Source organism: Pseudochrobactrum lubricantis, assembly GCF_041929865.1.
GTDB lineage: Bacteria > Pseudomonadota > Alphaproteobacteria > Rhizobiales > Rhizobiaceae > Pseudochrobactrum > Pseudochrobactrum saccharolyticum.
This window is the reverse complement of the sequence record NZ_JBHEEE010000005.1, coordinates 1-57,671: the sequence shown is the minus strand read 5'-3', so window position 1 is coordinate 57,671 and position 57,671 is coordinate 1. Positions and strand designations below refer to the sequence as shown.

The window sequence follows — 57,671 nt, the reverse complement described above, 5'->3', positions numbered from 1 at the left end:
CGGTGGAGGGCGAGACAACTTTTGAGCCGAACAATGACAGCAAAGTCTGTGTCATCGAGACCATATTGCCGTGGCGATCCACGACGGAAAAATGGGTTGTGCAGCCCGGTGCTTTAGGCATTTCACCGTCATCACCCATATTCTCCAATCGCTGCTGATAGGCATGACGCAGCGCTTTGGCGTAGCCGGTATAGGCATGAGTGTCCGGCTGACCTTTGTCGATTTCCGGCAGGGCTTCAAAGGCTTGTCTCATGGTCGGGCCGGCGGTCAGATGCGGTGTGACATAGAAAGTCGCATCGCCGCGCTTAAAGCTCAGCGGATCGGCAATGGTTGCACGGTAATCACGCAGATCCTGTATGGATAATGAGCCGCCTTTTGCGCGGACATCTTTGACCAGTGCCTGTGCCAGATCACCTTCATAGAATGTGCGATAGCCCTGTTCTGCCAGCTCGGTCAGGGAAGGTGCATAGCCGGACATATCAACGCGTTTGTCGGACAGGCTCGTCCAGCCATTGATCATCGGCCATTGGCCATCTTCCAAAAACAGTGCTGCGGCATCCGGATCTTTGGCGAGCTCGCGGGTTGCGCCTGCGATAACAAGCGCTGCATACCAGTCAACCGGCAGGCCTTCTTTTGCGAGTTTAATCGCCGGAGCCAGCAGTTCCGCCCAAGGCATGCTGCCCCAGCGTGCATGCGCCTGACCGATGCCGTCGACCACACCCGGTACTGCAACGGCAGTTGCGCCCATGATGTTGCGGTCATCGACCACGGCTTCCCACGGGAAAAGATCGGAGTTTTTACCGGCACCGGAGAGCGGATAATCGGCAGGATTCAGCTCCACAGGCGCACGCATGGCATAGGTCACGGCATGAGCTTTGCCGGAAGCCGCATCCCAAACCATCATCGCGCCGCCACCGGCAGGGCCTGACATCCACGGCTCAAGCACACCGATAGCGAAAGAAACGGCCGTTGCGGCATCCATTGCATTGCCGCCTGCTGCAAGCACTGCCGCACCGATTTGTGCTGCTCGGCTGTTTTGTGCTGCTACGACACCACCTTTAGTGCGGATGACATTCTTGCGAGTAACTTGCGTACGGGAAAGACTGGTTTGCATTTCAGTTCCTTAATCAGTTCAGGCAGGCAGTGCAGTGGCATTGGTATAAAGGTGGCAGGCGACACAGCCGCTGCCGCTTTCCTGCAAGACAGGACGGGACTGATCGCAGGGGGTAAAGCGGTCAGGGCAGCGCGGATGGAAGGCGCAACCCGAAGGCGGATTGATCGGATTGGGATATTCTGTGCCGAGCTGTGTGTCCGGCACGCCGAGTTCCGGTTCCGGTGTCAACACAGAATCCAGCAACGCCCGTGAATAAGGGTGGCGGGCATTGCGGAAAATGTCTTCAGTTTCGCGCTCTTCAACAATGCGTCCGAGATACATCACCGCAACCCGTGTCGCGAGATATTCAACAACCGCGAGATTGTGGCTGATGAACAGATAGGTCAGACCGAGCTCACGCTGCAGATCGCCCAACAAATTAAGGATCTGGCTCTGCACGGAAACATCGAGTGCCGATGTTGGTTCATCGCAGATAACAATTTCCGGTTTCATAATCAGCGCACGGGCAATCGCCACGCGCTGGCGCTGACCGCCGGACATCTGGTTCGGATAAGCGTTGAGCATACGCGAAGGCAGCCCGACCACATCCATGATTTCCTTTACCTTCTTTTCGCGCGATGCCTGATCGCCGACACTATGCACCACTAGCGGCGCCATAATGATCTGACGGATGGTTTTGCGCGGATTGAGTGAGGAATAAGGGTCCTGAAAAATCGGCTGAATACGGCGGGACAGTTCAAAACGGTTTTGCTTGGTGATGTCTTCGCCGTTAATTTCGACGTGTCCACTGGTCGGCTTTTCCAGCCCGAGCAGGATTTTGGCCAGCGTTGATTTTCCGCAACCGGATTCACCGACAAGGCCAAGAACCGAGCCGCGCTCTACCGTCAGCGAAACATCACTGACTGCTGCCAGTGGTTTTTTGCCGGAGAAAAGGCCCTGTCGTACCTGATAGATTTTGGAGACATTATGGAGTTGTAAAACTGGCTGGCTCATAGCAAAGCCTCCGCAGGCTGACGCATGCCGTTTGCATGGATGCACTGTAATTTATGATGAGCGGAGAGATCACGCTGCGGGATAGTTCCGGTGCAGGCTTCAATCGCTTCAGGGCAGCGGTCGCGGAAGATGCAGCCGGTATGACGACCGACCAGATTTGGCACGATACCCGGAATTGTGCCCAGCCGTTCGCCGCGTTTAATACGCCCCGGTATCGGAATGCAGTCCAGAAGCCCACGCGTATAAGGATGTGCAGGATTGCGGAAGATTTCGCTGACAGAACCGGCCTCAACCAGTTCACCGGCATACATCACGGCTACCTTGTCAGCGATACGCGCAACGACACCGAGATCATGGGTGATCAGGATCATCGCCATGCCCATTTTCTGCTGCAGGTCTTTGAGGAGACGTAAAATCTGAGCCTGAATGGTCACGTCCAAAGCGGTTGTCGGTTCATCGGCGATCAGCAATTCCGGCTCACACATCAGTGCCATTGCGATCATGATGCGCTGACGCAAACCACCGGAAAGCTGATGCGGATATTGGTTGAGACGGCTTTCTGCGGCGGTAATCCCGACCAAACGCAGAAGATCTGCAGCGCGTTTCAGCGCTTCAGCTTTGCTGACAGATTTATGCAGGCGCAATGCTTCCGCCAGCTGGCTGCCGATCGTATAGGCAGGATTCAGACTGGTCATCGGCTCCTGAAAAATCATCGCCATACGGTTACCGCGCAGCGCACGCATTTCCCGTGCTGTGGCCTTTTGCAGGTCAATGCCGTCAAAGCTCATTTCAGCTGCATTGCGCTGAATACCCGGTGACAAAAGCCCCATCACCGCAAGCGAGGTCAGCGATTTGCCGGAGCCGCTTTCACCGACGATACAGAGCGTTTCACCCGGTTTAACCTCAAGATTGATATTGCGCACGGCATGAAGAGTGCCCGCGGCGGTCGGGATGTCCAGTGTCAGGCCCTGAACTTTAAGAATAGGAGCAGTCATTGGTTTTCCCCTCAGTTCCGTCCGCCCGGCGCGGTAATGTCGCGCAGGCCGTCGCCCATGAGATTGATCGCCAGTACCAGCACAAACAGTGCCACACCGGGGATCATGACAAGCCATGGCTCGAACAGCATCATGTCTTTGCCCTCGGAGATCATCAGACCCCAGCTGGCTGTCGGCGGCTGCACACCAAGACCTAAGAAGGACAGAGCGGCTTCCAGCAAAATGGCATGCGCCATTTCCAGCGTGGCAACGACAATCAAATTGTTCATCAGATTAGGCAGGATTTCGGAGATCAGAATGCGCGGCGTGGATGTGCCGATGGCATAGGAGGCAGCAACATATTCCCGTCGCGCGATCTGTAATGTTGAAGCGCGCATGACGACCGCATAGCGATCCCACAGTAACAGGCCGAGAACGGTGGCAACAACGGTCAGCGATCCGCCAAACAGGGCAACAACGGCCAGTGCAACCAGAACAACCGGCATTGCGAGACGCACATTGATCAGGAATGTCACCACAGCATCAACACGACCGCCGAAATAACCGGCCGCAACGCCCATCGCTGTACCGATAATACCGGAGATCAGAGCTGCTGACAGGCCGATAAATAATGAAACGCGTGCACCGTGCAGCAAACGGGCGAGATAATCGCGGCCAAGTTGGTCAGTTCCCAGAACGTGATCGGACTTACCGCCTAAGAATTCCGGGGGCACCATACGGTTCAGCAGATCCTGCGTATAGGGATCATATTTGAGAAGCATCGGAGCAAAGATTGCAACAAGTGCAATCACTGCCACGATGATTGTGCCGATCATGAAACCGCTATGACCGAAAATACGGCGGCGCAAAATCGCAGACGGGGACGGTTCCAGAATTTGTTCTGCGGTCGGTATGGAAGAAAAAGTGGTCATGAGGTCCTCATGCGTGGATCAAGCCAGGCATTCATGATGTCGGCGAGCAGTGTGAAGACGATGTAAAACATGGAGAAAAGCAGGATCAGCGCCTGAACGGTCGGCAGATCATTACGGGTGATCGACTCCCATGCGAGCAGTCCGGCACCCGGCAAAGCGAAGACAGATTCAACAACAATTGACCCACCGAGCATGAAGCCCATCTGCACGGCTGACAGCGACACAACTGGGATAATCGCATTACGCAGCGCATGGGTGAACAGCACCCGCCATTCGGATGAGCCTTTGGCGCGGGCGGTGCGGATGTAATCGGATGAGAGAACTTCAAGCATACCGGCGCGGGTGAGGCGCATAATTGCAGGCATGGCATAATAGCCGAGCACAATGGTTGGCAGAATGAAATGCTGCCATGTCTTGGCACCGGAAGCAGGCAGCCAGCCAAGATCAATGGAGAAAACGGAGATCAGCACAAGGGCAAACCAGAAGCTCGGCATTGCCTGTCCTGCGACAGAGATAAACAGCGCCAGCTTGTCGGTCAGTGAGTTGGGACGTTTGGCAGCAAGCACGCCAAGGGGTACGGCGACGAGCAGCGCAAATACAATGGCGGTCAGACCAAGACGCATAGTCACGCCAAGCCGGCTGGAAATGAGATCTGCTACCGGAAGTTTAAAATAATAGCTCTGGCCGAAATTGAAATGTGCGGCATTCCACAGCCAGTCCGCATATTGCAGCAGCATTGGACGGTCAAAGCCGTAAAATTCACGGATTGTCTGAATGTCCTGCGCACTCGCGCCTTCTCCGGCGATAGCAGTCGCAGGGTCGCCGCTCAGGTAAAGCAGACAAAAACTGATAAAAGACACGGTCAGCGCAACCAGTAAGGCAAGGCCGAGCCGCTTGAGGATGAAACCAAGCAAGTTTTGCTCCGTCAAAATCGTTTTAGAATATGAGGGGTGTGGCCGGAGGTGACAGTGCAGAACGCATCAGCTGGGTACTGCCGGATTTCACCTGTTAACGGATTACCGGTTTACGCGTCATCAAAGCGAAATGATGCAGACGCATTACCGTGCAAACCGGAAATATTCTTCAGCCGTTTACTGCCAAAGCTGAATTAAAAAATGTCGGCTACCGGCTTATTTGGCGTGCTGAAAACCACGGCAAAGATTTTTTGATTTTTCATTGGCATTCCCCTTTTGTATTGTATTGCAATACTTGTGATCGCATGTTAATATCGAACCATAGTTTTCCCTTCTGCGTCAAGAGTTTTTTGCGACTGGAGTGTGCCCCATTGAGTGAAAGCGAAAGAAATCCCTTAATTATCAGTTCACTAATAAAAGCGATGACCCTGTTGAAAGCCTTCGGGGAGGGAAATGCTGTTTTGGGTATTTCTGATCTTGTGCGCATAACGGGCATTGAGAAAAGCAGTGTTCAGCGCATCCTCGCCACGCTCTATGCGGAAGGCATGCTGAACCGTGATAATCATAGCCGCCGTTACCGGCTATCAAATCAATGGCTGCATATGGCCTATGCCCATTACATCGCAGAGCCGCTGACATCGCAGGTTATGCCGCGTCTTTTCGCCTTGCAGCAGCAAATCGGGCAATCATTCAATCTGGCAGAAATATGTGACACATCAATTATTTACTCGGTGCGTCTTCCGGTGCAGCGTACCAATTTTGAAGGTACATTGATCGGGCGTACCCATCCGGCGCTGAACACTTCTGGTGGCCGTGCCATTCTCGCCACATGGGACGCAGATGCACGGCAAGAAGCTGTAAAAAACTGGCCGGTGACGGAATATACCCCGCGCACGACAGTTGATCGCGGTGAAATTTCAGATCTTGTTGAACAGGCGCGACAGGATGGTTTTGCTGTCTCTGTTGAGGAAATCCTGCTCAATGAAATCGGTATTGCAGCACCGATTAAGTCGTCCAGCGGTAAAGCGCGTGCAGCAATTCACTGTTCTGTTTCGATGGCTGACTGGTCGGTTGATCGCGTCCGCAAAGAAATCGCGCCATTGCTGGTCGATACAGCGCGAACATTTTTTGATCCGCGAACAGAAGAATAGTCTGCCGCATATTTGAGCTGCATAGCTATATGATGCATATTAAAACGGGGCCTGACGGCCCCGCTTTTTATTCAGGAAGAACATCTTCCAGCCCTTTGGTCAGTTCCAGTGCCTGCCGTTCAAACAACCGGCGGTAAATGCCGCCCGGTTTGCGGATAAGCGCATCATGATCGCCTTCCTCAAGGACCTTGCCTTTGTCAAAGACCAGCAATCTGTCCAGTGCACGCACCGTTGAAAGCCGGTGTGCAATGACCAGTGTTGTACGGCCAATCATCAACCGTTCCATTGCCTGCTGGATCAGCACTTCCGATTCTGAGTCGAGGCTGGAAGTTGCCTCATCCAGAATAAGGATCGGTGCATTGGCCAGAAACGCACGGGCAATCGCCACACGTTGACGCTCACCGCCGGAGAGTTTCACACCACGCTCACCAACAAGGGTCGCATAGCCTTTTGGCAGGCGGCTGATGAAGTCATGGGCGCTGGCAAGACGTGCTGCTTCCTCAACTTCCGCCTGTGTCGCACCGGGGCGGGCATAGGCGATATTTTCGGCCAGTGTCCGGTGAAACAGGATCGGTTCCTGCTGCACAATGGCGATCTGCGAACGCAGCGATGCCTGCGTGACATGAGCAATATTCTGCCCGTCAATCTTAATGGCACCGCCGCTGACATCATAGAGACGCTGGATCAGCTTGACGAAAGTCGTCTTACCCGAACCGGAATGTCCGACCAGACCAACCCGTTCACCGGCTTCAATCTTCACCGAGAAATCGCGGTAGAGTGCCGCTTCATGATTGCCGTAATGGAAAGTCACCTTGTCAAAGCGGATTTCACCATTGCTGATCTGAATGGCCGGTGCATTCGGCTTGTCGGCAATCCCGTAAGGTTCTGCCTCAATCTGCACCAGCTCCTCCATATCATTCACCGAGCGTTGCAGATTGCGAATATGCATGCCGACATCACGCAAATAACCCTGCAGCATGAAGAATGCTGTCAGAACAAAGGTGATATCACCGGCCGTTGCTTTGCCCTGGCTCCACAAGTAAAGCGCAAAAGCAATGACAACACCGCGCATAATCAGCAGATTAGCTCCCTGAATGAAACCGTTCAGAGTTCCGATCAGCCATGTGCGGCGTGTACGGCTGCGCCATTTGGTGACAACTTTTGCAAGTCGTGCATCCTCACGCTTTTCAGCACCAAAGGCTTTCACAACAGCATTGCACGAAATGGCATCGGCCAGCGCGCCGCCCATGCGTGTATCCCAGCTATTAGCCAGTGTTGCCGCAGGCGCGACAAAACCGAGAGAAATCACGATCGTGCAGACAATGAACAGCACAGAGCCGATTGCAACCAGTACACCCATGAGCGGCCAGTACCAGGCCAGCAGCGCAACCGAACCGACCAGCATCAGCAGCGATGGCAACAATGCAATAATCAGCGTATCATTCAGCAGATCCATTGCCCACATTGCACGCGAGACTTTGCGCACAGTCGATCCGGCAAAGGCATTGGCGTGCCAGTCGGTGGAGAAGCGCTGCAATTTACGGAACGAACTGGCCGCCATGTCGCTCATGATTTTCAGCGTGAAATCGGTGATGACATAGAAGGTCAGCTGACGTGTAATCAGTGCCAGTGCGCCAAGCGCCAGCAGAACGATAAGTGCCTCAACTGCGGCAGACCATGCGCTGTCGCCGCTCAGCGAAAGCGCGTCAACCAGCCGTCCGGAATAGAGCGGCGTCAAAACATCTGCGGCTGTTGCAAGCAGCATACCGATTATCATCAGTGTCAGCCGCAGAGGCTGACTTCGCCAGTGGCCGAAAGTGTAGCCGAGGACATTGCGGAAGGCAGGCCCACGGAAATTTATGCGAAACCGGGTCATATGAATCATACCAGCCCGCGCAGAGTCGGATTCTGGTCCTTTAAAAACATTTTCAGCAAATGTGCGAAGCGGCTTTGCAGGGAAATCAGTTCACAGGATTGATTTCTGACCCTGCTTCGATGCATCGGACAATGCTTGAAAACGAAGACAAAACAAACAACAGCTGAGTGTTGCGGCAAAAAAGAAGAGTTTTAGAAAAGCGCCCTTTCAGGGAGGGCGGACAGGCCTTGGCCTGTAGCAGGGGCCAAAGACTTAAAGTCTGGGAGCACCCGCGCGAACACCGGGCACCGACGGAAATGGATAGACACGCATCTCATACCTCTTGCCAGTGTTTCAGATATTTGCACAATAAATGAGCAATCGGTTTTGCCAAGTGCAAAAATGTACAATTTGTTTCACAAAGTCCTGAGTGTGACAAAAAAGTGCTGCTTTAAAATTTCAGCAGATTTTGCCTCACACAGGCTTCGGAATATTTTCAGAATGCCGGAATGGCCAGTCAGATGTAATTAAGTCTTCAAGGCTGGCTGAGCAGCATGGAGATGCCCTGACCGACACCCACACACATGGTCGCCAGAGCGTGTTTTGTACCTCGTGCCTGCAACTCAATGGCAGCGGTCAAAGCCAGCCTTGCACCGGACATGCCCAGCGGATGACCAAGCGCAATTGCACCGCCATTCGGATTGACATGCGCTGCATCATCATCCAGCCCGAGCTGGCGCATACAGGCCAGAGCCTGCGTGGCAAAAGCCTCATTCAGCTCAACCAGACCGATATCGGCCATGGTAAGTCCGTGGCGATGCAGCAGTTTTTGTGTGGCAGGCACAGGGCCGATGCCCATAATGCGCGGTGCAACACCTGCCGTTGCCATGCCGCTGATCCGTGCCAGCGGTGTCAGGCCGTAGCGCTCAACCGCTTGTTTGGAGGCGATAACAACCGCTGCCGCACCGTCATTTACGCTTGAAGCATTGCCTGCGGTGATCGTGCCGCCGTGTCGAAACGGCGTATCAAGCGTGGCCAGTTTTTCCAGTGAAGTTTCGCGCGGCTGTTCATCCTGAGCAACAATCGTACTGGTGCCTTTGCGCCCTGCAATTGTGTAAGGTGCAATTTCCTGTGCCAGACGCCCGCTTTGCGTGGCTGCTGCCGCACGTTGCTGGCTGCGCAATGCGAATGCATCCTGATCTGCGCGGCTGATATTATAATCAGCGCTGAGATTTTCTGCGGTTTCCGGCATGGATTCACTGCCGTAATTCTTGTCGAGCTGCGGATTGATAAAACGCCAGCCGATAGTCGTGTCATAGACCGCATTCTGCCGTTGAAACGCTGCATCGGCTTTGGGCATCACAAATGGTGCGCGTGACATGCTCTCAACACCACCGGCGATGATAATATCAGCCTCACTGAGTTTAACTGCACGTGCCGCATAACCGACGGCATCAAGACCGGAGCCGCAAAGACGGTTGAGCGTTGTTGCAGGCACTGTCTCACCAAGACCGGAGAGCAAGACCGCCATTCGTGCGACATTGCGGTTGTCCTCACCAGCCTGATTGGCGCAACCGAACACCACTTCATCAATCATCTCTGCGCTCAAAGACGGGAAACGTGCCAGCGCCTCACGGATAGTATGCGCTGCCATATCATCAGGCCGCACCAATGAGAGTGCGCCGCCATAACGGCCGATTGGCGTGCGCACACCGCCGATAATATAGGCTTCGTTCATATTAGTGTTCCTTATGGTTTTGTGCAGCAAACATCGGCCCGCCTTTATGGGCGGGAAAGCCATAGCCATTAATCAGCACCAGATCGATATCGCTGCTGCGCGCTGCAATACGCTCGCGCAACAGTTGTTCACCTTCATTGGCCATTGCCTTTAAAAGTTGACGGATGATTTCATCCGGCGTGAAGGGGCGCGGCGTAATGTTTTTCTCAAGCCTTGCCGCTTCGATAATCGCGGTGACATTCGGATCGGTCTGTCGCTTGCCATCACTATAAATATACCAGCCTTTACCGCTCTTTTGCCCGAAACGGCCTGCCTCGCAAAGACGGTCGGGAATGTTGCAATAAGGCTCATCAGGGTTGCGCGTTGCCGCCTGACGCTTGCGCTTTGCCCAGGCAATCTCCAGTCCCGCCATATCGCAGACTGCAAACAGCCCCATGGGAAAGCCGTAATGCTCCAGCGCCGCATCAATCTCATGCGGCCATGCGCCTTGCTCGAGCATGAACTCGGCTTCGCGGCGATAGGCAGAGAAAATCCGGTTGCCGATAAACCCCTCGCAAACGCCGCAGACAATGGCCAGCTTGTTCAGTTTTTTGGCAAGTTCAAGCGTGGTTGCCAGTACATCGGGCGCTGTTTCTGCACAATTGACCACTTCCAGCAGCCGCATAATATGCGCCGGTGAGAAGAAATGCATGCCGACAACCCGCGACGGATTGCTGATCTTAAGTGCTAATTCATCAGGATTGAGATAGCTGGTATTGGTGGCGACAATGGCATCGTCACGCAAAACGCCGGACAGACGGCGAAACAGCTCTGATTTAACATCAAAATCATCAAACACCGCTTCAATCACCAGATCAGCACCGGCAAGCGCGCTGATATCAGCACTGACTGTGCAATTGGCACGCTGCTGTAGCAATGCCTGTTCACTGAGGCGACCGGACTGAAACTGCTTGTCCAGCAGTGCTGTGATGCGGGCAAGACCGGCATCTGCCGCTTCCTGTGTCGGCTCATAGCCGATAAGCTGATAGCCAGCGGCAAGGGCCGCCACCGCAATTGCCGAGCCCATCATACCCGTGCCGGCAATGCCGATTGTAGCAACCAGCCGTGGCACGGTTCCGGCAGGCAGATCATGCTTTCCGGCTTCGCGTTCGGCGAAAAACACATGCCGCAAGGCTTTAGCTTCATCGCTTTCACGAAGGCGCAGAAACGTGGCGCGTTCTTCGGCCAAAGCCTGTTGGGCAGGGAGTGTGGTTGCCAGTGATACCAGACGCACCGCCTCGGTAGGGGCGAGACGCCCGCGCGCTTTGGCAAGAATTTTTACCGTTGTCTGTTCAGTGTTTGCAGGTTGAACAGACAAGGCCAATGTACGGCGGGGTTCTTTGCCCGTATGGTGCTGTGCTGCCTTTTGTGCAGCATCAGTCAGGTTCTCAGCTGTTGCGATTTCATCAATCAGGCCATTCTGCAGTGCTTCCTGTGCGGAAATAGTTTTGCCTGATGCGATCATGTCGATTGCAGCATCAAGGCCGGTCAGTCGTGGCAGACGCTGGGTGCCGCCCGCACCCGGTACAAGCCCAAGTTTCACTTCCGGCAGGCCGAATTTGGCCTTTTCAACAGCCAGCCGGTAATGGCAGGCGAGAATAATTTCGCATCCGCCGCCAAGGGCAGCACCATTAATGGCGGCAATCACCGGCTTAGCGGATGCTTCAATCCGTGCTGTCACCTGTGGCAAAGTTGGCTCGCTCGGCGGCAGATCAAACTCTTTGATATCCGCACCGGCGGCAAAGAATTTGCCTGCACCGCGCAGAGTGAGGGCACGGATCTCGGCAGAGTTCACTGCCAAATCCAGCGCCTGCATCAGCCCTTCGCGGATGGCGGCTGAAATCGCATTCACCGGCGGGTTTGCCAGAGTGAGATGCAACACACCATCTTGCACCACACCGGTAACGGCAGATGAAAAACTGATCGGCTGCTGCGTGTCAGAAGGGCTGTGCATCATATGTCCTGTCCGGATTTTCAGTCGCTTACTCAGGCAATTACTTTAGTCTGGCACAACTGCTGTGGCCTGAATCTCGATCTTGGCACGATCTTCAATCAGCCCTGCCACCTGCATTGCTGCCATTGCCGGAAAATGCTTGCCGATAACATCGCGATAGGCCTGACCAAGGCCGCGCATATTGGCTTTGTATTCCTGCTTGTCGGTGAAATACCAGGTCATGCTGGTGATATGTTCCGGCCCTGCACCATCCACAGCGAGAATGGCGACGATGTTTTTCAGGGTCTGGTGAACCTGCTCGACAAAATCATCGGTTTCGAATTCGCATTGTTCATTCCAGCCGATCTGCCCACCGATAAAAATGGTGCGTCCGCGTGCCGAGATACCGTTGGAATAGCCGATCGGGGCAACCCAGTTATCCGGCTGTAAAATCTTATGCATGAACTGTCTCCAGATGATTGAGAAGCGCGGCGCGGATATCATCGGGCCATGCGCGGGCTTTATGAGTTGTGCTTGAAGTGGCAACGAGCTTGTGTTTCGCTGTCCATAACAGATCGCCATTGGCGCGCACTTCATGGTCGAGCGAGAGCGAACTGCCGCCAACCGCAGTGACTTTGAGTGTGAAGTCCAGCTGGTCAGCATGGAAGCCGGGTTTTACAAAAGTCAGATCAAGCCGCACTGTTGGTGTTGCGATTTGCCGGTCATGATTGAGGCTTTTCCAGTCCGCGCCGATTGAGGCGAAGAAGTCCTCCAGAACCCCGATCAGAATATTCAGATAAGACGGAAAATAAGCGATGCCTGAAGGATCACAATCGCCGAACCGCAAAGGTCTTGTGGTGTGAAAAGCCATGATCCACCCTTTAAACCGTTTTCAGCAATTCGCGGGCAATAATCAGTTTCTGAACCTCTGTCGCCCCTTCATAAATGCGCAGGCTACGGATTTCCCGATAGAGCTTTTCGGTAATTGCTCCGCTTTGCACACCGCGTCCGCCAAACATCTGCAATGCGCGGTCAATAATCATCTGGGCGGATTCCGTTGCCGCCATTTTAGCCATTGCCGCCTGCTGGGTGGTTGGCAGTTTCTGCACATCGCGACGCCATGCGGCGCGGTAGGTCAGCAGAGTTGCGGCCTCCAATTCTGTCGCCATATCGCCAAGTGCGGCCTGTGTCAGTTGCAGATCGCTGAGTGTTGCGCCAAATATCTGCCGTTTACGCGCATGGTTGAGCGCCTCATCCAAGGCGCGGCGGGCAAAGCCAAGGGCGGCGGCTGCCACGGAAGCACGGAAAATATCCAGCGTGCGCATGGCAATTTTAAAACCTTCGCCGCCTGCACCCAAACGCCGTGAAGCGGGGATACGGCAATTCTCAAAACGGATTGTAGCGAGCGGATGCGGTGCGATCACTTCAAGCCGCTCGGCAATAGAAAAGCCCGGATCAGTGGCATAGACCACAAAGGCCGAGATGCCGCGTGTGCCTGCAGCCTCACCTGTGCGGGCAAAGACGGTGTAAACATCGGCGATGCCGCCATTGGAAATCCAGGTTTTCTCGCCATTGAGAATATAATTATCGCCGTCCTGTGTCGCGGCGCATTGCATGGCAGCGACATCGGAACCGGCTTCTTTCTCCGACAGGGCAAAGGCCGACAGCCATTCACCGGAAGAGATTTTTGGCAGAATATGCTGTTTTAATTCATCCGATCCGGCAAGGCCGATCGCACCGGTGCCAAGCCCCTGCATAGCAAAGGCAAAATCCGCCAGCCCGTCATGCCATGCCAGTGTTTCGCGCGCCAGACAGACCGAGCGGGAGTCAATCTCGGTCTTGCCGCTGTTACCGGTGACACTATCGAGAAGTCCTGCTTGCCCAAGCAGTTTCACCAGTTTACGGCAGGCAGCATCGGTGTCGTGATGATCGATGTTTTTCAAAACACCGGATGCGGCAAATTCCTTGAGCTTTTGAGCAAAATCACGCTGCTGCTGCTCGAAAAACGGCAGTTCCAGATGTTCATGAACGGGGGCTTCGCGGCAGGCTGTATCTGACATGGTTCAGTTCCCTTCAAATTCAGGGCGGCGTTTGGCGGCAAAGGCTTCAAATGCACGGCGGAAATCCTGTGTCGCCATGCAGATGGCCTGCGCCTGCGCTTCCGATTCAATCATTTCATCAATGCCCATTGCCCATTCCTGAGCCAGCATGGTTTTGGTAATGCCATGTGCAAAATAAGGGCCGTCAGCGAGGGTTTTGGCGAGCTTTTGTGCCTCTGCCAGCAGGTTCTCACTATCATGGAGATGGTTGTAAAAGCCCCAGTCTTTGCCCTCGGTGGCCGACATGAAACGGCCGGTATAAAGCAGCTCCGCCGCACGACCCTGACCGATAATGCGGGGCAGAATTCCGCAGGCGCCCATATCCGCACCGGCAAGCCCGACACGGGTGAACAGGAATGCGGTTTTCGCCTCATGGGTGGCAAGACGCAGGTCTGAGGCCATTGCCAGAATGGCACCGGCACCGGCGCAAATCCCGTCTACAGCCGCGATCACCGGCTGAGGACATTTGCGCATGGCTTTTACCACATCGCCGGTCATGCGGGTGAAGGCCAGGAGTTCCGGCATCGGCATTTTGGTCAAAGGTTCGATGATCTCGAAGACATCACCGCCGGAAGAGAAATTACCGCCCGCTCCGGTCACCACTACGGCACGAATATCCGATGCATAGGCCAAATCGCGGAACAGATCACGCAGCTCCGCATAGCTTTCAAATGTCAGCGGGTTTTTACGATCAGGGCGGTTGAGCGTGAGGGTGGCAACGCGCCCGTCTTTACTCACCTCCCACAGAAAATGCTGTGCCTGATAATTTTTAAAAGCTTTCAGATGACTGTTCATGCTGATGGTTTGTTCGCTCATCCTGCCAATACCTCGCCACCGGCAATTGCAATTGCCTGTCCGTTGATTGAGGCGGCATCAGGGGATGCCAGCCATAAGACTGTGTGTGCCACTTCCTCCGGTTTAATCAGCCGGTTTTGCGGATTGGCTTTTACAAAATGCGCCAGCGCCTCTTCTTCAGAGCGACCGGTTTTCTGCATGATCTGTGCAATGGCCTCGCGGATAATCGGCGTATCGGTAAAACCGGGACAAACGGCATTGACGGTAATGCCTTTTGTTGCGAGTTCCAGCGCCAAAGCGCGGGTGAGGCCGATTACACCATGTTTTGCAGCACAATAGGCCGAGACATAGGCATAGCCGGTCAACCCTGCCGTGGACGCGATATTGATAATACGCGCATTTGCGCCATAGGCCTTCAGATCCGGCAGCACAGCCTGCGTCACCTGAAAAACACCGGTCAGATCAACCGCAAGTACCTGCGACCACATCTCGAGGCTGGTTTTTTCAAAGGGTGCGGAGGGCGCTTCACCGGCATTATTGATAAGAATACTCACGGGCCCGAAAGCCGCTTGTGCCGACTGCAAACCTGTGCTGATCGCCTGCGCATTCGTCACGTCAAAACCGCTGGCGACAAAACAGGTTTTGCGTCCCGCAGCCTGATCGAGCTCTGCGGCCAGTGCCGCCAAGGGCTCATGACGCCTGCCGGACAGAGTGACATTGGCACCGGACAAAGCAAAGTCACGGGCAATTGCCGCACCGATACCGCTGCCTGCGCCGGTGATTAAAACATGTCTGCCGTGGAATTTATTATTGCTCATATCCGGTCTCATTCTGGTTATTTCAGTACGGCAGCCGCAGCGGCTTCACGAGCCAGATTGGTTTCATACTGGGTTTTGCCGGAGTAATATTGCTTCGGCCAAGGCACGGAGGTCAGCCCGATTTTTGCCGCCTCATGCAATACCCAAGCGGGGTCTGCGAGATGCGGACGGGCCACGGCGCAAAGATCGGCACGTCCTGCGGAGATTACCGAATTGGCGTGATCGGCTTCCGATATCGCACCAACAGCAATTGTCGGGATGCCTATCTCATTGCGGATTTTGTCTGAAAACGGGGTCTGGAACAGACGGCCATAAACTGGTTTTTCATGTTTAACGACCTGTCCCGATGAACAGTCGATGAGATCGGCACCGGCATCTTTAAACATCTGCGCAAAAATCGCTGCATCATCAGGCGTATTGCCGCCTTCCGCCCAGTCATGACAGGAGAGGCGCACCGAAATTGGCTTATCCTGCGGCCAGACCGCACGAATGGCCTTGAACACTTCCAGCGGAAAACGCGCACGATTTGCGTGGCTGCCGCCATATTCATCCTCGCGCTGATTGGTCAGCGGCGAGAGGAAACTGGAGAGCAGATAACCATGCGCGGCATGGAGCTCCAACCAGTCTGCGCCGGTACTTGCGGCAAGCTCAGTCGCGCGCACAAAATCAGCAATTACCCGATCCATATCTTCGCGCGTCATAGGCTTCGGCTTCTGGCTATTGACCAAATAAGGCTCTGCCGAGGCAGAAATCAGCGGCCAGCCGCTCGCTGCATCAACCGGTTGGTCAATGCCTTCCCAAGCGGGTTTGGTGGCACCTTTGCGCCCTGCATGACCCAGCTGAATAGCCACTTTGGCATCGCTGTTTTGATGCACAAAATCGACCAGACGCTTCCAGCCGTCGCGCTGTTCTTCGTTCCACAGTCCCAGACAATTCGGGGTGATGCGCGCATCTGGAGAAACGCAGGTCATCTCGGCAAAGATCAGACCGGCACCGCCGAGTGCACGAGAACCGAGATGCACCATATGGAAATCATTGATCAGGCCATCGGTTGCCGAATACATCGCCATCGGCGACATGACGATACGGTTTGCCAAGGTCACGCCGCGCAACTGATAGGGCGTGAACATCGGCGGCACATGACGTGTGCTGCTGTTGCTCTCTACCGGCAGGCCTGACTTTTTGGCAAACCAGTTTTCATAGCCCTGCAACCAGTTTTTATCGCGCAGACGCAGGTTTTCATGGCTGATACGCTGTGAGCGCGTCAGCATGGAATACATGAATTGCTCCGGCTCAAAATGATCCGCATAGCGCCGGCCAACCACCTCAAACCATTCCATCGCATTGCGTGCGGCATTCTGAATGCGCGCTACATCCACACGGCGGATTTCCTCATAGGTTTCCAGCGCTGCAGGAATATGACTTTTGTCATGACCGTACAGGTTAAACTGGTTGGTCAGTTCAATCGCATCATCAATCGCCAGCTTGGTGCCGGAACCAATGGCAAAATGAGCGGTATGGGCGGCATCGCCCATCAGCACCACATGGGAATTACCATTATAATGGCTCCACTTGCCGCAGATCAGCCGGTTGAAATTCAACCATGCCGAGCCGCGCAAATGCCGCGCATTGGTCATCAGTGGTGCGCCTTCCAGCACTTCCGAGAAAAGATTTTCGCAGAAAGAAATGGAATCCTGCTGTGACATCTCATCAAGACCATGCGCCTGATAGGCTTCTTCTGTGGTCTCGATAATGAAAGTCGAGGTCTTGTCGTCGAATTTGTAAATATGCGCCTGAAACCAGCCATGATCCGTCTTGCGGAAATCAAAGGTGAAGGCGTCAAAGAGCTTATTGGTGCCAAGCCAGATATAACGGTTTGGCCGCACGATCATATCCGGCTCGAATATATCGGCATAGCGATGACGGATTTTAGAATTCAGCCCGTCAGAGGCGATAATCAGATCAGCATCGGGATATTGCGTATCTGCATCCACATCGGTTTCAAATATCAGCTCAACGCCCAGATCTTCACAGCGTTTTTGCAGAATATTCAGCAGTTTTTTGCGGCCGATACCGACAAAACCATGACCGCTTGTGCGCTGGCGTGTGCCTTTGAACAGCACTTCAATATCGTCCCAGTGGTTAAATGCATCCTGAATTTCTGCCGCACTGGTTTCATCCCAGACTTTCATCGCTTCCATCGTTGCATCGGAAAACACGACGCCCCAGCCGAATGTGTCATAGGGTTTGTTGCGTTCGACCACGCGGATGTGATGCTCGGGATGGTTCTTTTTCATCAACAGGGCAAAATACAGTCCGGCCGGACCGCCACCGATACAAACGATACGCATGGTCAAATTCTCCCCTTGAATGCTCTGTTTTCCGCTATACGGCCACAGTCATTTTTATGATGTGCGGTGGTATCGGGTAGCGGCGCACAATTTATTTTATACTTAAAACATATGGATGGAATGGATTTGGTCAAGTGATAAATTTGCATGATGCGCTCAGCCTTGCTTACGCAGCATGAAGCGCTGGATTTTACCGGTAACGGTTTTCGGCAGCGCGTCGACAAAACGGACAGAGCGGGGATATTTATAAGGCGCGATCAGCTTTTTAACGTGATCCTGCAAGGCTTTGACCGTTTCAGAAGATGGCTGAGCACCGTTGCGAAGCACAATATGCGCCTCAACAATTTGGCCGCGTTCTTCATCATTCACGCCGATGACCGCGCATTCCTGCACATCAGCATGGGCGAGGAGGGCGGCCTCAACTTCGGGGCCTGCGATATTATAACCTGCAGAAATAATCATATCATCTGCACGGGCGGCAAAATGGAAATAGCCGTCCGCATCCTGAAAGAAACTGTCGCCGGTCAGGTTCCAGCCATCGCGCACATAGGCCTTCTGGCGTGTATCCGCGAGGTAGCGGCAGCCGGTGGGGCCACGCACCGCTAAGCGGCCGATTTCCCCGCGCGGCATTTCCTGCATATTTTCATCAACGATTTTGGCCTGATAACCGGTAACGGGCTTGCCTGTGCGGCCGGGTCCGGAATCGCCCAGACGGTTGCTGATAAAAATATGCAACATTTCGGTCGCGCCGATCCCGTCCAGCATCGGTTTGCCGGTCTTCTCTATCCAAGCCTCATAAATCGGGGCGGGCAGGGTTTCACCTGCTGAAACCGCAATGCGCAAGGATGACAGGTCGGCACCTTCATTCATTGCCTGCAACATCACGCGATAGGCGGTCGGAGCTGTAAAGCTGATGGTCGCCTTATAGGTTTCAATCAGCTCAATCATCTTAGGCGGTGTTGCCTGTTCCAGCAGTGCTGCGGCTGCTCCGAAACGCAGCGGGAAAATCGCCAGTCCACCCAAGCCAAAGGTGAAAGCAAGTGGCGGTGAGCCGACAAAAATATCGTCCGGCTGTACATTCAGCACTTCCCTTGCATAAGTATCGGCAATCAGCAGCAGATCACGGTGAAAATGCATGGTGGCCTTCGGCTCACCGGTTGTGCCGGAGGTAAAGCCCAACAGTGCCACATCATCGCGTCCGGTTTTTACCGCATCAAAACGCACCGGCTTGTTGAGTGCCGCATGGTCAAGTTCCGCATCATGATTGGCGGTGCCGTCAAAACCGATCACTGTTTTAAGAAAAGGGCTTTTTGCCGCGCAAATCTGCAAATCTTCCAGCAGTCGCGTGTCACACAGCGCCAGCGAGATTTCTGCTTTATTGACGATTTTTGTCAGTTCATCAGGGCGCAACATCGGCATGGAATTGACCACGACCGCGCCGGCTTTGGTGGCGGCCAGCCAGCAGGCAACCATGGCCGGATTATTGGCAGAACGGATCAATATGCGATTGCCCGGTTGCACGCCGTAATCTTCAACCAGCACATGGGCAATGCGGTTGCTCCAGTCGGTGAGTTCCTTATAGGTGCGCCGCCGTCCGTTGCCGATCAGAGCTGTGTGGTCGCCGAACCCTTTTTCCACCATGGCATCGGAAAGTTCATAGCCGGCATTGAGCCATTCGGGATAGGTGATGTCGCCGGATGACAGTTCCGGCCAGTCCTCAACCGGAGGCAGGTTATTTCTGGTAAAATGGTCTGTATGCGCCGTTGGTCCAAGCATTTTTTGTTCCCCTGCGAGCTTTTGCCCGCGTCGTTATTTTTTAAAAAATGGCGGCAGATGATGTGTGTTTTTCGTAACGGATATCCTGATTATTTGAATGGTATGGTGCCGGTTAAGCCAGATGATCGTGCTCGTCCTGCAAGGCCAGCGCATGTTCGATTGTATCGATAACCGTGACCAGTTCTGCCGATTGTGCCGGTGACAGCACGCTGAAAATCTCGCTGATCCAATGCTCATGGGCGGCGGCCATGGCTTCAAACTCTTCGCGTCCCTTTTGGGTGAGGCGCACCAGCATGGCGCGCTTGTCGCCCGCAACCGGAACCCGCAAAACGGAACCGTCGCTGACCAGCCGTTCAACAATGCCGGTGACATTGCCGTTGGAAACCCGCAAGGCCGCAGATAATTCAGTCATTTTGAGGCCGCCTTCAAACCGGTACAGCGCTGCCATCACGTCGAAACGGGGCAGGGTCGTATCGAATTCCTGACGCAGCTTTTCGCGGATCACTGCTTCAACATGCTTTGTCGATTTGAGAAGTTTCAGCCAGTTGCGCAGGCTCTGCTTATCGGAAGCACGCCCGCCTGCCACTGTGTGCTGCTGATTTTCGGCACTTTTCATGGTCTCACTCCGTTGCCGCCTGCAAAGATTTTATGCATTCGCAGGGCGGCTGATTTCTTTTATGGTGTCACTTACAAAAATAATTTCAAGTATGAAATTTCATGCTTGAAATTATTTTTTATTTATGGAGATATTTGAGAGGCAGTCATGACGGAGGAACGGGGAATGCAGATCAGAGCGGCAGAACCGGTTTTAAAAACCGCGCCCGCTGAACCGGATAGCCCAGCCAATAAAGACTGGGATCTGGCCTATTCGAATGTGCTGCATGTCCCGAATTCTGCGCAATTTCCTCCGCAATGGCAGCAAAAATCACAAAGTTTTCGTGAGCAGATGCAGGCACAAAACCGGTTGATCGCTGATGTGCGCTATGGGTCGGAAGAGCGCAATCTTCTGGATATTGTGATGCCGCAGGGGCAGCCGCGCGGGCTGGTTGTGTTCGTGCATGGCGGCTACTGGGTGCGCTTTGATAAGTCCTATTTCACTTATCTTGCTGCCGGTGCCGTTGCGCATGGTTTTGCTGTAGCGATCCCGTCTTATACACTTTGCCCGCAAGCGAAGATCAGCGAAATTACAGCTGAAATTGGTATGGCAATTGTGCAGGCCGCATCAATGGTTGCAGGCCCGTTACATCTGACAGGGCATTCAGCGGGCGGGCATCTGGTTGCGCGGATGGGAACAACCACAACGCCTCTGAGCCGCAGCCTGCAACAACGTTTGCGCAAGATCGTACCGATCTCGGCGCTAAGTGATTTGCGACCTTTGCTGAATCTGAAAATGAATGATGATTTCAGGCTTGATCTGGAACAGGCGCGCAAGGAAAGTCCGGCTTTGCTTGAGCCTCTGAACAGTATTGATGTGACAGCATGGGTCGGCGCGGCGGAATTGCTGGAATTTATCCGGCAAAATAAGGCATTGGCTAATTTGTGGAGCGGTTTTGATCTCTCAATCGATGAAGTGGCGGAACCGCATAAACATCATATGGATATCATTGACGGTCTGGCAGACGCAGACCATGTGCTGACGCGCAGATTACTCTGTTTATAAGGATACAGGCTTAATTTTGCTTCGGAAATGGCAAAAGCGGAGGGAGAAGCAAAAGCAGGCTTGTAAGTAATGGCATTTTATTATTGAACTGCATAATAACAATAATCGCGAGGGAACACTGATGAAACGAATTACTCTTGGCTTATCAACGGCCTGTCTTGGTCTGGGGCTGGCATTTTCCGGTTCTGCAATGGCTGAACCTCTGAAAATCGGCATGATCACAACGCTTTCCGGCGGCGGTGCCGGACTCGGCATTGATATACGTGACGGCTTTCTGCTGGCGGTCAAACAATCCGGCAATAAAGATGTCAGCGTTATCGTTGAAGATGATGCGCAAAAGCCGGAACTGGCTGTGCAGATCGCTGATAAAATGGTGCAGAGCGATAAGGTCGATATTCTGACCGGTATTGTCTGGTCCAATCTTGCGATGGCCGTAGTACCAAGCGTTGTGGCGCAGGATAAAATCTACGTTTCTACCAATGCGGGCCCGTCTGCGCTGGCCGGTGCCAAATGCAATGCCAATTACTTTAATGCTGCCTATCAGAACGATAATCTGCATGAAGCTGTCGGCAACTATGCCAATACCGCAGGCTATAAAAACAGCTTTATTTTGGCACCGAACTATCCGGCAGGCACCGATGCTCTGACCGGTTACAAGCGCTTCTATAAAGGCAAACTGGCCGGTGAAATTTACACCAAAGTCGGCCAGACCGATTATGCCGCCGAGATTGCTCAGATCCGTGCTTCCGGTGCCGATTCCGTTTATTTCTTCCTGCCGGGCGGCATGGGCATTGCGTTCATGAAGCAATATTCACAGTCGGGCATGACCATTCCGGTAACCGGCCCAGGTTTCTCCTTCGATCAGGATGTGCTCGGCGCGATTGGTGATGCGGCTGTGGGTGTGAAGAACTCTTCCCACTGGTCAAAAGATCTCGACAATGAAGCCAATAAAGCCTACGTCGAGGCCTTCAAAAAAGAATATGGCCGCCTGCCTTCGCTCTATGCAACGCAGGGCTATGATGCAGCCAACCTGATCCTGTCCGCTGCCGCCAAAGCAAGTGTGAATGACAAAGACGCTTTCCGCGCAGCAATGAAAGCGGCTGATTTCAAATCTGTTCGCGGCAAGTTCAAATTCGGCAATAATAACCATCCTATTCAGGATATTTATATGCGCGAAGTGATCAAGGAAGACGGCGTCCTGACCAATAAGATCGTAGCAACAAGCTTCACCGATCATCAGGACAACTATGCAAAAGACTGCAAGCTCTGATGCAAACGGATGCAGCGACAGTGTGAACTGTCGCTGCTTTTCGCTCAGACTGTCTTCAGTACCGGCCGGACTGTTGCCATAATAGGTCTTCGGGCGGCATAGACGACTTTTTTCAAAGATATTTTATGAGAACCAATCAACAGATCGGACGCGGTTTTGTCTTCTGCACTTTTAATTGAGCAGTTACTCAACGGGTTACAATTCGGCGTTATGCTGTTTTTGATGGCCGCCGGCCTGACCCTTATTTTCGGGGTTATGGGGGTTATCAATCTTGCACATGGATCATTATTTATGGTCGGCGCATTTGCCTGTGCCGTTGTGGCTGCGGCAACCGGGTCTTTCTGGCTCGGGCTCATTGCCAGCCTGATTGCCGCTGCTGCTGCCGGTGCAATCATGGAAATGGTGCTGATCCGCAGATTATATAATCGCAGCCACCTCGATCAGGTTCTGGCAACCTTCGCACTGATCTTGATTTTCTCCGATGCGACGCGATGGATATTTGGTTCATTTCCGCTTTATCTGGATATTCCGCCACTTTTGCAGGGCTCTGTTACGCTGCCCGGTGGCTCACAATATCAGCTATACCGGCTGGCGATTATCGGTGCCGGTATTGTTGTTGCAGTCGGGTTGTATTTTCTCATTGCAAAAACCCGTCTTGGTATGCGCATCCGCGCCGGTGAGGCAGATCGTGAAATGATCGGCGCATTGGGCGTTGATATTGCAAAACTCAACACGATTGTTTTTGCATTAGGTGCGGCACTTGCAGGCCTTGCCGGTGCATTGGTCGGGGCGCTGCAATCCGTACAGGTCGGCATGGGCGAGCCGGTACTGATCCTCGCTTTTGTGGTGATTGTGATCGGCGGTATCGGCTCGGTTAAAGGTGCGCTGGCCGGTGCTGTTCTGGTTGGCGTGGTGGATACGATGGGGCGCTTTTTGCTGCCCAAACTGTTCGCAGTCTTTATGGAGCCGTCGCAGGCTGCAACAGCCGGAACCGCGCTGGCATCCATGCTGATTTATATTGTTATGGCGATCATTCTCACGGTGCGCCCACAGGGATTGTTTGCAGCCAATGGATAATTTCACAATGTTTTCTTCATGCTGTGATGCAGTTCGGGTGCTGACAGGTAAGACATGTCAGGAGCTGGCACGATGACACGCGAAACAATGATAAGTCTGGTTTTTGCGCTGGCACTGCCGATCATCGCATTGATTGCCAATCAGATGGGCGAGATATTTTATATCTCACTGGTGACACGCATTGCCATTCTGGCACTGACAGCCACAGGGCTTAATCTGGTGCTGGGTCTTGGTGGCATGGTGTCTTTCGGTCATGCCGCATTTTTTGGCATCGGCGGTTATATTACCGGTATTCTGGCCAGCCATGCTGCCGACGGATCGGCGCTGATGAGCTGGCCGGTTGCGATTTCAGGCAGTGACCAGATGCTGATTATCTGGCCTGTTGCTATGCTGGTTGCCGGTCTTGTCGCGCTGCCGATCGGCATTATCAGCCTGCGCACATCGGGCGTGTATTTCATTATGATTACACTGGCTTTCGCGCAGATGATTTATTATTTCGCGATTTCATGGCCGGCCTATGGCGGTGAGGACGGTTTGTCCCTCGCATTGCGTAATAATTTCCCCGGCGTGAATACGCTCAAACCGCTGAGCTTTTTCCTGATCGCTTACGGCGTTTTGATGGTGGCACTGTTTCTGTTTTCACGCATCCGCAATTCCCGTTTCGGCGCGGCATTGGAAGGTGCACGGCAGAATGAATTGCGGCTGGCTTCCGTTGGCATCGGCCCCTTGCGTATCAGACTGGTCGCCTTCGTATTGTCCGCGATGATTACGGCACTTGCCGGTGCTTTATTTGTCGATCTCAATCGTTTTGTCAGTCCGTCCATGCTGTCATGGCATATGTCGGGCGAACTGATCGTGCTGATTATTCTTGGCGGCACGGGGCGTTTGTTTGGTCCACTGATCGGTGCGGTGCTCTATGTGCTGTTTGAATTCGCACTTGGCGGCATGGTTGAACACTGGCAGCTCTTCTTCGGGCTGATACTACTTGGTGTTGTGATGTTTGCGCGTGGCGGCATTATTGGGCTTGTTGCAGGGAAAATCCGTTATGGCTGAGACTGTTCTCGACATTAAAAACCTGCGTAAAAGCTTTGGCGGGTTGAAAGCGACTGATGATGTCAGTCTGGATTTACGCAAAGGAGAAATCCATGCGCTGATCGGGCCAAACGGAGCCGGAAAATCCACTCTGATCGGGCAGATCGCCGGTACGATTAAGCATGACAGTGGCACAATCCGTTTTGACGGGCAGGACATCGGCTCGCTCGGCGTGACACAGCGTGCGCAGCTGGGGCTGGGGCGGACATTTCAGGTGTCCTCGCTGATGCCGGAATTTTCCGCCTTGCGAAATGTCATGCTGGCTTTGCAGGCATGTCAGGGTTCCAGTTTCCGTTTCTGGAAACCGGTGATGCAGGATGCGGCATTAAAAGATGAGGCTGCTGCCATTCTGGATCGTGTTCATCTCGGATCGCGGATGCTGGTGTCCAGCGCCGAACTTTCTCATGGTGAACGCCGCCAACTTGAAATTGCAATTGCATTGGCTCTGCGCTCCAAAGCGCTGTTGCTGGATGAACCGATGGCCGGAATGGGGCCTGAAGGCTCAAAGCAGTTGACGGCATTTCTGGACAAGTTGCGCCATGAAGTACCGGTGCTGCTGGTTGAACATGATATGGATGCGGTTTTTGCTTTGGCCGACCGGATTTCCGTTCTGGTTTATGGCCGTGTAGTCGCGACCGGCACCGTGGCTGAAATCCGCAGCAATGCATTGGTGCGTGAAGCCTATCTTGGGGAGGCGGTTTGATGTTGCTGGAACTCAATCAGGTAGAGACATTTTACGGCGCTTCACAGGCACTTTTCGGCATTGATCTGCATGTGGAAAAAGGTGAGGTCGTCGCGCTTATGGGGCGCAACGGCATGGGTAAAACCACCACTATCCGTTCAGTTTTCGGACTGACACCCCTGCGTCAGGGTAAAGTCAGCTTCATGGGGCGCAATATTTCCGCGATGCAGCCTTATCGTATTGCGCGGCTGGGGCTGGGGCTGGTGCCGGAAGGACGGCGTTGTTTTCCAAATCTGACGGTTACGGAAAATCTGCTGGCTTCTGCCCGCAAAGGGGAATGGACGCTTGAGGCAGTGAATGAGCTGTTTCCCCGACTGAAAGAGCGCAGCCAACAACAGGCGAATACTTTGTCCGGCGGTGAACAGCAGATGCTGGCTGTTGGCCGGGCGCTGATGACCAATCCGGAATTGATCGTGCTGGATGAGGCGACCGAAGGGCTTGCACCGGTGATCCGGCTGGAAATCTGGAAGGCTGTGCGCGAACTGAAACGGCGTGGACAATCCATTCTGGTCGTCGATAAAACGCTGTCGGAATTGCTGCCGGTGGCGGATCGTTGTGTTGTGCTGGAGCGTGGACGCACGGTCTGGCAAGGCACATCCGGTGAAATGACGGCCGATATTCAGGACAGATATCTCGGCGTGTAATTTGTAGTGCATGAACGGGGCTCTCCCCGAACATATTCGTTCAGGGAGAGACAGGTAAAATCTGTCAGCCGGTGAAAATACAGTTTAAAGCAGTTTAGCGATCATATTCATCGTGACGCCGGTTCCAGACATATGGCTCCGTCTGCGGCCATCCGGCGGGTGAATCTTCCCAAAACTCCTGACGACCATAAGGGGTCAGATCCAAATAGGTCCAAAGACTGCCGAGATACTCGACCCCACGTGCGCCGTTAAAATAGGTGCGGTAGATATTCTCGCCATCGCGCAGGAAAACACTGACACCATGTATTTCCTGCATGATGTCCGGCGTGGCCGGATCACTCCGTGTAGCACCCATATCCTGATTAAAATCGCTATGCTGTGAGGAGTACCAGTTCGGATATTGCCAGCCCATACGCTTCTGATAGTTTTGCAATTTTTCCAGCGGGGCGCGTGAGATGAGTACGAGCGATGTATCCCGTGCATTAAGATGTGCGGGATGGGTCATTGCATCCACAACCCATGAGCAGCCGTCGCAACCCGCCCGCCATTCGGGTGCAAACATAAAGTGATAGACAATCAGTTGCCGACGCCCCTCGAAGAGATCTGCCAGACTGACGTCTCCCGACGGTCCGGTAAAGGAATATGGCTTGTCGATTTTAACCATCGGCAGACGTCGGCGTTGTGCATTCAGCTGATCACGGGCGCGGGTAAAGGCTTTTTCCCTGTTGATTTGTTCTTCGAGTGCGGTTTGCCATTCATTCATCGAAACAATTTCAGGCAGCATTGCAATAAGCTCCTATTGTTGATGGTATCGCTTAAAACCATTCTCTGATGCTGCGAGACGGGCTGACGGCTCTGTCTTACAAGCATCTGCATCAGAGATCAGGACGTCTGTTGTAACGGAAATGCGGATGGTTCACCACTTTCTTTACAAAGATGGTGTTGGCGCCGGAGAATCCGGCTCAATATTCCGGCTGTTAAACAGCCTTAATGAGCACGCTGCTCTGTTTTCTGGAGTTCATTAATGTTCTGCAATAGCGCAAGAGTGGCCGCTCTACGAACCAATATAGCAAACATCCGGCAATGATCGTTGCGCTGAAGACCGCGAGGTAAATTAAATAAGGGTTCAACGGGATATATGCAGATATTTTAATCATCACTTTAGCGATCAGGCCGAGAAATGCCAGATGCGTCAGGTAAATCGTGTAGGAAGCATCACCGATGAGGCTGAGAATTTTGAATTTCGCAGTCTGGAACCCGCTTTTCTCGTAGGACACTGCACCCAAAATAAGCAGACCGAAGCTGACAGCATAAATGATCTGGAGATACTGATAGCTGATACCACGGCTTTCCAGAATGTAGACGAGAATAAACAAGGCAAGACCGGTCAGAAAAGCCGGTTTCAGATTGATATTCGTGAAACGATGAAAGACATAAAAAGCTGCCATTCCGATAAGAAAATTAAAATTTAGCGGAGAAAAATAAGTGGTTAAAGCCGATCTTGAGCCTTCTTCGGCATATTGAAACACTATGCCACCGGTCATCAGCCATGCAGCCAAGATAATTATACCGAATGTTCTGTTCAGAATAAGCGTTGCAAAAATCAGGTAAAATGCAAGTTCGTGAATAAGCGTCCATGCAGGTGTGATCGGTAGTTCGAAACTATCGAGACGAATTAAAAATATTGTCGATACCCAGTTGCTGAAATTTTCCGGCACAATGCTTGCGCTGCCAAATCCCAGCGCCACTAAACCGCAGAAAATCGCTGTATACAGCCAATAGACGGGAAAAAGTCGTGTGAAACGTTTCAGCAGATATTCCGGAGCACGCTCCGGCTGATTGATATCTTTGTAATGTGCAAAAACAATAATAAAGCCCGAAAGCACGAAGAAGAAATCTACACCTAAATTTCCGCGATGCGTAAAATTTAAAAAAACCGCATCATTAAGGTAGCGGGAACTACCGAGCAGCAGAGACAGATGGAAAGCAACAACAGCCATCGCAGCCAAACCACGACCTTGCTGCAAAGATTTTAGCTGAAGCTGCGTACTCATAGAGAATCCTCAAAACGGAAAAATTTTTACGTTCTGAGATATCTTTTATAGTAAAAACAGGATTATGAAAAGTTATTCAAAGATCGTATGAAATGTTTATCTCCTGAATTTTATGTGAATACTTGTTCGCCATGTAAATTTAATCAGTTAATTAATATTAGAATATCTTAATTATTCGTTCATTTAGTAAAATCTCGAACTGGAACATCAGGCAAGAGAGCGACTAACGGCTTTTAAAGCGATCCTGTGCTGTCAGCCTGATGGATAGCGGTTCAGCATCTTTCCAGCGATAGATTTCCGTTTGAAGATAGTGCAACTCGTCGGCATAGTTGTCTTCGTCAACTTCAACCCACCACGCTTTGGGGCGACCGTCATTACCGTCTGACCACCGGTAGCCCCGTTTTTTCAGATGATTTTTCATGTCAAAGGGGCTGTTTTCCGCGTAAATTCTGACACGGGCTTTGCGGCTGGATTTGAGCAGCTCAGTGAAAGGAACAGTTGCGTCCGCCCCTGCAGGCCGGATCAATACTTCCAGTAATGCGTGGCAATCATCTGTCGCGCGATGCCCGTTATGAAATAGCCCGCTCTGGCCAACCAGATAGCCCAGTTTGCTGCCTTCAAAACCAAACCCTGACCACTGCACTTCCGCAACGGAACATGCCCATGCTTTGGACGCGAATAATGGGGACAATTTCTCACAGAACGGTCTGTCAAATCCGGCATTATGAGCAATGATGAGATCGGCAGGTTCGATCATTGCTTCCAGCGACCGGAGGTCAAGTGTCTGACCCTGCACCATTGCATCAGTGATACCGGTCAGCCGTGTAATCTCCGCCGGAATTGGAATGGTTGGTTGCTGCATTCCGCTGAAGACGCCAACCACATCACCAAAAGCACCGTCATCATTATAGGTAAAGGCAACTGCACCAACCTCGATAATCTGGTCGGTCACATGGCTCAGTCCGGTTGTTTCCGTATCAATAAGTACAGCAAGCCGCTCAAACGGACTGTCCTTCCGCCTGACTATCGGGCGTGGTGTCAGCTTGCGCAGAATGCGGAACCGTCCTGTTTCTTCCAGTTGTTGCGCTAAAGCCTCTTCATTATCCGGCACAGATTTGCGGGTGTTGGCAACCGACGGCACGTCAACCGGATGGCTGGTTTTCGTGTCAAACATATCAAACTGGACTGATTTTGAATTCATACCGCAAATCTTACTACTGAGACTTTAGAGCATAATTCCTTAAACCTGGATCAGTTTAAGGTAAAATTATGTTCTAATTTTAAAGTGTTAGAGCGTCCTTTGTGTGCCAAGTCTGGCACATGGCGCTCTAGAATGCGCATATTCTAATTAATCTTGGCAATTAAAGTCAAAGTCCATTTGCCAGACAGGGATGCCGGTGTTTTTTTAAAAGAAGCCTGACTGAGACTAGACGTAATACATAGCTCAGTTCACTGCTGTGAGAACTGAGATTTCCACAGAATGCAGTGCGTTGACGATATTGCATAGCTGCTATGCAAAAATGACAGGCATTGGAAAGCCGGCAAAATTTCGACTTAACTTATTGTTTTAATTGCATTTATAGAAATTTTATGTGGCGATAGTTAAAACCTATCAATTTTATATGATTAATTGACTTTATAAATTGCGCCTTAGCCTCTATACGGAGCCCAGACAACATTCTGACAGGAGTGCACAATGGCAACCGTAAACACACAGATCAAACCTTTTATCGCGCAGGCTTACCGTCAGGGTAAATTCATCTCCGTGACTGAAGAAGATGTATTGGGCAAATGGGCCGTATTTTTCTTCTATCCTGCTGACTTTACATTCGTATGCCCGACCGAATTGGGTGACCTTGCAGATCATTATGAAGAGCTGCAGAAAATGGGTGTTGAGGTTTATTCGGTTTCTACCGATACGCATTTCACACACAAAGCCTGGCACGATTCATCCGACACAATCGGCAAGATCAACTACACCATGCTCGGCGATCCGAGCGGTGTTGTAACCAATAATTTCGGCGTTATGCGCGAAGGTCAGGGTCTTGCAGACCGCGCAACTTTTATCGTTGATCCGGACGGTATCATTCAGGCCATGGAAATCACTGCTGAAGGCATTGGCCGTGATGCTTCCGATCTCGTACGCAAGATCAAAGCTGCTCAGTATGTGCGTTCGCATCCGGGTGAAGTTTGCCCTGCAAAATGGCAGGAAGGCGAAGCGACCCTTGCTCCTTCGCTCGACCTCGTCGGCAAAATCTGACGCGCCGTAAATAATAAAACGGGCGGCTGTTTCTGCAGCTGCCCGAATATCTGTGACAGTTTAGCAAGAGGAACACAGTATGCTCGATACGAACTTGAAAACCCAGCTGAAGGGCTATCTGGAACGTCTGGTGCGGCCGGTTGAAATCATCGCCTATGCCGGAGATGATGCTAAATCGCGCGAACTGCTGCAACTTCTTGAACAAATCCGCGAACAGTCGGACAAGATCACGATTAAGCACGGCAATGTGGCCGGTGCGCGTGTGCCGTCCTTCGCACTGACCTCGCCGGGTGAAGATATTCATCTGGTTTTTGCCGGTCTCCCGCTTGGTCATGAATTTACCTCTCTGGTGCTGGCTCTTTTACAGGCCGGTGGTTACCCGCCAAAGGTTGAGCAGGCGCTCATCGACCAAATTCGTGGCATCAAGGGTAATTTCCGTTTTGAAACTTATTACTCGCTTTCCTGCCAGAACTGCCCGGATGTTGTGCAGGCGCTGAATCTGATGGCTGTACTTAATCCTTGTATTGAGCATGTCGCTATCGACGGTGCGCTGTTTCAGGATGAAGTTGCCGAGCGTCAGGTCATGTCCGTGCCGTCCATTTTCCTGAACGGCGAGGCTTTCGGTTCCGGCCGTATGGGCGCTGAAGAAATTCTGGCGAAGATCGACACCGGCGCAGGTGAACGTGCTGCCGAAGCGATTAACGCACAGGCACCTTTTGATGTACTGGTTGTGGGCGGTGGTCCTGCCGGTGCAGCGGCAGCAGTTTATGCCGCGCGCAAAGGCATCCGTACCGGTGTTGTTGCTGACCGTTTTGGTGGTCAGGTGCTGGATACAATGTCGATTGAGAATTTCATTTCGGTTACCCATACAGAAGGGCCAAAACTGGCCCGCGCTCTGGAAGCGCATGTGCGTGATTATGATGCCGAGATCATCAATGGTCAGCAGGCTGTTAAGCTGGAACGGATTTCTGAAGGCTTTAAGGTGACGCTGGCTTCGGGCGCATCCCTTACCAGTACTTCTGTTGTGTTGTCGACCGGTGCACGCTGGCGCAAAATGGGCGTGCCGGGTGAACAGCAATATATCAATAAGGGCGTTGCTTTCTGCCCGCATTGCGATGGACCGTTGTTTAAAGGCAAGCGCATTGCCGTGATTGGCGGCGGTAACTCTGGTGTGGAAGCCGCGATTGATCTGGCTGGTCTGGTCAGCCATGTAACCCTCATCGAGTTCGATAAGGCGCTTCGCGCTGATGAGGTGTTGCAGCGCAAACTGAAAAGCCTGCCGAATGTGACTGTTCTCACCTCGGCCAAAACCACAGAAGTGACCGGCGATGGCAAACGTGTCACTGGCCTGACCTATGAAGACCGGATCAGCGGTGAAACCCGTTCGCTCACACTGGAAGGCATTTTTGTGCAGATCGGCCTTGTGCCGAATACTGAATGGCTGAAGGATACAGTGTCGCTGAATGCCCGCGGTGAAATCATCACGGATCTATATGGTGCAACCTCGGTTCCGGGTGTGTTTGCGGCAGGTGATTGTACAACTGCACCTTATAAGCAGATTGTGATTGCGATGGGAGAAGGAGCACGGGCATCGCTTGCAGCTTTTGACTATCTGATCCGTCTGCCTGCTGAGGAGCAGGCGGCTTAATGCGCGGTCTCGCATGAACCTCCGCGAGCTCGAATATCTGGTTGCGCTGGCTGAACAGCGCAACTTTCATCGTGCGGCTGAAGTCTGCAATGCCAGCCAGCCGACCCTTTCTGCGCAGATCCGTAAGCTTGAAGAAGAGCTGGGCGTCACATTATTTGAGCGCTCATCACGCGGACTTATTCTTACGCAAGCCGGTGAAGCAGCAGTCAGACGCGCACGCATAATTCTTCATGAAGTGACACAATTGCGCGATGAAGCTGCCGGACATTGTGCCGATGGTACACGGCGCTTGCATCTGGGTGTATTCCCGACACTCGGTCCCTATCTTTTGCCGCATATTGTGCCGCAATTTATGCGTCATTTTCCGTCCATGGAAATTTTACTGACGGAAGAAAAAAGCACCGTTTTATTGCAGCGACTGATCGACGGGCAGATTGATGCCGCATTGCTGGCATTGCCGGTTGAAGACCCGCAGGTCACCGGACAAAAACTATTCTGTGAGCCTTTTCATCTGGCCGTACCTTCCGGACATGTTCTGGCGGGACAAGACCGCTTATCGGCGGATGCACTTTCCGGTCAGCGTCTGATGCTGCTCGAAGAGGGGCATTGTCTGCGCGATCAGGCGCTTACATTGTGCCGGCGTTATGGTGCACATGAATATGACGGTTTTCGGGGTACCAGTCTCGAGACTTTACGGCAGATGGTTGTGGCGGGTATGGGGCTTACTTTATTGCCGCAACTGGCTTGCATTGGCGCAAATGCGCAAAATCACATCGCTTTTTTACCGCTTGAGGCCGATGGGTTTCAGAGAAATATTGGTCTTTACTGGCGCAGATCAAGTAATTCCGGTGAGTTGATGGAAAAACTCTCATCCATCATTGCCGAGGTTGTGGCTGAACTTATGCCGCAATAGGGCTGAGATGGGCTGAACATATTGCGCTTCAGCAGAATCATTCCGCGTCAGTGAATATGCGCTTATGTGAAAAACTGAGAACATCGCGCGTGCGTTGAAGTTCTGTGTGTGTCCATAAAGCCGGTTCAGACAAGTCTCGACACAGTGTCATTGCTCGCAAAGCATTAACAATAATAACAATGCGTTACATAAAAATGCGCTGCGCTCGCTCTCACATCTTAATAGCTGCTTGTGCAGATTTGGCTAAGCTCTAATCTTCAATGCATTGAGATGCAGAGAATGGCGCTTGCACATGGAAAATATTTCATTAATAATTTGACATTCGCAATCTGTATATCTTGTTGCCGTATCGCATCATGAAATTTATCTATGACAGAAAACGCATACATTTTGCTGAGTATTTTTATAATAAACGACAATATACTTTATTAGACTTTAGTTTGACTGCAACTTGGAGTGCAACAGAAAAACAGCATCATAATTCAATATAAATCGGCTTGCTATGGGAGGAAATGGTTTGAGCGCGATGATACTTATACTTGTCGGCCTTGCCGCATTTGCAGGGGGCTATTTCGTTTATTCGAAATACATTGCTGAACGCATCTATGCACTTGATCCGGAATATAAAACACCCGCTCATGCCATGAAAGATGGCGTAGATTATGTGCCAACCAACAAGTTTGTGCTGTGGGGGCACCATTTTACTTCTGTTGCCGGCGCGGCACCTATCGTTGGTCCTGCCATTGCAGTGATCTGGGGTTGGGCACCGGCCTTTATCTGGGTTGTGCTCGGTACTGTTTTCTTTGCAGGTGTTCATGATTTCGGTGCGCTATGGGCAAGTGTCCGCAACCGCGGCCGTTCAATCGGTGCACTCACGGAGAATGTTCTTGGCACCCGTGCCCGCTCCATTTTCATGACCGTTATTTTCCTGCTGCTGTTGATGGTCAACGCCGTTTTCGCAGTGGTCATTGCAGGCCTGCTGATTAATTTCCCGACATCGGTGATCCCGATCTGGGGCGCAATTGCTGTGGCAATCGTTATCGGGCAGCTGATTTATCGTCATGGCGTCGGGCTGCTGTGGCCGTCCGTGATTGGCGTGATCGTGCTTTATGCGCTGATCTTTGTTGGACAGGCTTATCCGATTACTTTGCCGGAATCCTTTCTTGGCATGAGCCCGATGGTGCAGTGGATTCTCTATCTCTTCATCTATGCAGGCATTGCATCGCAATTGCCGGTCTGGGTTCTTCTCCAGCCGCGCGATTATATTAACGGGCTTCAGCTCTTTGTCGGGTTGTTGCTGCTCTATGGTGCAACTCTGATTGCGCAGCCGCAGATCGTGGTACCGGCATTCAATCCGGATGTTCCGGCTGGAACACCGAGCATTGTGCCACTGTTGTTCGTGACCATCGCCTGCGGTGCCATTTCCGGTTTCCATGGGCTTGTCTCGTCGGGCACATCGTCCAAACAGCTCGACAAGGAAACTGATGCCCGTTTCGTCGGTTATTTCGGCGCTGTCGGTGAGGGCATGCTTGCGCTCGCTGCGATTATCGCCTGTACGGCTGGTTTTGCATCTTATGAAGCCTGGCAGGGCGTATATACGCAGTTCTCTGCCGGTGGCGTTAAAGCCTTTGTTGAAGGTGGTGCAAATATCTTGTCAGCAGGTACAGGGCTTGGTGTCGGTATTGCTGCAACCATTCTGACTGTTATGGCCGCATTGTTCGCCGGAACAACGATGGATACAGGTCTGCGTCTGCAGCGCTATGTTATTCAGGAAGTCGGCGAAATCACCAATATCAAGCCATTGCAGGGTGGCACAGTCGCGACTCTGGTCGCGCTTGCAAGCTGTCTTGCTCTTGCCTTCGGTGCCGGTACAGGCGGCAGCGGCGGTATGCTGATCTGGCCGTTGTTCGGTACAACAAACCAGTTGCTCGCCGGACTGACACTTGCGATTGTTGCAGTGATGTTGCTGCGTATGAAGCGTCCGGTTCTGCCGGTTCTGATCCCGCTGGCCTTTGTGCTGGTCATGGCGATCCTTGCGCTTTTCATACAGCTCGGAACATTCTTTGCGAACAAACAGTGGCTGCTGTTCGGACTGGGACTGGTTGTGCTTGGTGCAGCGCTCTTTGTTGCACTGGAGGCAATCCGGACAATGCGCAGGGAATATAGCGCACAAGCGGCTGCCGGACTGGCGGATTGACCTGATGTCCAGACGGCTGAATAAAGAAAAACTGGCGGCGCTGTTCAGCGCCGTCTCTCAAGGTCTGGGGGAGTTCTATGCTGCGCCCTACAGGCGCACTTTTGCAAAAGCCAGGCGTGAGGAGGACGATCTTTTCATGATGCTTGTTTTTTCGGAAAGTCTGGGTATTCCCAATCCCGCTACCTATTACACTCTGGAACTGATGCCCGAGCTCTATGACCGTTTTCACGACTGGCACGTCCGAATGGGTATGGAACACTCACCGCTTGATGGTTTCCGATGCTGCTGAATATTTTGAAAGATCGCAGGGTTCTGTTTTTTGGTGGCAAGGGCGGGGTCGGTAAGACGACGCTGGCCAGTGCAACAGCTGCAGGTCTTGCTCAGCAAGGGCGCCGCATATTGGTGGTTTCGACTGATCCTGCGCATAATCTGGGTCATTTGTGGGAACGTGAGATTGGTGCCAAGCCGGTTTCGCTGATGGCCGGTCTGGATGGTATTGAACTTGATCCAGGCAGTACTGTCGATGAGCATCTTAAAACAGTCGAAAATTCACTGCGGAAGCTGATGCCGGAAAGGTTGCATAAGGAAGTCAAACGGCATCTGGAGCAGGCGCGTGAAGCACCGGGCATGGTTGAGGCGGCATTGCTGGAGCGGATTGCCGTGACTTTGGAAACAGGGCTTGATCACTATGACACAGTTATTTTTGACACCGCGCCAACCGGACATACGACCAGACTTCTCGAATTGCCGGAGCTGATGGCGGCATGGACGGACGGCTTGCTCAAGAACCGCGAACGCTCGGGCAATTTCACCCGTGCGCTTGGCCAGTTTAAAGCCGTTGATGCCGATAATGATGTTGCCAGTAACCTTTTTGAGGATGAACCAACCCGCGATCATGAAATGCGGGCGGTTTTGATGCGACGGCAGGATCGTTTTCGTAAGTTGCGTGAAATCCTGACAGATAGTGAAACAACGGCCTTCATGATTGTTCTGACCGCTGAGCGGTTGCCGGTTCTCGAAACAATAGAGCTTTGTCAGCGTTTGCATGATTTGCAGGTATCTGTCGGCGGTCTTATTGTGAACCGTCGTTCACCGCGGGGCGAAAGCGCATTGCTCGATCAGCGTGCAAAGAATGAAGATGAGCATCTGGCGAAATTAATCAATGCGCTGCAGCCCAAAGTGCCGGAGATTAAGCAAATTCCGCTGTCTGCCAATGAGATCATCGGCGGTCAGGAGCTGGTGCATTTTTCCGCCGCCTATCTCGGCTGATTTTTAAAAATGACAGGATATGCTCAAACTCACATTTCAGGGCAGGAGGCAGGCCAGCCCTATACATGACTTATCCTTGATGCCATGATAGTAACTTCTTCGACTGCGCCTGGGGAGGAGCGTTTCGTATGAACGGGAAGACATGGTCAAAATAAGCACCGTTAACATTCTCAATATGTTGGTGTTTTTCGCCTTTTCTATGGTGCTGTCTGTTGTTCCTGTGCGTTCTTCAGAGCAGGGCGAATTATCGATTATCACGTCATATCCGCCATCGTTTTTTGAGCCGTTTCGCCTCGCATTTGAAAAGCAATATCCTGAGATTCGCGTGTCTATCGCCCAAAGAAACACGGCGAGTGCGAACCGTTTCATCATGGAGAAACCGGATATCACGCCGGATATTTTCTGGGCGTCCGCCGCAGATGCTTTTGAATTGTTAAAGCGCAAAAATGCGTTGCGTCCGATCCGCAGCAGGCCGACCGGAGCGCCGCAATATGTTCTTGGCTATCCGGTCAATGATCCTGAAGGATATTATCTAGGATTCGCTCTGTCGGGCTACGGCATTGTGTACAGCCCGTCCTATCTGCTGCAACATAATCTGCCGGTTCCGCGTAATTGGAATGATTTGTTAAAGCCGGTCTATTCGGGTCATATCGGCATTACTTCGCCTTCGCGCTCCGGCACCACGCATCTGATTGTGGAAGTCTTTCTGCAAACCTATGGCTGGGACAAAGGCTGGGCGATGCTCTCCAAACTTGGCGGCAACTTGTCAACAGTAACAGCACGCAGTTTTGGTGTTGCATCCGGTGTGGCGCAGAAGCGTTTCGGCATCGGCATTACGATTGATTTTCTGGCGCAGCCTCTCGACGATGCCCATACGGATAATGTTTTCATAATGCCGCCCGATGCGATCTATACGCCAGCCAATATTGCTATTTTGCGGGGTGCTAAAAACATCACCAATGCTGAGCGTTTTGTGGATTTTCTGCTTTCGGAACAAGGGCAGAAAATCTTGCGCTATCCCGGCATTAACCGCATTCCTGTGCTAAGCAAGCTGAATAAAGACCTGTTACCGGCACCGGACAGGCGCGGCCTTATGAATATGGCAGAGTTTGACCCGCATTTGTCTGCCGAGAGATATGGTTTGGTCAATCTCATCTTTGATAATTTCATTATTCGCCGCAGAGCAACACTTGGCCGGCTTTGGCGGAAAGTGAATGAGCTGGAAGCGGCTAAATTTGAAAATACAGAAACTCTGAGCACTCTGGCGCGCGCACGGCAGTTACTCAGCACACCGCCCTTGTCGGCACATGAAGCCAATATTTTGAGTGAAGATCTGAAAACAGAATGGCCGCGAAGTGTGGCACGCACAGCGGAGCAGGAGCTATTCTCCGGTGAAATCCGCCGCATCGTTGAACACAATCTGGCAATGATTGAGACCCTGCTTTCATCAGTGTCTCCTGTCACCAATGACAAGAGATGGTACCGGTAATTTGATGGCAGGATTTATGAGAAGAATTGCTAAGCCAATAACCCAATGGCGCATTGGTATCGGTGCACGGCTCGGCGCTGCATTTGTGGTGATTGTCGGTCTGGCAGTCGGTGCCTGTATTGTCGGCTGGCTATCCTATTACCGGCTGTCCGGTGAATTGTCACATATTGCTGAACAGCAAATGCCGCGACTGGCTTTTGCGTCCCGTCTGTCTAAAGCAGGTGCGGATATAGGTTCACTGACCGCCGCACTGGCAGGGGCTGAAAGCCGCAGCGAATATACTGCAATGCGGCGTATTTATGCTGCACGGCTCACGGCATTGGAAAACTTGCTGGAAAAAAGTGACCTCAGCGCGACGGTGAATACGATCTTGCCATTGGCGCGTGCTATTGAGCGCAACTTGCAGCAGATTGATCTGACATCGGGCAAGCGCTTCACCTTACTGGAAGCAATACATGCAGATATTGATGAACTGCGCTGGGTGCAGGCTGATCTGATCGATGAAGCCGCACCCTTGGTTGATGATACCCGCTTTAATATTGAAACCGAAATGCGCAATGGCCGTAATGCGGCGGCGCTCAGTGAGCAACGCAAGAGTGAGGCATTGCTGACACTTGTCGCTCAGGCAAGTCTTTCAACAGGTCTGATCGCCCGTCTTGCCAATGCTTCAACATCGGAAGAAATTCAGGAGGCGAATGCCTTTCTCGGTGATAGTGCCGATGAGCTGGCAAACCATCTTGGAACACTCAATAGCTGGCCGGACAGTATAACTGTTCGTCAGCTGGCCAAACGCATTTTGCAAAAGTCTGATCAGGCAACCGGCACGCCAAACCGCAAGCGCTCGCAAATGCGCGAAACTGTGCGCCTCGGGGAACTGGCCGTAATGAACGGCCAGCTCGTCAGTGATCTTGGCCGTAATATTGAGACGGAGGTTGTGGCAATCGAAGCAAGTGCGGCAGCAGCGGCCGAACGCGCAGCATCAGCGATTAGCACCGGCAGAAAATTGCTGGCAGTCATTGCTCTGCTTTCTGTGGTTTTGGCCACTGCCATTGGCGTGCTTTATGTTCACAAAAACCTGCTGTTCCGCATCCGGCAACTGGCAACAGCAGCCAATGCAATCAGTGCGGGGCGACCGGATATAGAGATACCGGCAAAAGGCACGGACGAGCTTGCTGATTTGGCGGGGGCTTTGTTGCTTTTCCGCCAGACGCGCGACGAGCTTATTCAGTCGGCAAAACTTGCAGCGCTCGGGCAAATGGCGGCGGGTATCGGGCATGAACTCAATCAGCCGCTTGCAGCAATTCGTGCGCATATACACAGCGGTTCAACTTTGATTACGCGTGGTAAAGGCGAGCAGGCTCTGGTCAATTTTGACAAGATCCGTCAACTGACCACACGAATGGCCGACCAGATCAGTCATATACGGCGTTTTGCACGGCGACCGGATGTCAAGCAGCAAGCCGTTGATCTGTGCAAGAGTGTGCGTGAAGCGCTCAGTCTTCTGGAGCACCGTTTTGAAGATGATGATGTGCGCCTGAAACTCGAACTGCCGGTATCGGACTGTCCGCTTGTTATGGCTGAACCGGTGCGTCTGGAACAGGTGATTGTCAATCTCATTGCCAATGCTCTGGATGCGGTCAAAGATCAGCCTGTCCGGCAGGTTTCCGTTACTGTTGAGGCGACTGAAAATGGTGCAAATCTGATTATTGCAGATACCGGAACTGGGATTGAGAGCGATCATCTGAAAGCAGTGTTTGATCCGTTTTTCACGACCAAGCCGGTCGGATCGGGATTAGGGCTTGGCCTTTCGATTTCTTATAATATTGTCAAAGACTTCGGTGCCAGCATCGCGGTGCTGGATACAGGTCCGCATGGAACGCGGTTTATAGTTTTGCTGAAAGGGCCGGAATGACCTTGCAACCGGATGTTATTCTTATTGATGATGATGCCAGCGTGCTTGAGGCATGCCGTGAAGTGCTGGAGCTTGAAGATTATATTGTTGCGGCGCATAGCTCGGTTGCATCTGCGCTGCGTGATATGCGTGTTGATAGCGGTGCGATTGTCGTTTCTGATGTGCGCATGCCGGAACATGACGGGTTCGATCTCCTCAAAGCTGTGCAGTCCATTGATGCGGAAATACCGATCGTGCTGATGTCCGGTCATGGCGATATTCCTATGGCTCTGCGTGCTATGCGTGATGGTGCATGGGACTTTCTGGAAAAACCGGCCGATCCGCTGATCCTGATTGAAACCATCCGCCGTGCGCGTAATCACCGTCAGCTTCTGCTTGAAAATCGCCGGTTACGGCAGGCAGTGGCGGTTGACGGTTGGGAAGCTCGTTTGATCGGCCATTCAGCACCGATTGTACAATTGCGCGAGCGTTTGAAACGTATTTGCGGCGTGGCCACGGATATTTTGCTCATTGGTAAAACCGGTACTGGCAAGGAAGTCACTGCCCGAGCGCTGCATGATTTCAGCAACCGAAAGGGACGTTTTGTGGCCGTGAATTGCGGTGCAATCCCTGAAACAATGCTGGAATCTGAACTTTTTGGCCATGAAGCCGGCGCCTTTACCGGTGCGCGGGAAAAGCGCATCGGTAAAATAGAATATGCCAATAATGGAACACTGTTTCTCGATGAAATAGAATCCATGCCGCTGAGTGCGCAGGTGCGGCTTTTGCGGGTTTTGCAGGAGCGCAAAATAGAGCGCCTTGGCTCAAACACCGAACTCCAGGTGGATATTCAGGTGATTGCAGCCAGTAAAACAGATTTGCACAAGCTGGTCGTGCAGGGCAGTTTTCGTGAAGATCTTGCGTACCGGCTTGATATAGCCCGCGTTGAAATTCCGCCGTTGTCAGCCCGCAAAGGCGATGTCGGATTACTGTTCAAGCTGTTTCTTGATCTCGCCGCCAAAAGGCAGGGACGTGCAGCTCCGCGTGTGGATGCAACATTTATTGCCGATCTTGATAGCCGAAGCTGGCCCGGCAATGTCCGCGAATTGCGCAATGTGGCGGAACGCTATGTGCTGGGGCTGGAGAATAATGCGCTGGCCGACCTGTCTTTAGACAAAACGCAAACGCTGGAAGCACAGATGGACCGGCTGGAGCGCGCTATCCTGCTTGATACCCTGTCCAACCATGACGGGCGCATTGGCGCTTCGGCGACCGCCTTGGGAATTTCCCGTAAAACACTTTATCTGAAAATGCGCAAATTCGACATCGCTGCACAGAATGAAGATGAGGAATGATACCCTTATGACCCGCTCGCAGGCCGGTCATGTTACCTTTATGACCCATTTGTGTTTGTGAAAGCCCGCATTTCCGGCGTTTTTGAATTTGGCATAATACTTGCTTCTTTAAAGGTATCGTCTGATCTCAGGCGATACTCTAGGGAGGAGAGTTCTATGTTGAAATCGATTGCAGCCACCATGCTGATGTCAGCGGCTATGATTATCACTGCTTCTGCGCAAAATGGCGGAAAAGTAACTGTCGTCACGTCATTCTCAAAAGACGTGACAGACCCGTTTAAGGCCGGTTTTGAAGCCAATAATCCGGGCTTCACGCTTGATGTTCAAAACAAGAGCACCAGCTCCGGCGTAAAATATGTTGATGAAACAAAATCCAACAATCAGGTTGATCTGTTCTGGGCTTCCGCACCGGATGCTTTTGAAGTGCTCAAAGGCCGTAATCTGCTGAGCAAATTTACCCCGTCTGTGACAGGCTTGCCGGACAAAGTCGGTTCTTATCCGGTGAATGATCCGGATTCTTATTATTTCGGTTTTGCGGCATCCGGTTATGGCATTATGTCCAATGACCGCTATCTGGAAGCAAACAATCTGACAAAACCTGTCGAATGGTCTGATCTGGCCAAGCCTGAATATTATGACCATGTCGCTATTGCGGCTCCGTCACGTTCCGGTACCACTCATCTGACCATTGAAACTATTTTGCAGGGTGAGGGCTGGGATCAGGGCTGGGCAACACTCAAGAATATTGGCGGCAATCTCCAGCAGGTAACAGAACGCTCTTACGGCGTTCCCGATGCGGTGAATTCCGGCCAGACAGGGATTGGCATCGTCATTGACTTCTTTGCCTTCTCGGCACAGGCAAGCGGTTTTCCGGTCAGCTTCTCTTATCCGTCAGTAACAACTGTTGTACCTGCCAATATTGGTGTTGTAGCCAATGCGCCTAATCAGGCGGGCGCGGAAGCCTTTGTTAATTACTTGCTTTCAGAAAAAGGGCAGGCCGTCTTGCTTGAACCGGCAATCCGCCGTCTTCCGATCAATCCGGCCAGTTATGCAAATGCACCGGAAGGATTTCCAAATCCGTTCAAGGATGCCCGTTTTCAGACCATGCTTGTCTTTGACTCTGAAACTTCCAAGAACCGTACCGATGCTGTTGATGCATTATATGATCAGCTGATTTCGTTTCAGCTTGATAATCTGAAAGCCGCAACACGCGCCATTCACGCAGCAGAAAAAGCGCTTGCTGCCAATGAACAGGCACCGGCACGCGCGCTCGTGAATGAAGCCCGTGCATTGGTTGCCGCTATGCCGGTCAGTGCTGATGAGGCCGTTAGCCAGCAGCTTCGTGATGCGTTTTCCGGTGGCAAAGAAAAGACAGCCCGTCAGGCCGAGCTTGAACAGCAATGGGCTGCTTTTGCCAAGGAAAAATATTCAGCCGCAAAAGCAAAGGCTGAAGAGGCACTTGCGCTTGTCAACTAAAGTCTGAGCTTCTCACGGTCAGACTGTCCGGTTTGACCGTGCGATGCTCCGGCGCATGACAGACCGCCTGCGTAAGCAGGCGGCTCCATCCGATTATCCGCTTTCGTTTGCTCTGGCGCCCTGTGGCTTGCCGGAACAGCCGACTTCATACCGGAGACTGCCGCAATGGCTTTCACATTATCCATTCCAAGAAAACGCATCTCGGCCAGCCCCGGCCAGATCGTAACAGCGCTGATTATTGCCCTGTTTCTTGCCGTTTTCCTGCTCATTCCCACCGGAACGGTTATCTATACGGCGTTTACGGAAAAGGGCACCGGCGCACTTACAGCCATCAATTTTATTGATTTTTTTAACACCGAGCTGTTCCGTCGCTCATTCTTCAATTCGGTCTATGTTGCAGGCATGTCGGTTGTCTGGGCGACGGTCATTGCATTGCCGCTGGCCGTTCTGACCACCCGCTTTGATTTTCGCGGGTCAATGATTATACAGACCCTCGGCTTCATCCCGCTCATCATGCCACCCTTTGTGGGCGCGGTGGCGATGCAGCTGCTGTTTGGCCGCAATGGTACGGTCAATCTCCTGCTGAATGACTGGTTCGGCTTCCGTATTCCCTTCATGGAGGGGTTGAACGGCGTTATTTTTGTGCAGTCGCTGCATTATTTCCCATTCATTCTCATCAATCTTTCCGCGAGCCTGCGTAATATCGACCGCTCGATGGAAGAAGCCGCGCAAAATCTTGGCTCGTCGGGTTTCCGCCTGTTCCGGCGTATTGTTTTCCCGCTGGCAATGCCGGGTTATCTTGCCGGTGCCTCGCTTGTTTTCGTCAAAGTTTTTGATGATCTGGCGACACCGTTGCTTCTCAATGTCAAGGATATGCTGGCACCGCAGGCTTATCTACGCGTGACTTCGGTCGGTCTGACTGATCCGATGGGTTATGTGATCGCGGTTATTCTGATTGTTGTGTCTATTTTTGCCATGTGGCTGTCCGCAGTAGCCATGCGCGGCAAAGATTATTCCACGGTACAACGCGGCGGCGGCGGGCTGACAAAGCGCAAGCTCACCAGACGCGAAAGTTTCATTGCCTATGCCACGGTCGGTTTCATCCTGCTGCTGGTTCTCTCACCGCATATCGGATTGCTGTTACTGTCTTTTGCTACGGTCTGGTCATACAGCCCGCTGCCGGACGGTTATACAGTGGCGCATTACACCCGCGTGTTCGGTGAAAGCTCTCTCTATATTAAAAACACGCTGATCTATGTCAGCCTTGCCGGTTTGATTGATGTCATCGTGGGCAGTGCCATTGCCTATCTCGTGTTGCGTACAAAGCTGATCGGGCGTCGCTGGCTGGATTGGGCAGCAACCTCGGCACTTGCCATTCCCGGTGTTGTGCTTGGTATTGGTTACCTGCGCACTTTCTACAATATCCCGCTGCCGGACGGCACACCGCTGGCAACGCTTTGGGTTATGCTGGTGCTGGCACTTGCTATCCGTCGCCTGCCTTATGCACTGCGGGCTTGCTATGCTGCACTTCAGCAGGTGTCTATCTCGCTTGAAGAAGCCGCGGAAAATCTTGGGGCAACAAAGCAGAGAACAATCCGCCGTATTGTATTGCCATTGATGACAGGCGGTCTGCTTGCCGGATTTGTCACCAGTTTTGCAACGGCGGCGGTCGAGCTTTCTGCAACACTGATGCTCATCCAAAGCAATTCTGACGCGCCGATTGCCTATGGGCTTTATGTCTTCATGCAATCACCCGCCGGACGCGGGCCGGGTGCCGCACTCGGGGTTATCGCAGTGATACTGGTCGGGCTTTGCACGTTTTTATCACATTACGTTATTGAACGCCGGCAAAAGACGCTTGGGGCGGCCAAGTAAGATTGGGGAGAAAAAATATGACATTAGATACAAACAGCGCCGCCTTGCCGACAACACCGGCAAAAGCAATCAGTATCCGCGATGTGAACCTGTCTTATGGTGCGGTTCATGTGTTGAAGGATATTTGTCTGGATATTAAACCCGGCGAATTCTTCGCCTTTTTGGGGCCGTCCGGTTGCGGGAAAACAACATTGTTGCGCCTGATCGCCGGATTTAATGTTGCGCAACAGGGCAAGGTGGAAATCGGCGGTGCGGATGTGCTTGATATGCCACCGTGGAAGCGTGACGTTGGCATGGTGTTCCAGTCTTATGCGCTATGGCCGCATATGACCGTTGCTCGCAATGTTGCCTTTGGTCTGGAAGAGCGCAAACTGCCGCGCAAAGAAGTTGATAAGCGGGTGAAGGCAGCACTGGAACTGGTGGGGCTGACCCATCTTGCGGATCGTCGTCCTGCCCAGCTTTCCGGTGGACAGCAGCAACGTGTGGCGCTCGCCCGCACAATTGCCATCGAGCCTAAAGTTCTGCTTCTCGATGAACCGCTGTCAAATCTGGATGCGAAAATGCGTGTCGAGGTTCGCCGTGAATTGCGCGATTTGCAGCAACGTCTGAAACTGACGACCATTTTTGTGACCCACGATCAGGAAGAAGCCAATACGGTTTGTGATCGTATCGCAGTCTTCAATGAGGGGCGTATCCAGCAGGTCGGAACGCCGATGAGCCTGTATGAAAAACCAGCTAATCTGTTTGTCGCCAGCTTTCTCGGAACTGCCAATATTCTCGACGGTCATGTCGAGGATACACCGGACGGTCGCGTTTTTGTGGTGGAAGGGGCGGGGTCTATTCCTGTCCCAGAGGGTACGAAGGTTGCGCAAGGGGCTAAACTGGTATTCCGCCCGCAATATGCAACCATCGGTCATACAGAAGAGGGTGCGGTTGCGCTTGAAGGCACCATCGCGCATCGTGAATTCCTCGGTGCAATCATCCGCTATGGTGTTCAGGTTGGCACTGCGACGGTGCTGATTGATGTGCCGTTTTATACCGGTGACACATTGCTGGAACCGGGAACAGCGACAGTGCTTGGCTTGCAGCCTTCCGCAGCACTCTGGCTGACAGAGTAGTAGGCAGCATCCGCCGGTGAATCCATCGGCGGATGCTCTTCTAAAAACATTATATCACATAGTCCCAGCTATTAATTGAGTATGTTATGAATGAATTACCTGATCTGATAGTCATCCGTCATGGTGAAACCCAGTGGAATGTTGCCGGAAGATTGCAGGGCCGGAAAGACACGCCTTTAACGAATAATGGTGTGCGGCAGGCAAAGGCTGTCGGTGTGCGTTTGGCCGATACAATCGCTGCTCATCAAAGTTTGAAATTCTGGAGCAGCCCGCTGCCCCGTGCTTTGCAAACTGCATCCATCCTTGCCGGTATCTGGACTGTTCCTTTTGAGAAATTCACGCAGGCTCCGCTTCTTATGGAGCGGTCATTCGGTGTGTGGGAGGGACAAACATCCGATGAAATCAAACGGGATTTGTCTGATCAATATCGGGCACAGCAAACTGATCCTTGGGATTATACGATGCCGGAGGGGGAAAGCCGCAATGATCTGAAACAACGGATGCAGACATGGCTGACAACGCTGGAAAAGCAGACAACACATGTTGTGGTAACACATAGCGGATGCCTGCGGGCGCTGCGCGGTATTTATACAAAAGCATCTTCTGAAGTGATGCTTGCCTATAGCGAACCGCAGACGGCATCATTTTTGCTCTCTTCCGGCCGTGAAACCATGCTGGAAATTCCGGCTGGTATTCTACGGGCTATGGGTTGCGAGGGCGCGGGAACAACAGTGCGCCTTTGATTGATTGCCATCATGTTCTGATGACATTGCAGTGCAGGATTAATCCGACAAATGAAACAATATAAAAAAGTTAAGATACTCGCGACACTGGGACCGGCTTCTTCCGAAGAGCATATTATCCGGCAGTTGCACGCGGCAGGCGCAGATCTGTTCCGGATCAATATGAGTCATGCCAGCCATGACATGATGCGCCAATTAATCCGGCATATTCGCGCTGTTGAATTACAAAGTGGCCGTCCTATCGGCATTCTTGCTGATTTACAGGGGCCAAAACTGCGTATTGGCAGATTTGCACAAGGCACCGTGGAACTGAGAGTCGGGCAGAGTTTTACGTTGGATAACAGGGATGAGCCGGGTGACAACAGTCGTGTTTTTCTTCCGCATCCGGAGATATTTGCAGCAGTGAAGGCGGGGCACCGCCTGCTGATCGATGATGGAAAACTGCATCTGCGCGTGGAAAAAGCTGACAATGAGAGCATGACCACCACTGTTGTAGCCGGTACAAAAATCTCTGACCGCAAGGGTGTCAGCCTGCCTGATACATTATTGGCCGTGGGTGTTTTGACCGACAAAGATCGGGCAGATCTTGATGCGCTACTTGCAACCGGCGAAATTGACTGGGTTGCTTTGTCTTTCGTGCAGAGGCCGGAAGACTTGCTTGAAGTGCGTAAGATTGCCGGTGATCGCGTAGGACTGATGTCCAAGATCGAGAAGCCTCAGGCTCTGGATCATATTGACGAGATTATCAGGCTTTCGGATGCACTGATGGTGGCCCGCGGAGATTTGGGCGTGGAAATGCCGCTTGAATCTGTTCCCGGATTGCAAAAACAACTGACACGGGCATGCAGACGTGCAGGCAAACCCGTGGTGATTGCCACGCAAATGCTGGAATCTATGATTAGCGCTCCGGTGCCAACACGTGCAGAAGTTTCGGATGTGGCAACTGCGGTTTTCGAAGGCGCAGACGCCATCATGCTTTCGGCAGAATCCGCTTCAGGTGATTATCCGGTTGAGGCTGTGGCAACAATGGCGTCAATCGCCCGCAATGTGGAGCTTGATCCGCTTTATACAGGTATTATCAACAAGCAGGGCGCAGCTCCTGAGGCAACCGGTGCTGATGCAATTTCTCTGGCGGCACACCAGATCGCAGTCACGTTAGGGCTTGCTGCCATTGTTTGTTACACCTCGTCGGGTACGACAGGTCTACGTGCCGCGCGGGAGCGCCCTCCGGTGCCGATTATTGCTCTTTCGCCTGTTGTGCAAACCGCGCGACGGCTGTCTCTGGTCTGGGGTCTTTATTGTGTCACCACGGATGACACCGCAGATATAGATGAAACTGTGAAACGTGCTTGTGCCATTGTGGAAGCAGAAGGGTTCGGCGGGCAGGGAGATAGTATTATCATTTCTGCAGGCGTGCCTTTTGGCATACCGGGCAGCACAAATATGCTGCGTATTGCTGAATTATAGCATGACGTGATTCATCGGATTATGGTGATGAGGTCATTCTGTTCCGGCCAATTAAGCTACTATTTTAAAGTTGCTTTATTTCATTGTAACCGGCGATCCACAGCACCGCGGCGCGGATAGATAGACAGATCTTCGTCTTCCGGATCGGTTTCAAGGCGTTTCAGGATCGGGCAATGCGGCCGGTGATCCCCCTGACAGGCATTGACCAGCATTGTCAGTGTGTTGGACATATCCTGCAGTGCTTTGATTTTGATGGCCAGTTCGTTGATATGGCCTTGTGCCATTTGTTTGACTTCTGCGCTTTTGCGTGAATCATCCCGCCACAGGCTGAGAAGGTCGCTGATTTCGGCAACGGAAAATCCCAGATCGCGTGCCCGCCGGATGAAGCGGAGCATATGCACATCGGTATTAGAATAATCACGATAGCCTGCGGATGTACGGTCAGCGACCGGCACAAGTCCGATTTGCTCATAATAGTGGATCATTTTGGCTGATACGCCGGAAGCTTTTGCTGCCTGACCAATATTCATCGAGGTTCTCCTTCCAAGAATGTGCAGCCGGTCCGCATTAAAAGACCGGCTGCAAGACTTTGTCAGCTGGCGATTTTGAATGAACGCAAGCGCAGGGCATTACCCAGCACAAACACACTGGACAGCGCCATCGCACCGGCGGCGAAAACCGGAGACAACAGAATGCCATAAGCCGGATAAAGCAAACCGGCTGCAACCGGAACCAGAGCAGCATTATAGATAAATGCCCAGAACAGGTTTTGCCGGATATTGCCGATGGTTGCTTTTGACAAGGCAATTGCATTCGGCACGCCCTGCAAACTGCCGGACATCAGCACAACATCTGCCGCTTCAATGGCGATATCTGTTCCTGTGCCGATGGCCAGACCCACATCCGCCTCGGCCAGTGCCGGCGCATCATTAATGCCATCGCCAACGAATGCAGTCTGACCATATTGAGCCTTCAGGCGGCGGATAGCTTCAACTTTGCCATCTGGCAGTACTTCCGCCACCACTTCATCAATGCCCAGACGTGCTGCAATCGCTTTGGCTGTGCGGGCATTGTCACCGGTAATCATTGCCACTTTGAGGCCGAGATTATGCATGGCTTTAATGGCCGCAGGTGTGGTTTCCTTGATCGGGTCGGCAACAGCAATGATGGCTGCCAGCTTGCCGTCGATTGCCGCATAAAGCGGGGACTTTCCTTCATTGCCCAGCCGTTCCGCGATTTTGGCAAAAGCAGCTACATCATGGCCGAGCTCGGTCATATAACGGTCTGCACCAATCTCAATGCGTTTGCTATCGACTACCGCTTTGACACCGAAACCTGTTACCGATTCAAAATCGGATACGGGTGACAATGAAAGCCCTTCATTTGCTGCCGCATCAACAATGGCACGGGCAATCGGATGTTCCGATTTTGCCTCTACTGCTGCAACAAGTGCCAGTACATTGGCGCGATCGAAGCCATTTGCCAGTTCCAGATCTGTCAGAGCAGGTTTGCCTTCAGTCAGCGTGCCTGTTTTATCGAGAGCAACAACCTTGGCATCTTTGAGCAATTGCAGCGCTTCACCTTTGCGGAAAAGGACACCGAGTTCCGCACCGCGACCGGTGCCGACCATGATTGAGGTTGGTGTTGCCAGACCCATGGCACACGGGCAGGCGATAATCAGAACGGCAACGGCATTCACCAATGCGAAAGTCAAAGCCGGTGACGGACCAAGAATGAGCCATGCAGCAAATGTCAGAGCGGCCACTGCAAAGACAGCCGGTACAAACCACATGGTCACTTTGTCGACCAGTGCCTGAATTGGCAGTTTGGAACCCTGAGCCTCTTCGACCATACGGATGATCTGGGACAGGACAGTGTTGCCACCGACAGCCGTGGCACGATAGGCAAAGGCCCCTTTCTGATTGACGGTGCCGCCGACGATCTCACTGCCAACGGATTTTGCCACAGGGATCGGCTCGCCGGTGATCATGGATTCGTCGACATAGCTGGTACCTTCGATGACTTCGCCATCGACCGGCAGACGCTCACCCGGGCGGACTTCAACAATATCACCGGACAAAACATCATCAATCGGCAGGTCGACGGCCTGACCATTTCTGCGCACCCGTGCGGTTTTTGCCTGAAGACCGGCCAGACGCTTGATCGCCTCGGAAGTGCGTCCTTTAGCGCGGGCTTCCAGCAACCGGCCGAGCAGGATCAGCGTTACAATAACGGCTGCCGCTTCATAATAGACATTGATGGTACCGGCAGGCAGAAGGCCAGGCGCAAAGGTCGCAACCAGCGAATAGCCGTAAGCTGCAAGCGTGCCGACAGCCACCAGCGAGTTCATATCCGGTGCAAAACGCATAAGCGCCGGAAGTCCTTTTTCATAAAACCGGATACCCGGAATGAAGAGCACCAAAGTCGTCAGAGCAAACTGGATATACCAATTCCACTGCATGCCGATGGTTGATTCAATCAGCCCATGTACACCCGGAATAATATGCGATCCCATTTCCATCAGGAAAACAGGAAGCGTCAGAACCGCGGCTATAGTGAAATCGCGGGTCAGCTCACGCCGTTCGGTTTCTTTTCTCTCTGCCCGTGCATCATCCTCATTGCTGCTTTTACTGCCGGAGCCTGCAATCAGCTTGGCCTCATAACCGGCATCAGCAATTGCGGCGATCAGGTCTGCGGTATTCGCTGTTCCGTGAATAGTTGCGCGTTCTGTTGCCAGATTGACCACAGCATTTGTAACGCCTGAAATAGCTTTCAATGCACGTTCAACACGGCCGACACAGGATGCGCAGGTCATGCCTTCAACGGAGAGTTCTACAGGGCCGGTTGCCGCAGACATTTGCGCAGGCACAGAATAACCTGCCTTTTCGATGGCTTCGATTAATCTCACCCGAGGGACAGTTGAATCGGTTGTGATATTCGCGCGCTCTGTTGCCAGATTCACGGACACGGTTTCAACACCCGGCACTGCTTTGAGTGCGCGTTCAATACTGCCGACGCAGGATGCGCAGGTCATTCCTTCAACAGGGAGGGACACAGTTTCAGATAAGTCTTTTGCTCGAACGGGGGCATTCATAGCCGCCTCCTTTTCTTTCCGAAAATTTAAATTCGGTGCGAGCATGAGGCTTCCAACAATTGGAAGGTCAAGAGCAAAAATTTCTTTGTTTTCACCCTTGACCTTTCCATGGTTGGAAACCCCATCTTGATGTCATGAGAGCCAAATAAAGGAGAAGTCTCATGGAACTGAAGATCGAAAATATGACCTGCGGCGGCTGTGCTAAATCTGTGACCAAAGCCATTCAGTCGGTGGATGCCAATGCGAAGATTGAAACCGATCCGGCAACACGGCTGGTAAGAATTGAAACTGCAGTCAGTTCTGATGCACTGCAAAAAGTTCTCGAAGAGGCAGGTTATCCCGCAGCTGTGAACTAAACAGGGGAATGATTATGAACAAGCTGAGCCTCATTCTTATTACAGGCGCACTTGCTGTGAGTGTCGGGCTGGTATTTGTACAAAACCGGCTGGAAATGAAAGGCGGAATGCAAGGGCATTCCATGCAGGGTATGACAATGCCGGATCATGCAATGCGGACAGAAGAGGCGTCTTCTGAGCCGACACCGGTACCGTGACAATCAGCTGGCAATGTGTTGAGGATTCGCTATATCCGCATCATGAAGAACCCGCTGCGATTATTTCGCAGCGGGTTTTACTGTATTTTATTCGGCTACAGCCGCGATTGGTAATGTTTCCGGCGTGAAGAATATATCAGCATGCATATCTTCTTTTTGTAATCCGCGGGCAAAAGTAACAGCCATTGCTGCATCCACCATCAATGGTGGCCCCGCGACATAAGCTTTCCAGCCGCTGAAATCAGAAATGTCCTGTGCAACCGCGCGGGTCACAAAACCGCTCCGGTAATGTTCAGAGCGTGCCTCTGATAAGACCGGCGTAAAAGACAGGTTCGGGTGCTTTTCTATCAGGCTGCGGAAATGCTCCGTGAGATAAAGATCACGTTCGGAGCGTGCGCCGAAATAGACATGAATCCTCTGTTTCATACCATGGGCAAGAGCGGTTTCTACAATAGATTTGATCGGTGCCAGCCCTGAGCCTCCGGCAATACACAGGATCGGGTCACTATGATACTGCCGCAGGAACGAAGCCCCTAAAGCGACCTCCATCTTTATGGGATCACCGGTTTTTAATGTCTGATGTACATAGCCGGATGTAATGCCTGCGGGAACATGGCGGATGTGAAATTCAAGGTGTTTCTCACCGGAGCGGTTTGCCATGGAATAGCTGCGGGAAGGTACACCGTTAAAGCTGAGTTCAGCATATTGTCCCGCCGAAAAATGCAGCGGCAAACCATTTTCAGGCGTGACTTGCACCAGTTTGATATCATGGGTGAGATCTTCAATACGGGTAACAATACCTTTTAGCTGCTGCGCAGGTTGCAGTTCTTCATGCTCTGCGCCCAGCCACGCGACAGTTATATCTGTCAGCGGCACCGAGCGGCATGCGAGAATTAATCCTTCGGCTTTCTCCTCATCAGACAGGGCAAAACGGGAATGCTGAAGTATTTCTACGTCCCCCTCTATGAGGCGGGATTTGCACGAGCCGCAGCGGCCGGATTTGCAACCGTGAGGATAGGAAATACCTGCTGCAAGAGCTGCCTCTAGCAGAGTTTGCCCGTCAGCACAGGTAATACTGCTGCGGGCCTGACGGATATCAATGCGTTTTGAGGTCATGGCTGCGCCTCTGATGTTTTCAGCTGTGCCTCTGACAAACCTAGTGCCTTCATCAAACCGGGTTGCTGGCTCAAAAATGTGCCGTAAAAAACCTGATCGCCGACAATGCTGATCGGCGTAACACGCACACCGGTACGTGTTTTGGCTTCTTCTGCGATCAGCGGATCGGTGAGATCACGTTCCTCATAGGCAATCTTTTGCTGGGCGAGCCAGCGTTTGAGCGCATGGCAATCGGGGCAGGTCGGAGTTGTATAGATGAGGAGTTGCGGTGTACCGGCATTCATCTTTTTGCCTTTCTCTGTATTGGGAAAAGTTCTTCTGAAAACAGCGACTGAATTGTGCTGACAGAACAACATTGCAGGCACGATGCGGCTTCCAGCGCTTGTAAGGTCAAGAGCTGTTTCCGGCCGAAAAACGAAACGTTACAAAGCGGGGAGGCATGTTTATCGGAGCAAGACAGAAATTCTTTGTTCTGCTTTTAAGGCTCTTGACCTTTCCAGCGTTGGAAACACCACCTTCATAAAAATTGAACGTGGCATCTCCTGAAGATGCCTTTATGAAGGTAGACTGAAATGAAAAAGAAAATCACGGCACTGTACTTGACCGGTGTCGTTATTATCGGCGGGGCATTATTTTATCCCGATAAAGCAGAGCTGTATGTCAGCCGTTTCCTCACATTTCTTTCGTCGGCCGCACTTCCTTATGCTGCCGCGCAATCGGGAGAAATGCCTGCACCGCAGGTGCCTGTAGCAGAGGTTGTAACGCGCAAGCTTGCTCTGTCTACAGAATTCACCGGCCATCTGGAGGCAAGCAAGCTGGTGGAACTGCGCCCGCGTGTTGGTGGTGCAATTGAAACAGTAAGTGTCCCGGAGGGAGAGCTTGTACAATCGGGGCAAGCTCTGTTTGAGATTGATGCCAGACCGTTTCAGGTCGTTCTTGATGCCGCCAAGGCGGAGTTGCAGCAGGCGGAAGTTTTGCTGAAGCATGCTGAAACCAATTTCAAGCGCACGGCCAGTCTTGCGCCAAACGGCACAGTCTCCCGAAAGACTTTTGACGATGCTCAGGCGGCACGCAGTCAGCGTCAGGCTCAGCTTGCTATCGCTAAAGCGGCGGTTGCCGCTGCCGAGCTTGATCTGTCCTTTACCCGCGTGACTGCTCCTGTTGACGGGCGCGTTGACCGCGTTTTGGTGCATGAAGGCAATCTGGTAACAGGGGGAAATGCTGGCAATGCGACATTGCTTACGACTATCGTCAGCACCGATCCGCTCTATGTATATTTCGACATTGATGAGGTGACTTATCTCAGCTTTGTCGCGCGTGCCTGGGCTCAGGAACATGGCAAAGCTAACACCGCATTGCCGGTGCAGATCGCACTGATGACGGATAAGGAGTTCACCTATAACGGAGCTCTGGATTTTATCAGTAATCGTATCGACAGAAGTACCGGCACCATTCGTGCCCGTGCTGTCGTTGAAAATCCTGAAGGCATACTGGCCCCCGGACTTTTTGCACGCATAAAACTGGCGACCTCAGAGCCGCTGCAAACAGTTCTGATTGATGATCAGGCCATCGGCACAGATCAGGGGCGTCGTTATGTGCTGGTTTTAGGTGAGGACAATAAAGCCGAATTTCGTCCGGTGGAAATCGGGACGATAGTCGATGGTTTGCGCGTTATTTCTTCCGGTCTTCAAGTGGGTGAAAAGATCATTGTGAAGGGGCTTGTTGGCCCCGGCATGCAGGTCACGCCACAGATGATTTCAATGGTGCCGGAGCGGGTTTCTGACAGCGCTCAGGCAGAAGCTTCTCAACAGGAGGCGCGTCGATGAATATCCCGCGCTTTTTTGTTGACCGCCCGATTTTTGCAGTCGTGCTTTCTGTCCTGATGCTGATTGCAGGCGGCCTGACCCTGCTGAAACTGCCGCTGAGTGAATATCCTCAGGTCACACCGCCGACTATACAGGTCACAGCCAGCTATCCGGGAGCCAATCCGGAAGTGATTGCTGAAACCGTCGCCGCGCCATTGGAACAGGCGATTAACGGCGTCGAAAACATGCTCTATATGGGCTCACAGGCGGCAACCGACGGGCGTATGACGCTGACAATTGCGTTTCAGCAGGGCACTGATCCTGATATGGCGCAAATTCAGGTGCAAAACCGTGTCTCCCGTGTGCTGCCGCGCTTGCCGCAGGAAGTGCAGCGTATCGGCGTGGTGACGCAAAAAACCTCACCGGATATTCTGATGGTTGTGCATCTTGTGTCACCGGATGGGCGTTATGATCCACTGTATTTGTCCAATTATGCGCTTTTGCAGGTGCGTGATCAGCTGGCGCGCGTGCCGGGAGTTGGTGATGTACTGGTTTGGGGCGCCGGTGAATATTCGATGCGGGTCTGGCTTGATCCGAATAAGGTTGCGGCACGTGGTCTGACTGCATCGGATGTGATTGCATCCATTCAGGAACAGAATGTGCAGGTCGCTGCCGGCTCGGTCGGGCAGCAACCGGATGCGTCTTCCGCATTTCAGGTAACAGTTAACATACTTGGCAGGTTGTCGAATGAAGAGCAGTTCGGCGATATTGTTGTTAAAACCGGTTCTGAGGGACAGGTAACCCGCCTGCGGGATGTTGCCCGTATCGAACTTGGTGCGGATGCTTATGCGCTGCGCAGTCTTTTGGACGGTAAACCGGCACTGGCAATTCAGATTATTCAAAGTCCGGGCGCGAATGCACTGGATGTATCAGCAGCTATCCGCGATGCAATGAATGTTCTGGAGAAAGATTTTCCGGAAGGTATAGAATATCGTATCGCCTATGATCCGACAGTCTTCGTTAAGGCCTCTCTGGAAGCCGTGGTGATGACATTGCTGGAAGCTATCGTACTGGTGGTTCTTGTCGTCGTGCTGTTTTTGCAAACATGGCGCGCTTCGATTATTCCGCTTGTTGCCGTGCCGGTGTCACTGGTTGGCACATTCGCCCTGATGTATCTGTTCGGCTTCTCGCTGAATACATTGTCGCTGTTCGGGCTGGTGCTTTCTATCGGTATCGTGGTCGATGATGCGATTGTGGTTGTGGAAAATGCAGAGCGCCATATCGCATTGGGAGAGACACCTAAAGAAGCCGCGCGTAAGGCTATGGATGAAGTGACGGGGCCGATTATCGCCATTACCTCGGTGTTGTCGGCAGTGTTTATTCCTTCCGCCTTCCTCACCGGATTACAGGGGGAATTCTACCGGCAATTCGCCCTGACAATTGCCATTTCAACCATTCTGTCCGCAATTAATTCTTTGACCTTGTCTCCGGCGCTGGCAGGCGTATTGCTGAAGCCTCATCATGGGGAAGTAAAACGCGACAGGCTTACTATTATCATTGACCGGCTGTTTGGCTGGTTTTTCCGGCGCTTCAATCTGTTCTTTGACCGTGCTTCCAATGCCTATGTCTGGTCGGTGCGCCGTGCCATTCGCCTGAGCGGTCTTGTCCTGCTGGTTTATGCTGCTTTGGTTGGCACGACATGGCTTGGTTTTCAGACTGTGCCGATTGGTTTCGTGCCCGCACAGGATAAATATTATCTGGTTGGTATTGCCCAATTGCCAAGCGGCGCTTCGCTTGATCGCACGGAGGCTATGGTCAAAACTATGTCCGAAATCGCTCTGGCCGAACCGGGCGTAGAAAGTGTTGTTGCCTTTCCGGGGCTTTCGGTAAATGGCATGGTCAATATTCCGAATGCTGCTGTGATGTTTACAATGCTCAAACCTTTTGACGAACGGAAAGATCCGTCATTATCTGCTTTTGCGATTGCAGGCCGTTTGATGGGTAAATTCAGTCAGATACCCGATGGTTTCGCGGGTATTTTCCCGCCGCCGCCTGTGCCGGGACTCGGTTCTACCGGTGGTTTTAAAATTCAGCTTGAAGATCGCGCCGGACTTGGTTTTGAGGCATTAGCAAAAACGCAGGGTGAGATCATGGCTAAGGCGATGCAAACACCGGAACTGGCAGGTATGCTGGCCAGTTTTCAGGTGAATGCGCCGCAGGTGCAGGTTGATATCGATCGTGTCAAAGCGAAAATACAAGGCGTGCCGCTCAATACAATATTTGAAACATTGCAGGTCTATCTCGGCTCGCTCTATGCCAATGATTTCAACCGTTTTGGGCGTACCTATCGTGTGATGGTGCAGGCCGATGCTCCCTTTCGTATGCAGCCGCAGGATATCGGACGCCTGAAGGTGCGTAATGCCGCCGGAGATATGATCCCGCTCTCAGCTCTGCTGACAGTGAAGGATAGTTCGGGACCGGATCGTATCATGCATTATAACGGTTTCCCTTCAGCGGATATCAGCGGCAGTCCAGCGCCCGGCTATTCTTTCGGGCAGGCAACGGCAGCAATAGAGCGCATAGCTCTGGAAACAATGCCAGCCGGTATGGCTTTTGAATGGACGGAACTTGCCTATCAGGAAAAACAGGCAGGCAATGCAGCCATGTATGTTTTCCCGCTGTCTGTATTGCTCGCTTTTCTCATTCTTGCGGCACAATATAACAGCTGGTCGTTGCCTTTTTCGGTTCTGCTGATTGCGCCGATGGCATTGTTGTCAGCGATTGCCGGTGTCTGGCTCACAGGCGGAGATAACAATATTTTCACCCAGATCGGCTTTGTTGTTCTGGTGGGGCTTGCCGCTAAAAATGCCATTCTGATTGTGGAATTTGCCAGAGCCAAAGAGGATGAAGGTGTTGATCCGCTTAATGCGGTTCTGGAAGCGGCAAGACTGCGTTTGCGGCCGATTCTGATGACCTCACTTGCCTTTATTGCCGGTGTTGTTCCTCTGATGCTGGCAACAGGGGCGGGAGCAGAAATGCGTCATGTCATGGGTATTGCTGTTTTTGCCGGTATGCTCGGAGTGACGTTGTTTGGGCTGGTGCTGACACCGGTCTTCTACGTTCTGGTGCGGCGTATGACACTTGCCCGTGAACAGTCTAAAATTAAAGCTGAAGTTCAGGTCAATGAGAAAAGCGGCACAGCATGATCGCAGGCTGTACCGCTTTTCGTATAACCTTAAATGGTAATAATTGGAGGTGCGTGGAAACACGCCTCCATAAAATTGTTGGTAACTTACTTCTGCTTTTGTTTTAGCAAGTTAAAGTTGCGACGTTCCCAGCAAAATAGAAATGCGACAGGCGCTGACGACAGCCCCCATTCCG

The 57,671-nt window shown here is 52.3% G+C and carries 48 protein-coding genes (1 of these 48 running past the window's edge); 25 read left to right on the top strand and 23 right to left on the bottom strand.

What is annotated here, in order from left to right; translation table 11 throughout:
* The 5 genes in view from JNC80_RS11615 to JNC80_RS11595 are tightly spaced (at most 18 nt apart) and all read right to left on the bottom strand, a layout consistent with a single transcriptional unit that may run on beyond the window.
* A protein-coding gene (locus tag JNC80_RS11615) for a gamma-glutamyltransferase (protein ID WP_376710425.1) crosses the window boundary here: on the bottom strand, positions 1–1,114 show its 5' portion. Its footprint begins 470 nt before the window's first position; 1,114 of the gene's 1,584 nt are visible here — the first part of the coding sequence; its start codon is at positions 1,112–1,114; its stop codon lies off the left edge, out of view.
* Between the two features lie 18 nt (positions 1,115–1,132).
* Positions 1,133–2,107 (bottom strand): ABC transporter ATP-binding protein, encoded by a 975-nt coding sequence (locus JNC80_RS11610; RefSeq protein ID WP_376710424.1) that lies wholly within the window; start codon positions 2,105–2,107, stop codon positions 1,133–1,135.
* Complete coding sequence (locus JNC80_RS11605) at positions 2,104–3,102, bottom strand: ABC transporter ATP-binding protein (protein ID WP_116088471.1); 999 nt, start codon at positions 3,100–3,102, stop codon at positions 2,104–2,106. The genes JNC80_RS11610 and JNC80_RS11605 overlap by 4 nt, the downstream gene beginning before the upstream one ends.
* Positions 3,103–3,113: 11 nt before the next feature.
* A complete protein-coding gene (locus JNC80_RS11600; RefSeq protein WP_022709576.1) occupies positions 3,114–4,013 on the bottom strand; it encodes an ABC transporter permease in 900 nt (299 codons plus the stop codon).
* On the bottom strand, positions 4,010–4,927 hold the full coding sequence (locus tag JNC80_RS11595; RefSeq protein ID WP_075656749.1) for an ABC transporter permease: 918 nt from the start codon (positions 4,925–4,927) through the stop codon (positions 4,010–4,012). The genes JNC80_RS11600 and JNC80_RS11595 overlap by 4 nt, the downstream gene beginning before the upstream one ends.
* A gap of 305 nt (positions 4,928–5,232) precedes the next feature.
* On the opposite strand from JNC80_RS11595, the gene JNC80_RS11590 reads away from it, so the two are divergent.
* Complete coding sequence (locus JNC80_RS11590; RefSeq protein WP_272491730.1) at positions 5,233–6,078, top strand: IclR family transcriptional regulator; 846 nt, start codon at positions 5,233–5,235, stop codon at positions 6,076–6,078.
* Between the two features lie 67 nt (positions 6,079–6,145).
* Here the strand turns inward: JNC80_RS11590 and JNC80_RS11585 are convergent, their stop codons facing one another.
* From JNC80_RS11585 to JNC80_RS11535, 11 genes are all read right to left on the bottom strand, one after another.
* Positions 6,146–7,954 carry an ABC transporter ATP-binding protein gene (locus tag JNC80_RS11585; RefSeq protein WP_028233289.1) on the bottom strand — a complete coding sequence of 603 codons (1,809 nt, stop codon included), beginning with the start codon at positions 7,952–7,954 and terminating at the stop codon, positions 6,146–6,148.
* 514 nt (positions 7,955–8,468) lie between these two features.
* The gene (gene pcaF, locus JNC80_RS11580) at positions 8,469–9,671 is read right to left on the bottom strand and encodes a 3-oxoadipyl-CoA thiolase (RefSeq protein WP_376710423.1); all 1,203 of its coding nucleotides are present in this window, start codon (positions 9,669–9,671) and stop codon (positions 8,469–8,471) included.
* A 1-nt stretch (position 9,672) separates the two neighbouring features.
* Positions 9,673–11,667, bottom strand: coding sequence for a 3-hydroxyacyl-CoA dehydrogenase NAD-binding domain-containing protein (locus tag JNC80_RS11575; protein ID WP_376710422.1), 1,995 nt, complete (start codon positions 11,665–11,667; stop codon positions 9,673–9,675).
* Positions 11,668–11,709: 42 nt separating this feature from the next.
* A complete protein-coding gene (locus tag JNC80_RS11570) occupies positions 11,710–12,105 on the bottom strand; it encodes a RidA family protein (protein ID WP_022709570.1) in 396 nt (131 codons plus the stop codon).
* Positions 12,098–12,514, bottom strand: a complete 417-nt coding sequence (locus JNC80_RS11565) for an acyl-CoA thioesterase (RefSeq protein WP_022709569.1) — start codon at positions 12,512–12,514, stop codon at positions 12,098–12,100. The genes JNC80_RS11570 and JNC80_RS11565 overlap by 8 nt, the downstream gene beginning before the upstream one ends.
* Before the next feature lie 10 nt (positions 12,515–12,524).
* Entirely contained in the window at positions 12,525–13,703 is a 1,179-nt protein-coding gene (locus JNC80_RS11560) for an acyl-CoA dehydrogenase family protein (RefSeq protein ID WP_376710421.1), read from the bottom strand.
* A 3-nt stretch (positions 13,704–13,706) separates the two neighbouring features.
* Positions 13,707–14,558, bottom strand: a complete 852-nt coding sequence (locus tag JNC80_RS11555) for an enoyl-CoA hydratase family protein (protein ID WP_376710420.1) — start codon at positions 14,556–14,558, stop codon at positions 13,707–13,709.
* On the bottom strand, positions 14,555–15,355 hold the full coding sequence (locus tag JNC80_RS11550; RefSeq protein WP_376710419.1) for an SDR family NAD(P)-dependent oxidoreductase: 801 nt from the start codon (positions 15,353–15,355) through the stop codon (positions 14,555–14,557). The genes JNC80_RS11555 and JNC80_RS11550 overlap by 4 nt, the downstream gene beginning before the upstream one ends.
* A 17-nt stretch (positions 15,356–15,372) precedes the next feature.
* Positions 15,373–17,706 carry a bifunctional salicylyl-CoA 5-hydroxylase/oxidoreductase gene (locus JNC80_RS11545; protein WP_376710418.1) on the bottom strand — a complete coding sequence of 778 codons (2,334 nt, stop codon included), beginning with the start codon at positions 17,704–17,706 and terminating at the stop codon, positions 15,373–15,375.
* 156 nt (positions 17,707–17,862) lie between these two features.
* Positions 17,863–19,482, bottom strand: a complete 1,620-nt coding sequence (locus JNC80_RS11540; RefSeq protein ID WP_116088479.1) for an AMP-binding protein — start codon at positions 19,480–19,482, stop codon at positions 17,863–17,865.
* A 112-nt stretch (positions 19,483–19,594) separates the two neighbouring features.
* The gene (locus tag JNC80_RS11535; RefSeq protein WP_376710417.1) at positions 19,595–20,098 is read right to left on the bottom strand and encodes a MarR family winged helix-turn-helix transcriptional regulator; all 504 of its coding nucleotides are present in this window, start codon (positions 20,096–20,098) and stop codon (positions 19,595–19,597) included.
* Between the two features lie 165 nt (positions 20,099–20,263).
* Between JNC80_RS11535 and JNC80_RS11530 the strand changes: the two genes are divergently transcribed.
* The 6 genes from JNC80_RS11530 (at position 20,264) to JNC80_RS11505 (ending at position 25,967) form a co-directional block, all read left to right on the top strand.
* Positions 20,264–21,142 (top strand): hormone-sensitive lipase, encoded by an 879-nt coding sequence (locus JNC80_RS11530; RefSeq protein ID WP_376710416.1) that lies wholly within the window; start codon positions 20,264–20,266, stop codon positions 21,140–21,142.
* Between the two features lie 121 nt (positions 21,143–21,263).
* Complete coding sequence (locus JNC80_RS11525; RefSeq protein WP_022709560.1) at positions 21,264–22,412, top strand: ABC transporter substrate-binding protein; 1,149 nt, start codon at positions 21,264–21,266, stop codon at positions 22,410–22,412.
* 156 nt (positions 22,413–22,568) lie between these two features.
* A complete protein-coding gene (locus JNC80_RS11520) occupies positions 22,569–23,489 on the top strand; it encodes a branched-chain amino acid ABC transporter permease (protein WP_121993208.1) in 921 nt (306 codons plus the stop codon).
* A gap of 72 nt (positions 23,490–23,561) precedes the next feature.
* Positions 23,562–24,542 (top strand): branched-chain amino acid ABC transporter permease, encoded by a 981-nt coding sequence (locus JNC80_RS11515; RefSeq protein ID WP_376710415.1) that lies wholly within the window; start codon positions 23,562–23,564, stop codon positions 24,540–24,542.
* Positions 24,535–25,284, top strand: a complete 750-nt coding sequence (locus JNC80_RS11510) for an ABC transporter ATP-binding protein (protein ID WP_022709557.1) — start codon at positions 24,535–24,537, stop codon at positions 25,282–25,284. Before JNC80_RS11515 ends, JNC80_RS11510 begins: the two co-directional genes overlap by 8 nt.
* Positions 25,284–25,967: an ABC transporter ATP-binding protein gene (locus JNC80_RS11505; protein WP_370637854.1), complete on the top strand. Its 684-nt coding sequence runs from the start codon at positions 25,284–25,286 to the stop codon at positions 25,965–25,967. Before JNC80_RS11510 ends, JNC80_RS11505 begins: the two co-directional genes overlap by 1 nt.
* Positions 25,968–26,061: 94 nt before the next feature.
* On the opposite strand, the gene JNC80_RS11500 is transcribed toward JNC80_RS11505, so the two are convergent.
* The 3 genes from JNC80_RS11500 to JNC80_RS11490 form a co-directional block, all read right to left on the bottom strand.
* Positions 26,062–26,751, bottom strand: coding sequence for a DUF899 domain-containing protein (locus JNC80_RS11500; RefSeq protein WP_376710414.1), 690 nt, complete (start codon positions 26,749–26,751; stop codon positions 26,062–26,064).
* Between the two features lie 193 nt (positions 26,752–26,944).
* Complete coding sequence (locus JNC80_RS11495) at positions 26,945–28,021, bottom strand: acyltransferase family protein (RefSeq protein ID WP_376710413.1); 1,077 nt, start codon at positions 28,019–28,021, stop codon at positions 26,945–26,947.
* A gap of 223 nt (positions 28,022–28,244) precedes the next feature.
* The gene (locus JNC80_RS11490; protein ID WP_376710412.1) at positions 28,245–29,222 is read right to left on the bottom strand and encodes a 3'-5' exonuclease; all 978 of its coding nucleotides are present in this window, start codon (positions 29,220–29,222) and stop codon (positions 28,245–28,247) included.
* A 495-nt stretch (positions 29,223–29,717) separates the two neighbouring features.
* Here JNC80_RS11490 and ahpC point away from each other — a divergent pair, with 495 nt between their 5' ends.
* The 14 genes from ahpC (at position 29,718) to pyk (ending at position 47,722) form a co-directional block, all read left to right on the top strand.
* Positions 29,718–30,281: an alkyl hydroperoxide reductase subunit C gene (gene ahpC / locus JNC80_RS11485; protein ID WP_022709552.1), complete on the top strand. Its 564-nt coding sequence runs from the start codon at positions 29,718–29,720 to the stop codon at positions 30,279–30,281.
* Positions 30,282–30,360: 79 nt separating this feature from the next.
* A complete protein-coding gene (ahpF, locus tag JNC80_RS11480) occupies positions 30,361–31,929 on the top strand; it encodes an alkyl hydroperoxide reductase subunit F (RefSeq protein WP_376710411.1) in 1,569 nt (522 codons plus the stop codon).
* A gap of 13 nt (positions 31,930–31,942) precedes the next feature.
* A complete protein-coding gene (locus tag JNC80_RS11475) occupies positions 31,943–32,842 on the top strand; it encodes a LysR substrate-binding domain-containing protein (protein WP_376710410.1) in 900 nt (299 codons plus the stop codon).
* Positions 32,843–33,368: 526 nt separating this feature from the next.
* Positions 33,369–35,039, top strand: coding sequence for a carbon starvation CstA family protein (locus JNC80_RS11470; RefSeq protein WP_210215515.1), 1,671 nt, complete (start codon positions 33,369–33,371; stop codon positions 35,037–35,039).
* Between the two features lie 4 nt (positions 35,040–35,043).
* Positions 35,044–35,328 (top strand): cory-CC-star protein, encoded by a 285-nt coding sequence (locus JNC80_RS11465; RefSeq protein ID WP_022709548.1) that lies wholly within the window; start codon positions 35,044–35,046, stop codon positions 35,326–35,328.
* Positions 35,319–36,308 (top strand): ArsA family ATPase, encoded by a 990-nt coding sequence (locus JNC80_RS11460; protein WP_376710409.1) that lies wholly within the window; start codon positions 35,319–35,321, stop codon positions 36,306–36,308. Before JNC80_RS11465 ends, JNC80_RS11460 begins: the two co-directional genes overlap by 10 nt.
* Positions 36,309–36,450: 142 nt before the next feature.
* On the top strand, positions 36,451–37,797 hold the full coding sequence (locus tag JNC80_RS11455) for an ABC transporter substrate-binding protein (protein WP_376710408.1): 1,347 nt from the start codon (positions 36,451–36,453) through the stop codon (positions 37,795–37,797).
* A 16-nt stretch (positions 37,798–37,813) separates the two neighbouring features.
* Positions 37,814–39,709, top strand: coding sequence for an ATP-binding protein (locus JNC80_RS11450; RefSeq protein ID WP_376710407.1), 1,896 nt, complete (start codon positions 37,814–37,816; stop codon positions 39,707–39,709).
* Positions 39,706–41,043 (top strand): sigma-54-dependent transcriptional regulator, encoded by a 1,338-nt coding sequence (locus JNC80_RS11445; protein WP_376710406.1) that lies wholly within the window; start codon positions 39,706–39,708, stop codon positions 41,041–41,043. The genes JNC80_RS11450 and JNC80_RS11445 overlap by 4 nt, the downstream gene beginning before the upstream one ends.
* Positions 41,044–41,199: 156 nt before the next feature.
* Positions 41,200–42,519 (top strand): ABC transporter substrate-binding protein, encoded by a 1,320-nt coding sequence (locus JNC80_RS11440; RefSeq protein WP_376710405.1) that lies wholly within the window; start codon positions 41,200–41,202, stop codon positions 42,517–42,519.
* A gap of 165 nt (positions 42,520–42,684) precedes the next feature.
* Positions 42,685–44,394 carry an ABC transporter permease gene (locus tag JNC80_RS11435; protein ID WP_376710404.1) on the top strand — a complete coding sequence of 570 codons (1,710 nt, stop codon included), beginning with the start codon at positions 42,685–42,687 and terminating at the stop codon, positions 44,392–44,394.
* Positions 44,395–44,411: 17 nt separating this feature from the next.
* Positions 44,412–45,512, top strand: coding sequence for an ABC transporter ATP-binding protein (locus JNC80_RS11430; RefSeq protein WP_075656697.1), 1,101 nt, complete (start codon positions 44,412–44,414; stop codon positions 45,510–45,512).
* An 86-nt stretch (positions 45,513–45,598) separates the two neighbouring features.
* Positions 45,599–46,255 carry a histidine phosphatase family protein gene (locus JNC80_RS11425; protein ID WP_376710403.1) on the top strand — a complete coding sequence of 219 codons (657 nt, stop codon included), beginning with the start codon at positions 45,599–45,601 and terminating at the stop codon, positions 46,253–46,255.
* Positions 46,256–46,306: 51 nt separating this feature from the next.
* Positions 46,307–47,722 (top strand): pyruvate kinase, encoded by a 1,416-nt coding sequence (gene pyk / locus JNC80_RS11420; protein WP_376710402.1) that lies wholly within the window; start codon positions 46,307–46,309, stop codon positions 47,720–47,722.
* 80 nt (positions 47,723–47,802) lie between these two features.
* Here the strand turns inward: pyk and cueR are convergent, their stop codons facing one another.
* Together cueR and JNC80_RS11410 are read right to left on the bottom strand one after the other, a co-directional pair.
* Complete coding sequence (gene cueR / locus JNC80_RS11415) at positions 47,803–48,252, bottom strand: Cu(I)-responsive transcriptional regulator (RefSeq protein WP_376710401.1); 450 nt, start codon at positions 48,250–48,252, stop codon at positions 47,803–47,805.
* A 62-nt stretch (positions 48,253–48,314) separates the two neighbouring features.
* The gene (locus JNC80_RS11410; protein ID WP_376710400.1) at positions 48,315–50,816 is read right to left on the bottom strand and encodes a heavy metal translocating P-type ATPase; all 2,502 of its coding nucleotides are present in this window, start codon (positions 50,814–50,816) and stop codon (positions 48,315–48,317) included.
* Between the two features lie 161 nt (positions 50,817–50,977).
* Here JNC80_RS11410 and JNC80_RS11405 point away from each other — a divergent pair, with 161 nt between their 5' ends.
* Positions 50,978–51,172 (top strand): heavy-metal-associated domain-containing protein, encoded by a 195-nt coding sequence (locus JNC80_RS11405; RefSeq protein WP_121992388.1) that lies wholly within the window; start codon positions 50,978–50,980, stop codon positions 51,170–51,172.
* Positions 51,173–51,186: 14 nt separating this feature from the next.
* Positions 51,187–51,369: a hypothetical protein gene (locus tag JNC80_RS11400; protein WP_376710399.1), complete on the top strand. Its 183-nt coding sequence runs from the start codon at positions 51,187–51,189 to the stop codon at positions 51,367–51,369.
* Between the two features lie 87 nt (positions 51,370–51,456).
* Here the strand turns inward: JNC80_RS11400 and JNC80_RS11395 are convergent, their stop codons facing one another.
* Both JNC80_RS11395 and JNC80_RS11390 read right to left on the bottom strand, forming a co-directional pair.
* Positions 51,457–52,485, bottom strand: coding sequence for a 2Fe-2S iron-sulfur cluster-binding protein (locus JNC80_RS11395; protein ID WP_376710398.1), 1,029 nt, complete (start codon positions 52,483–52,485; stop codon positions 51,457–51,459).
* Positions 52,482–52,769 carry a glutaredoxin family protein gene (locus JNC80_RS11390; protein ID WP_376710397.1) on the bottom strand — a complete coding sequence of 96 codons (288 nt, stop codon included), beginning with the start codon at positions 52,767–52,769 and terminating at the stop codon, positions 52,482–52,484. The genes JNC80_RS11395 and JNC80_RS11390 overlap by 4 nt, the downstream gene beginning before the upstream one ends.
* Positions 52,770–53,057: 288 nt before the next feature.
* Here JNC80_RS11390 and JNC80_RS11385 point away from each other — a divergent pair, with 288 nt between their 5' ends.
* Positions 53,058–54,311 carry an efflux RND transporter periplasmic adaptor subunit gene (locus JNC80_RS11385; RefSeq protein WP_376710396.1) on the top strand — a complete coding sequence of 418 codons (1,254 nt, stop codon included), beginning with the start codon at positions 53,058–53,060 and terminating at the stop codon, positions 54,309–54,311.
* The gene (locus JNC80_RS11380) at positions 54,308–57,496 is read left to right on the top strand and encodes an efflux RND transporter permease subunit (protein WP_376710395.1); all 3,189 of its coding nucleotides are present in this window, start codon (positions 54,308–54,310) and stop codon (positions 57,494–57,496) included. Before JNC80_RS11385 ends, JNC80_RS11380 begins: the two co-directional genes overlap by 4 nt.
* Positions 57,497–57,671: the final 175 nt, after the last annotated feature.

What these genes read in the sequence shown, in the direction of transcription:
- JNC80_RS11550 (WP_376710419.1), bottom strand. Translation starts at nt 15,355, where the DNA reads ATGAGCAATAATAAATTCCACGGCAGACATGTTTTAATCACCGGCGCA.
- JNC80_RS11525 (WP_022709560.1), top strand. Translation starts at nt 21,264, where the DNA reads ATGAAACGAATTACTCTTGGCTTATCAACGGCCTGTCTTGGTCTGGGG.
- cueR (WP_376710401.1), bottom strand. Translation starts at nt 48,252, where the DNA reads ATGAATATTGGTCAGGCAGCAAAAGCTTCCGGCGTATCAGCCAAAATG.
- JNC80_RS11570 (WP_022709570.1), bottom strand. Translation starts at nt 12,105, where the DNA reads ATGCATAAGATTTTACAGCCGGATAACTGGGTTGCCCCGATCGGCTAT.
- JNC80_RS11500 (WP_376710414.1), bottom strand. Translation starts at nt 26,751, where the DNA reads ATGCTGCCTGAAATTGTTTCGATGAATGAATGGCAAACCGCACTCGAA.
- JNC80_RS11455 (WP_376710408.1), top strand. Translation starts at nt 36,451, where the DNA reads ATGGTCAAAATAAGCACCGTTAACATTCTCAATATGTTGGTGTTTTTC.
- JNC80_RS11555 (WP_376710420.1), bottom strand. Translation starts at nt 14,558, where the DNA reads ATGAGCGAACAAACCATCAGCATGAACAGTCATCTGAAAGCTTTTAAA.
- JNC80_RS11515 (WP_376710415.1), top strand. Translation starts at nt 23,562, where the DNA reads ATGACACGCGAAACAATGATAAGTCTGGTTTTTGCGCTGGCACTGCCG.
- JNC80_RS11405 (WP_121992388.1), top strand. Translation starts at nt 50,978, where the DNA reads ATGGAACTGAAGATCGAAAATATGACCTGCGGCGGCTGTGCTAAATCT.
- pcaF (WP_376710423.1), bottom strand. Translation starts at nt 9,671, where the DNA reads ATGAACGAAGCCTATATTATCGGCGGTGTGCGCACGCCAATCGGCCGT.
- JNC80_RS11510 (WP_022709557.1), top strand. Translation starts at nt 24,535, where the DNA reads ATGGCTGAGACTGTTCTCGACATTAAAAACCTGCGTAAAAGCTTTGGC.
- JNC80_RS11565 (WP_022709569.1), bottom strand. Translation starts at nt 12,514, where the DNA reads ATGGCTTTTCACACCACAAGACCTTTGCGGTTCGGCGATTGTGATCCT.
- JNC80_RS11475 (WP_376710410.1), top strand. Translation starts at nt 31,943, where the DNA reads ATGAACCTCCGCGAGCTCGAATATCTGGTTGCGCTGGCTGAACAGCGC.
- JNC80_RS11425 (WP_376710403.1), top strand. Translation starts at nt 45,599, where the DNA reads ATGAATGAATTACCTGATCTGATAGTCATCCGTCATGGTGAAACCCAG.
- JNC80_RS11460 (WP_376710409.1), top strand. Translation starts at nt 35,319, where the DNA reads ATGCTGCTGAATATTTTGAAAGATCGCAGGGTTCTGTTTTTTGGTGGC.
- JNC80_RS11385 (WP_376710396.1), top strand. Translation starts at nt 53,058, where the DNA reads ATGAAAAAGAAAATCACGGCACTGTACTTGACCGGTGTCGTTATTATC.
- JNC80_RS11495 (WP_376710413.1), bottom strand. Translation starts at nt 28,021, where the DNA reads ATGAGTACGCAGCTTCAGCTAAAATCTTTGCAGCAAGGTCGTGGTTTG.
- JNC80_RS11410 (WP_376710400.1), bottom strand. Translation starts at nt 50,816, where the DNA reads ATGAATGCCCCCGTTCGAGCAAAAGACTTATCTGAAACTGTGTCCCTC.
- JNC80_RS11600 (WP_022709576.1), bottom strand. Translation starts at nt 4,013, where the DNA reads ATGACCACTTTTTCTTCCATACCGACCGCAGAACAAATTCTGGAACCG.
- JNC80_RS11545 (WP_376710418.1), bottom strand. Translation starts at nt 17,706, where the DNA reads ATGCGTATCGTTTGTATCGGTGGCGGTCCGGCCGGACTGTATTTTGCC.
- JNC80_RS11505 (WP_370637854.1), top strand. Translation starts at nt 25,284, where the DNA reads ATGTTGCTGGAACTCAATCAGGTAGAGACATTTTACGGCGCTTCACAG.
- JNC80_RS11575 (WP_376710422.1), bottom strand. Translation starts at nt 11,667, where the DNA reads ATGATGCACAGCCCTTCTGACACGCAGCAGCCGATCAGTTTTTCATCT.
- JNC80_RS11450 (WP_376710407.1), top strand. Translation starts at nt 37,814, where the DNA reads ATGAGAAGAATTGCTAAGCCAATAACCCAATGGCGCATTGGTATCGGT.
- JNC80_RS11380 (WP_376710395.1), top strand. Translation starts at nt 54,308, where the DNA reads ATGAATATCCCGCGCTTTTTTGTTGACCGCCCGATTTTTGCAGTCGTG.
- JNC80_RS11610 (WP_376710424.1), bottom strand. Translation starts at nt 2,107, where the DNA reads ATGAGCCAGCCAGTTTTACAACTCCATAATGTCTCCAAAATCTATCAG.
- JNC80_RS11445 (WP_376710406.1), top strand. Translation starts at nt 39,706, where the DNA reads ATGACCTTGCAACCGGATGTTATTCTTATTGATGATGATGCCAGCGTG.
- JNC80_RS11535 (WP_376710417.1), bottom strand. Translation starts at nt 20,098, where the DNA reads ATGAAAAGTGCCGAAAATCAGCAGCACACAGTGGCAGGCGGGCGTGCT.
- JNC80_RS11435 (WP_376710404.1), top strand. Translation starts at nt 42,685, where the DNA reads ATGGCTTTCACATTATCCATTCCAAGAAAACGCATCTCGGCCAGCCCC.
- JNC80_RS11490 (WP_376710412.1), bottom strand. Translation starts at nt 29,222, where the DNA reads ATGAATTCAAAATCAGTCCAGTTTGATATGTTTGACACGAAAACCAGC.
- ahpF (WP_376710411.1), top strand. Translation starts at nt 30,361, where the DNA reads ATGCTCGATACGAACTTGAAAACCCAGCTGAAGGGCTATCTGGAACGT.
- JNC80_RS11585 (WP_028233289.1), bottom strand. Translation starts at nt 7,954, where the DNA reads ATGACCCGGTTTCGCATAAATTTCCGTGGGCCTGCCTTCCGCAATGTC.
- JNC80_RS11605 (WP_116088471.1), bottom strand. Translation starts at nt 3,102, where the DNA reads ATGACTGCTCCTATTCTTAAAGTTCAGGGCCTGACACTGGACATCCCG.
- JNC80_RS11440 (WP_376710405.1), top strand. Translation starts at nt 41,200, where the DNA reads ATGTTGAAATCGATTGCAGCCACCATGCTGATGTCAGCGGCTATGATT.
- ahpC (WP_022709552.1), top strand. Translation starts at nt 29,718, where the DNA reads ATGGCAACCGTAAACACACAGATCAAACCTTTTATCGCGCAGGCTTAC.
- JNC80_RS11395 (WP_376710398.1), bottom strand. Translation starts at nt 52,485, where the DNA reads ATGACCTCAAAACGCATTGATATCCGTCAGGCCCGCAGCAGTATTACC.
- JNC80_RS11540 (WP_116088479.1), bottom strand. Translation starts at nt 19,482, where the DNA reads ATGCTTGGACCAACGGCGCATACAGACCATTTTACCAGAAATAACCTG.
- JNC80_RS11465 (WP_022709548.1), top strand. Translation starts at nt 35,044, where the DNA reads ATGTCCAGACGGCTGAATAAAGAAAAACTGGCGGCGCTGTTCAGCGCC.
- JNC80_RS11400 (WP_376710399.1), top strand. Translation starts at nt 51,187, where the DNA reads ATGAACAAGCTGAGCCTCATTCTTATTACAGGCGCACTTGCTGTGAGT.
- JNC80_RS11390 (WP_376710397.1), bottom strand. Translation starts at nt 52,769, where the DNA reads ATGAATGCCGGTACACCGCAACTCCTCATCTATACAACTCCGACCTGC.
- JNC80_RS11470 (WP_210215515.1), top strand. Translation starts at nt 33,369, where the DNA reads ATGATACTTATACTTGTCGGCCTTGCCGCATTTGCAGGGGGCTATTTC.
- JNC80_RS11530 (WP_376710416.1), top strand. Translation starts at nt 20,264, where the DNA reads ATGCAGATCAGAGCGGCAGAACCGGTTTTAAAAACCGCGCCCGCTGAA.
- pyk (WP_376710402.1), top strand. Translation starts at nt 46,307, where the DNA reads ATGAAACAATATAAAAAAGTTAAGATACTCGCGACACTGGGACCGGCT.
- JNC80_RS11430 (WP_075656697.1), top strand. Translation starts at nt 44,412, where the DNA reads ATGACATTAGATACAAACAGCGCCGCCTTGCCGACAACACCGGCAAAA.
- JNC80_RS11590 (WP_272491730.1), top strand. Translation starts at nt 5,233, where the DNA reads ATGTTAATATCGAACCATAGTTTTCCCTTCTGCGTCAAGAGTTTTTTG.
- JNC80_RS11560 (WP_376710421.1), bottom strand. Translation starts at nt 13,703, where the DNA reads ATGTCAGATACAGCCTGCCGCGAAGCCCCCGTTCATGAACATCTGGAA.